The following is a 56,459-nucleotide window of genomic DNA, read 5'->3' as shown; positions in this document are numbered from 1 at the left end:
TTTTGCATTTTTGGTGTTTTTAATTGATTGGTTAGCTGATTCATATCCCTGTCTCCCATTCTATCGACGAGACTTAAGTCCTTACGTCCTGGCATCAGTAACCTAAAACCTGGAATTGTAATAACAATGCCCAAAAACTTGCTGAGGGACAGCTGGCAACTGCTTAAGTACGACACCCGGTACAATAAGACAAACTCATTACAACTTTATCTTAGATTGCTCACTGATGTCCATGAAATGTGCATAGACGTATCATCCCTTAGATAGGGATTAAGAGGAAAGGTCTGTAAATTATGTAGCGTTTAATGGGGTTATTTTCTTCAACAGCAATAGGGGTACAGCAATCTGTACCCCTACAATGCCGCATCAAGATCTTATTTGAAGTCTTTAGCCAGCAGCCATATTACCAGTAGAGCTATTATCGCTAGTGGCTTCTGGCTTGACGTGCCATTTGCCATCCTCGCCCTGTACGTAGCCACGTTTTACAGAGTTCCAGGCTACTTGTACAGCACCATCTTCGCTTATGCCATCCGAAGAAGCACTCTTGTAAGCGGCAAGGAAAACTTGCTGAGCACCTTGAGGTAGGTTCTCTTTCACTTCATTCGGTAAATCTTCAAGCTGTTGAAAAGCCATAATCACCCTCCGTCAATTTCGTTAGTTTTAGGTATATCCACTAGGAAATCAGACGAGATTTGAGAAAACATCTTTCTGGGGATACAGCTAGCAGCCTATTCTCTACGCAATCGCCTCACGGAACCTTCCCACCTCACCTCAGTCCTAACTTAACCAAACTCACCCAAAATGCGATCGCGTTGTTCAGCATCTGCTAAATCTACTAATTTTCGTAACATCTGTACTGTTAAATCGCCATTTTATGGTATTTCCAACTAACAGCGATCGCTGTTACTGCGGGTCTTGCTCAATCAACAAAAAGCCACTCTCTAGGGAGAATCGGGTCAATATGAATTCCTCTTGTCAAAGCAATGAGGAAATATCAAGAGATTGTGAAGTTGAGTCCAGATGTGCGAAAAGCTTACTAACTTTTGGGAATTCTATTTATACAAACTAACGAGTCGTCTAAACAGCTTTCCGCTCAGACCGACTTAAGCAAAGGCGCTCTAGTAAACATGATTACTTCTTATTAGGTAAAGGTTTAACCTGAGCGACACCATTAACTAGCACTACCCTAATTCATCCCCATGACTACAAAAACTGGAAAGAGTCAAGTCGGTAAGTCGGTTGAGAGTTCACTCATTGCTGGAACTGAAAGCTTTAACTTCGATCTATGGGCTTCACAGGTCAAACGGCAGATGATTACTTCACTCCAAAAACAAAGCAGAAATTCAATGAGTTAATTAGTTTCTGCAAAGGCAAATTTAACAGAATTTGACACACTGCAATCTGTGCTGACTGATAATTTTGGATTTCGTCATCTTAATGACCTGCGACTAAAAAAATTTTAGTTTCAACTTTTGAAACCGGAGTTATGAGACAGTAGGGTTACCTTAAACTGAGGGTGATGTAACAACTCACCTTCTGACCTGAAAGACCCTTATGTTAAAGAAATTTGGTATTCTGATTTCTACCTTTGTCGGGCTACTGACAGCTTTGGGTTCTGGGATGGAAACGCCAGCACAGTCTACGGACTTGAGCGTGCGGTTTGGCACACCAAACTTGCAGGATCAAACAGCCATATCTGAGAACTCCCAGACTTCGCTAGAAGTTTGGAGTCGTCGTCCAGGAAGGCGATCGCGAAGTCTTCCTTGCCCTGCCTGTGGGATGGGTTAAGTTGAATGGCACTGAGTTAAGCGAAAAGTAATCGTTCGTAGAAAAACCCTGCTTGGGGGGCTTCCCCCCAAACCCCCCATTGGGGGACGGAGTGCCTCCCCCAAACCCCCTGCACAAGGGTTGATCGAGAGGTAGCAGAGGTTGAATTCATTCATTAGACCTTTTGCAAAAGTCCTTTTCATCAAATTCTGGGGCAGGCGGGATGCCTCCTACCCCACAAGAAAAAAGGCTATGAGTGGGATGGGCCGAAAAGCCCGTCCTAGCTATTGCTCTTCAAGAGGTCTATTAAGTCGGTGACATTCCCGTTAAGTTGAAGTCAGCGCGTGCTGTTCAAGGCGACAGTATGCGCTGGCTGAATGAATAATGTGATGAACGGCTCGAATTAGTAGAGTTGTGTTAATTGGCGATGTTTAAGTTCAAACGCCGTACTCCTATGGTCGGACTGTCATTGATGATGGAGTCTGATTTTTTCCAAGCTACCCAACCTTTGTTTGAAACTGGGGCAGTAGAAGTGCTGGAGTGGAGTTTTGATATGGGTTGGGGGGTGAAGGCAAAGCCTCCTTGGGTTGAGGAACTGCTTCAGTTTTACAGTCAACGCGATCGCCTCACTGGGCACGGTGTCAGTTACTCACTCCTATCAGCGCAGCCAGGTGAACGGCAAATCCACTGGCTCAAGTCATTGCAACAAGAATGTCTTGACTATCGCTATCGCCACATTTCCGAGCATTTTGGCTGGATGGCGGCAGGAGATTTTTACCAGAGTGCCCCGTTGCCATTGCCCCTGACTCCTGAAACCTTGCAGTTAGGGCGTGAGCATCTCAAACGTTTGTCAGACAAAGCAAATGCTCCAGTAGGATTGGAAAATTTAGCGTTTGCCTTTGGATTGCAGGATGTGTTGCAGCAGGGAGAGTTTCTTGCTCGACTGCTGGAACCAGTGGATGGTTTTTTAGTGTTAGATTTGCACAATCTGTACTGTCAAGTACACAATTTTCAACAGTCGGCTGAGCAGTTATTAGAACGCTATCCTTTGCAGCGGGTACGAGAGCTGCACGTTTCGGGCGGCTCCTGGAGTGTCACCTCAAAGGGGCAACAAACGAGAACAATTCGGCGTGATACGCACAACGGTACGGTGCCGGAAGCGGTGTTTGAGTTACTGGCACTGGCGCTCAAACGCTGCCCTTCTGTTGAAGTCGTGATTTTTGAGCGAATCGGCCATACCTTACACACTGAAATTGATATCGAAGGATTTCGACAAGATTTTTGGCGAATCAAACAAGTGGTGAAGGAGAGTGTGTGATGTCGTTAGATATAGCCACATTTCAGTCCATCCTTTTGGAGACGTTATCATCTCAAGACGAGCCAGATGTCATTAAGGCAACCCTGCAACAAGAGGCGCTATCCCCTGCGCTACAGAATTACGTTCAAACCTTTGAGCCTGAGATGGTGGAGATAGCGGCTGAGTTGGTAAAAAAGTGGGGGAAGCGGTTAAGCAAGCTCCAATAGCATTTCTCTGTCATTCAGGATTTGACGAATTCGCCTCTCTCCGACTGAGCAATTCCGTTCCATTAGATCTGTTCCCGCCTAAGCTCACTCGAAAAAGCTTTTTAGAAAATCCTTGTCAACTGAGAAAATTCGGATAACCTACAAAAAACTTTATTTCAGATTGAAAATAATTAAGTATTTTCACTGTTTAACTCTAGAAGAGCATTGGTTATAGTTTTGGCAAAACCTTCTAAGCCAATTGAGTCTAACTATGCTGCCTCTTACTAAAGTCGTACAACCCACTGGTATTTTAGACAGTATTAAGGTTGAGCAATTACGTCAAGAGATTAATGACCTTGTCGAAACTAAACCCACTATTATATTAATTGACCTTCAGAATGTGACTTTTATAAACAGTGCTGGATTAGGCGGTTTAGTCGCGGTTTTTAAAACAGTTCGTGCGACAGGTGGCAAACTTTTTCTTTGCTCTATTAATGACCAGTTAAAGCAAGTGCTTGAGCTGAGCAAAACGAATAAAATCTTTAGGGTTTTTGCTAATCAAGACGAATTTTATTCACAAATAACCGCTGGAGAATAACAGACTCTGAGAATAAATCCAAGAATTGTTAATTATTGTTACAGCACAAATAACAGCTTGTCCCTTTTTGATATCGGGAACGTATGCTCAAAGAACTGCAACTTAAAGAGCAACATCTAATATAGGATTAAGCTGTTCATCATTTAAATTTCCGAGACGATCTAAGCCAGCAAAAGGCTTCAGCCTCTTAAATACGCAGTTGAAATGCACAACAGCTTAAACTACACAGAGAGCTTATTCAAAGATAAGGTACTAATTTTTCTAGCAACGCTAGCTTTAATAAAATAAAACGGACTTAATAAGTAACCCCAAGAAAAAGCCAGCTCACAAGCAGCAACTAAATCATAGACTAAGCCTTTTTCCTTAGATGAGGTCATTAATACCTGTTGATATTTAATAAAGTGTATCAATACTCGACGAACACTTCCAAGAAATGTTTTGGCAAGAACATTTGGTTTTTGCCAAAAGGGAGTATTGATCATTCGTAAACAACAGCTATTCAAGCCAACGCCAAAAGAGAGGTTGGTTAAATAGTCTTTCTCTAAGCGCCAAGCGGGTATCTGGTGGTAAGTCTCCATAGCTGGGTTATACCAAATCTCCCAACCAGCTTTGTGGAGGTAAAGCAATGGTTCTAAGTCTTCACCACCTACTAAGGACTTGCCAATCCTACCCTTAAGAAGTGGGCGTTTAGGAACTGCGTTACACCAGGCTTGCTTGCGAACAACTAGCCCAGCACCAGGTGGTAACTTCAGCTTATCGGGTTCATAGAGATGAGCTTGTGAACCTCGTTCGGTAATACCGAGAAAAGGAGCAATGCGCTCAAAGTTTGCTGGTGGTTCAACGTCAAATTCACCATGAATTTGACTAGCATAAGCCCCAGCACCTTCGTGAGCTTTACCAAAGGCATAGGCAACTGCTACCCAGTCAAGCGATGGCAAATTGTCATCATCAAGTAAACCGACTAATTCACTGGTTGCTTCTTGAATTGCTCTAGTCCTGGCAAAAGCTGTTCCCTGTTCTGTTTCCAAATAATACTTCAGTGGACAGGGTGCAGACCAGTTTGATTGAATATCAAGCACAATGGTTTTTGTAGCGTCCTGGCTATTGTTATCAACAACGATGACTTCCCAGGTGATGTGTTCTACATCAATTTGCGATCGCAGTCTTTCCAAAATCCGAGGTAATCGACTTTCTCCGTTGTAAGTAGGGATAGCAACTGTAAAGTCAACTGGCATAAGAAGTTATTACTTGATTAAATATTCTAGATCTAGATATATGTGATAAACGCTATAAACTTGCTCAATCTTTACTATCAAAGTAGCCATGTTGCCAGAGGTAAAAAGGGCTGATTAAACTACTGACAAATAGCTGCATCTCACAAGCTGCAATTAAGTCAGATTGCACACGGGTACCATGTTTGAGCAAGTGAACAGCAATCTTTCGCAAATCATTTGTCATGTAAGCTAAAGTTGCGATCGGTCGCTGCCAGGATTTAACACTTAGCATTCGTGTCACATGACGGCTTAATCCAATTCCCCGAAAGAATGGAATTAAATACTCTCGTTCTAATCGCCAGTGGGGAATTTTATGATCGATTTGCATCGTGGGGTTGTACCAGATTTCCCAGCCCTTAGATTGAATATAAGACAGCATCTCTAAATCTTCACTAGTGACCATGCTGCTAGGCGTGCGTCCTGACAAAATGAGCTGCGAGGGTACGCTTTCAAGCCAAGCTTGTTTACGCACAACTAACCCAGCTGATGGTGGTAGTACTTTCTTTTTCGGTTCATACCGCAGTGGCGTTGAACCTCGCTCAGTAATGGCTAAAAAGGGAGCAAGTCGCTCAAAATTTTCCGGAGGTGAAACTTCAAACACTCCATGAATCTGACTACCGTAAGCCCCTGCTGCTGGGTGTTCTTGTGCAAACGTATGGGCAGCTAATACCCAATCAGGTGCAGGGATATTGTCATCGTCCAGAAAACCCACTAGTGTACCTCTTGCTTCCTGAAAAGCTCGATGTCGGGCGAATGCTGCACCCTGATTGGGTTCAAAGCAATACTTTAAAGGGTATTGCTTCGGCCAGTTGACCTGATAAGCTTGAACAACTTTCGCTGTATCATCGGTGCTATTGTTATCAACAACAATCACTTCCCAACTGAAATGCTCCGACTGAAGCGATCGCAGCATTACATCTTTACAAGAGAATTGCAGTCGCTCTAAAACTTCCGGTAGACGCCTTTCCCCGTTGTAAGTGGGTATGGCAACAGTCAAATCAACGACCATCGTCTTTACCAACAATGCTGCTCAAACCAAGCTTCTAATACATTAGCTCGACTTTCGTGGAACTAAGTGTCCACCTTAAAGCCCTGGAATCTCAGACACTTTGCTTTTCAATTCTTCCACTGAGAAACGGGTCATCTCGCGCCACTCTTCTACCGTAAATGTATAGCCGTAGGCTTGAGCCATTTCTACAAAAGCTTCTAGATTAGGGGCTGAATTGAGCTTCTCTTTGAGAGCAGAATCAGCTTGAGCATCTCTATATAACTGAACGACCGCTTCCTTTGCCATACCCGTTTACTCCAATCCGCTAAGATGTCCCTAAACTCCTCTGGCTAAGATAGCGAGTTTGGTTTTTCCCCCGCCAGCTCTGCAACAAAAGTATAGGACTCCCAAGGCAGCTTGATCGTACTATACTAGCGCCAGAAATCCCAAAACTCGCCCTGTCCAGAACGTTCGCGAGGGGGTTTGGTTTTTACCTATGAGAATTGCACAAGTCCTCCTCAGCGCCTACCTGAGACGCCACCCCACCCATATCAGGCTTTCCCAGTTCAACTTCTTAGCCCGGTACGTCTGGCTCAAAGATCTCCTTGATGAGATTAGACCAGAACTGTTCCCGCCTGAACCAGAAGCTGAACTACCTCAGGCTGTTGAACCAGAAGCAGCCAGTGAAGAGGTTGCAAAACTCCTTAAAGCAGAGATTCGCGGTCGGCGAGGTACATATCGAGTTGAACACTGGCTTGGTAAACGGGGTATGGGGCAACTGTTTGCTGGGGTTCAGCTTGGGGCAAATCGCTCTATTGTTATTAAGGAATACTTGCTACCCCGACGCTATTTCAATCAGGAGGAGGCGCAGCAGCGACAGAAGGCGTTTGTAAATTTGGCAGGAGTGAGCCTTGCCGATGGACGTGTGCAGGACTTGCGAGTTATTAGTCCACTGGAAGCGATCGCAGATACTACCTCATTCGAGCGCTGCTACCTTGTGACTGATGAGCGAGATGGTTGTCCAACGCTAAAAACTCATCTGGCACAAACGGGTGTAATGCCTCCTGCACAGGTGCGTTTAGTTCTTGCTCAGGTATTGCAAACCCTAGAACTTCTCCATCAACAGAAATTTCGCCTCCCATCTGGTCAAGACCAAGTCGGACTAGTTCACGGTAATCTCAGTTTAGAGAGCCTTCTCTGGGTGGAGAACCAAAAAGAATTTTTTATCTATCTTTGTGATTTAGCCCTCTGGGAGCGGATTTTTGACCCTCCAACAACAAAAGCTCTCTCGCGTTCCATCGCTCAAGACTTGGTTGCTGTCGGATATATAGGGTTTTACCTACTTATAGGAAAAGCTGACTCAAACTTTGATCCACGTCAGGACGAATCCTGGCCAATCACTACAGACTTACCGCTTAAAGAATTCATCCTGCGCTTAGTGGGAGTCGCCGCACCGTTTGAGAGTGCAGAAGTAGCCCGAAAAGCATTGTTAAAACTCCCTCAGCCTATCACCGTTAGTCAGCTAGCGTTGCAAGCGGAACCTGAAACCTCTAAGCCGAAACCCTTCTCCCGCCTCCTGCTGCTGCTTTTGTGTGCCGTGGGGTTGGGAGTTGTCGGGAGTATTATCTGGGCGTTACTGCCAAAACCCCAAACTAGCGCCAGTACTCAAAAGGAACCTCAATTGTGCTGTTTAAAGGAAGTGAGTGCAGTTCCAACGGGGAAATTCACCTATACGGCTGTGCAAGGTGGTACTTGGAGTTATATACAAGGACAAACCAATGTGAGACAGCCAGGGCAAACGCTTGAAGCTAGGTTGAGAGAGTCTCAGGCTAATTTTCAACTCAACTACAAACCTTCGCCGTCAATTGAAGCTGCGATCGCAAAAGTCCAAGCGAGAGAAGTTGATTTTGCAATCATTCCCATACTCAAACCCCTTCCTATTGATTTGGCTTACCGAGAGATTGCTTATGATGGACTTGCCGTTTTTGTAGCGTTTAGTTATTCCAGGCGCAATCAGGGGTTACCCAAGACGTTGGAGGGTGAAGCTAGCTTAGAGGAGTTACGGCAGCTTTATCTGGGTCAGATTTCAAGTTGGCAGGAGCTAAAGGGGGCAAATCTACCTGTAAAACTCTACGCTCCAACAAACCCTGAAGCGATCCAATTTTTTGAGCAGCGCGTTCTTAAGGATGTGCAAATGAGCCGTTTGACTAAGAGTCAGGTTACCCAACTGCCTACTTTAGAAATGCTCCAGAAAGTGCTTCAAGATTTCGAGTCGCCGGAAGGATTAGGAAGCGTCGGATTTAGTCCTCTCAGTCAAATTTTTGGACAATGTTCGATCTATCCCTTGGCGGTGCAAGCTAAAGGTAAAAAGGCTGTTCAGGCATTGGTTCTAGACAAGGATCAACCCATCGACCCAAGTACAGATTTGTGCGATCGCAAGGGTAGTTATTACCCTGATGTGAAGGCATTTCAAACTGGGCAATACCCACTAGCCTATTCACTTGCCGTTGTCTATCCACGGGATAATAGTCTCGCTCCAGCCGGGGAAAAGTTCGCTCAGCTATTGCGAACTTCTGAAGGGCAACGATTACTTTATGAAACAGGACTAGTACCCCTTAGAAGCTCGAAGTGACATCTTCCCGACGCTGACTGCTTAGGTGGTACAGTGGGGGCTTCCTTGATTTTGCCAATGAAGGAAAAAATTTAAGAAAACTGGCTCAAAAATCTATCCAAAAACATAGGTGAGTAGCAAAATTTATTGTTACTTTGCAGGAGGTTAGCTGTGCTATTTTCTGCCTATTGAAATTAATCTGATTATCTTTACCTACTGCTGAAAACATAACTCACGTTGACAGCTCAAATGTCGTGTTGACTACAGCAACTAGCAACGAGTCAATTGTTTGGCTTGGATACGTCAATTGAGCTTGCAGAAATAATGGCAAATAAGTCAAGGCTTCTAAACAAAAATTTGAAAATATTAAAAATAGTTGTTACATTGCAGAAGATACGACAAAACATGGTATATTTTCATGGCTAATTTTTTTGATATAGTTCCAACCTTTCGACCATTGCAAACGCAGTCTCGTGTTTTTGACCTAAAGGCAAGGTTGGACTGGGGTGAACCAGCGTTGACTATCATTGACGTGCGCGATCGCGGGGAGTTTAATATCAGCCATATAATGGGAGCTGTTCCCATGCCGCTGAATGAACCCACCAATCGAGTTTTAAACAAGCTTGAACTTGACCGGGATATTTATATCTACGGCGAAACAGACGAAGAAACCGCTGCCGCTGCGGCTCGACTTCGTGCAGCGGGGTATCAAAACGTATCTGAAATCAGAGGTGGTTTAGCAGCCTGGAAAGCTGTTGGCTATCCAGTCGAGGCGCATCCAGCCACGGTAACTCTTGAAAACAGCTAGGACTTCCGCACTGAAACGAAATCTCGTTGTTCTAAGCCTTTTTCAAGAAGCTGAAAGCCTTATCTTCCCGTTGCAGAACGGGTTGAGTGCGTAAGTCCTGACAGCCACTCTGAAAATGGGCAGTTATTTGTGTACCACTCTTAAGTTTTGCTACTCAAGTGGATTTATCGACTGAAAAACGCTTGTGAAGTTTGGGGAAGCGATAGAACGTATCGCCATCGGCGTCAACTTCTGGAACGGCAGCAAATAATTGCACTTGTCGCTCCAAGTACTGTCGCGCTTGCTGCACATCTACCCTTGCTGCTGCTGTTAGCTGGATGAGAGAAATACAACTGCCTTGTTCTTGCAGGAGTTGGTAGAATGCATCCTCCAATTGCTGACGATTGAAGGATTCCTCTAACTGCTGCTGCCGATTTTTGGTGCTGCCACGGATTAGCACGCCTACCAAAAGAGCAAGTGTAATCACCAGGAGAGCATCAATAATTGGCATAAACGCTTTGTTGTTTGTTATTTGTTCTTTAGTTGTTTGTTGTTTGTTAAAGAATACGAATAACCAATGACCAACAACAAATAACACTTTCATCCCACGTCCTTGCTTACGTGGGATGAGTTAAGCATCACTCTTCAATTGTTGTAGGCGACTTGCGGCTTGACCAAATTCTCAGCGCCGTTCACAACTTTTGCCGACTCGATTACGTCACCCTCTTTGAGCTTTTCGAGAGTTTCTTTGCCGTCTACGACATAACCAAAGACTGCATAACGACCATCCAAGAGGTTTAGTCCAGCTGGGGTGAGTTCTGGCTCAAATAAGAAGAAGAAGAACTGGGAAGAACCACCATCAGGGTCAGTTCCTGGACGTGCCATTGCTACAGCCCCATAGGCAGAGAAGGGAAGTACAGGCTGGTCACGATAACGACCTGCATCTTCTAAGGTAATGCCATAAATTGGCTCTGTATCACCCCTTACTAGCACTTCTAGAGGGATTGCTCGGTATTGACCTGTTGCGGGGTCGATAAATCCTTCTTCAGGGCCAGGTGGGTCACCAATTTGCAGAACATAGGAGTCTTCAGCACGAATGAACTCTAAGCCGTCATAGAAGCCTTGCTGAACCAAATCAACAAAGTTACCAGCTGTAACAGGGGCGCTGTAACCATCAACAACAATAGTCAGATTGCCTTTGTCGCTGGTCATCTCCACAGTGGCACGACCTTTGAGTTGAGGCAGATTGCTGTAGTCGGCAGGCACTTCAAAGGGAAACTCTTTGACCATCAATTCTTCGAGTTCACCAACTTCGTTGAGGAGTTTACCCCGCTCAGTCCAGACCTTGTCTTTATCCTTAGCTTCTACCGCCTCTCGGATTGAGGCAATACCGTCATTAAGTTCGGCAATTAGGGCTTCGGCTTTGGGTTTTTTCTCGTCTGGGATATCAGCTAGCAGTTTATCGGTGCGATCGCTTAAAATTACAGCGGCTCTGGTAACATCCCGGCTAATCGAACTCCAGCGCTTCCCCCGCAGTTGGGTCGCGATATCTTCTAAACTGGCTTGCATATCCCGCGCCTGTTGATTCTCAATTGGAAGAGCATACCGCAACAGTGCCTTACCATCTGTAATGGCATTTCCTACTGGTAGGCGACTTTCACGAGCCGGTTGGTCGTTACCGTCCCACCAAGCACCGCTTAGACCGAGAGAGAGCGTAGCCAACAGCACTGCCAAGACACTGGTTTTTGCCAAGCGTTGGCACCAATCGAGCTTTAAAATTTTTGAAAGTCGCATAAACATTTCTACCGAAGGCTTGCACCAGAAAGTTTTAGGCTCATCAACAGCCTGAAGAACTTTATTTCTCATCTTGCCATACAGGTGCCCCTCAGCGAATAAATCGGGATATGGGGGTGATGAGGTGAAAAAGTCCGAAGTATATGTGTATTGTCTCCTATCTCCCCATATCCCCATCCCTCTTCTTGAGTCAGATTAGGGGGAATGCCCCACAACAGGGGTAAAATAAATTGCCGATAGCTATCTTCGCAGCAAGACCTAGTCCTGCGGTCGCGAGTTATCGAGCGTCTTGTCCTGACCTTTGAAATAGGTTCATGATTTCTAGTAACGACTTTCGCCCCGGTGTCACGATTGAGTTAGATGGGTCTGTTTGGCGGGTGGTGGAGTTCCTCCACGTTAAGCCTGGAAAGGGTTCTGCCTTTGTCCGCACCAAGCTAAAAAATGTGCAGAGTGGGAGTGTTGTTGAGCGAACCTTCCGGGCTGGGGAAACGGTTCCCCAAGCCAATCTGGAGAAGCGCACAATGCAGCATACCTATAAAGAAGCAGACCAGTTTGTCTTTATGGATATGGAAACCTATGAGGAAAGTAGTCTGAGTTCATCCCAGATTGGCGATCGCGTTAAGTATCTCAGTGAAGGGATGGAAGTTAATGTAATTACTTGGGGTGAGCAAGTGCTGGAAGTGGAACTGCCAAACTCTGTGGTACTGGAAGTTATTGAAACTGATCCAGGTGTTAAAGGTGACACCGCAACGGGTGGCACAAAACCAGCAATAGTTTCCACAGGTGCCCAAGTAATGGTTCCTTTGTTTATTTCTATAGGAGAGCGCATCAAAGTCGATACCCGTAACGATTCCTATCTGGGTCGTGAGTAAAACTGTTTTGATGAGAAAAGAGCGGCGAGGTTGAGAACGGCGAAGCTGGCGCGTGAAATCTCCTCGCCTTCCCACTTACTTTAAGACTTGCTTTACCCCGACGCTCTAGTCCTTAGCCCCTGATTAATTGTGCCATTAGACTTTAACCAACTCCGTGACCTGCTAGCCGCGATCGCTCTGACCGATATTACAGAATTGACCTTAAAAAGTGCTGACTTTGAACTGACTGTTCGTAAAGGGAGTCGCACAACGACTGTTACTGATCCAATAGGTAGTACGGGTAGCAACGCGGCTCCCAGTTTTGTAGTGGCTCCCGCCGACTCAGTAGTCATGCCTAGTCCACCTGCTCCTCCTCCAGAGGTAGTAATCCGGGAGGCAGCATCAGCGGCAGCAACGCCTTCGGTGGTAGACCCAAAATGGGAAGAAGTTAAGTCGCCGATGGTTGGTACATTCTACCGATCGCCTAGTCCTGATGAAGCGCCTTTTGTTGAAGTTGGCGATCGCATCCGTAATGGTCAAACTGTTTGCATCATCGAAGCGATGAAGCTGATGAATGAAATTGAAGCGGAGATATCAGGGCAGGTGATGGAGATTTTGGTGAAGAATGGTGAACCTGTTGAGTATGGTCAACCATTAATGCGAATTAACCCTGGTTAATAATGACTCTATCGTCATTAATAAAATAGCTGCTAAAATTTGGGGATCACTTAGTTCGGGTTGTACCGATGCCAACAGTAAACTCTGTACCACACGAGGTAGTACAACAAGTCGCTGAGTATTTCAGTATCTTGAGTGAGCCAATGCGTCTGCGGATTTTAAATTTGCTCCGTGAAGGCGAAAAATGTGTACAGGAGTTGGTAGAGGCAACCGCGACGAGTCAGGCTAATGTCTCAAAACACCTCAAAGTGATGCTACAAGCTGGCATCCTTAGCCGCCGTTCCGAAGGAACATCGGCTTATTACAAAGTAGAAGATGAGTTGATTTTTGAGCTGTGTAATTTAGTTTGTGATCGCCTTGCAACACGAATTGAACAGCAAGCTCGTCATTTCCGTGACTTCAGTTTAGCGAACAAAGATTAATAACGCACAAAAGTTTTTGAAGCCGACTTGGAGCAGGTGCGTGTTTATGTAGCTACCGTTACCGTGCGGGAAGCCGAAGAAAATTGTCTATAAACCGCCAAGTTGACGATAAGTTGACACGAATGACGACCTTCGCCATACAAAAATCCGTGTTACTGCCAATTGGAATCAGCCATAGACGACAACATAAAAGGCATGATGTAGCGTTAAACACGCAGTTAATTTATCCTGTTTAAGCCTTTTTAAGTACAGAAATAAGCCTCTTTGGATAGAAGAGTCTGTATAACAAAGGTAATAAACTTTATTCATAGCAATTGTTAAGTAACAGGGACATTGCTGTTGACAGGATATCAAGCTCTTAGCTCTCATGATCTAAGAGCTTATTACTTCTTTTAAACCAACCTAGAGCCATACAAAAACCCCGCTTTTCAAGAACAGCCGAAAGCGGGGCTTTACTGATGTTGACAGTGGCAGAGTTCAGAACTGGCAACGCACTAGAGCAATCTAAAAATTAAAATCCAGCCCCCTAAAAACGTGGCTGGTGTTCAAAGAATATTGATGAGTACGAGAGCGTACTGATTTCCTTGACGTAGTTTCTTACTATTTAAATGTGAGCTTGGGAAGCTTTAGCTGGTCTGCTTTTCAATGAAAATATCATATTTTCCTTTATTCTCATAGCTCTGCTTGACTTAGGTTTAAGTCTGTTTTTCAGGTCGAGTTCAAGTCCATCTAGATAGGTAGTGTCAGCTTAAGATGAACGTAGATACATTTACCCAGCAGGTACAGTCACTCCATGGGCGTTTAGCTCAGCTGTATCAAGATGCGAATGCCTCAGTACTGCCGGAACTCAATTTGCTGTTGCCTGTAGCCTTCAAGGAACTTGGCACAGCTTCAGAAGCACTAGAACTAGCCGCAGAGAAACTAGTTCAGCAGACTGAGGAACTCGCAGCTATGCGATCGCGAATCGAAGTGGAGCGGCAGCGTTACCAAAGTCTGTTTGATTTCATGCCGAATGCGTACCTGGTGAGTGACGCACATGGGAAGATTCAGGAAGCTAACCAGGCTGCGGCTGAACTGTTCAACATTGAGCCGTCATTCTTGGTGGACAAACTGCTAGTCAGCTTCATCCCACTACAAGAACGTCAGGTGTTTCGTTCCAAACTAACTCAGTTGCAGCAGTGCGATCGCGTGCAAGAGTATACAGTGCATATGCAACCCCGTAAGGGTGAGTTCTTTGACGCAGCTTTGAGTGTAACGCCTGTCCGAGACGCACAGGGTAATCTAACTCGCTTGTGCTGGATAGTACGCGATATCACCGAACGCAAGCGTGCTCAGTTGGCGCTCTTAAGTCATGACTACGACCCTAGCCAAGATCGCCCAAGGCATTGTTATTCTAAAGGAGAGCTTATCTCTCTAGAACCCCAGAAGATTTGGCTAGTTTGCCAAGGTATAGTAAAGCTCAGCACAATGAGCGAAAGTGGTGATGAGATACTTGTGGGCTTAGCAGGACCATTGATGCCATTTGGCTCTACGATGACTTCTCTGAGTATTTATCAAGCAACAGTCCTAACGCAAGATGTTCAGTTAGTTTCCCTTTCTCTAGAAGAAATCACCGCTTCCCCTCGTCTGACGCAGTCTCTTTTACCTCAAATAAGCGATCGCGTCCGGCAGACAGAATCGCTACTCGCGATCGCAGGAAAGCGACAAGTGAAAGATCGTTTGTACTATCTGTTGCTGTGGTTAAAACAGGAATTTGGTCAAAGAGTGGCACAAGGCACTCGTTTAAGTGTTCGCCTCACGCATCAAGAGCTTGCCGATGCCTGCTGCACTACCAGAGTCACGGTTACGCGAGAGCTAAGCAAGTTACAGAAGCAAGGGAAAGTTACATTTGACTCCCAGCATCACATTGTCTTCAGCTCGACTCCATCCCAGCAAGCGGCATAAATCAACAAAAAACCAAGCGTTGCACATCAAAGGGAGAAAACGGTAGGGGGACTCCTCTTACAACACGCTCATCCCACAGTTGTGCAACGCCTTCTCCCTTTAACGCTGTAGCAATTGAAGAAGGCAGGAGGCAGACGACGTTTAAGTAGTCTTCAGATCGGGATTGAGAGCCTTCCTCCCTATCAGTTCTAGATGACTCGTGAAGAAGGCATTGGGGTAAATTCCATCTGCCATCTGCCTTTGCCTTTTCTTGTTCACACTAGACGAACCTGGCTTGAAAGATGTTAAAGCGCAAAGTCTTCCTCAAAGTTTTCGCGAGTCAGTGGCTGGTCAAGGACTATCCCTTCGCCCCCTAGTACCTCCAGTGGTTTCCCCTCCACCTCAATCCATACCTTAGATGCTGGGTCTAAACTACTGGCTGTATAAAGAATTTGTGCCACACGACCTGTCATTGAAGCGCTGCCACCGCCAGCCGTAAATTCCTTTGACAAATCTACATGCACGCCATCAGCTTCCAGAGCAACACCCCGAAGTTCCGTGCCCTTAGGAATGGTTGTAGTCAAAGCTGGGTCAGCAGGACCACTCAATAAGCTTTTAAACGCACCCTCTAAAATTTCACTTGGCTTGTCAACTTTCTCTAGCATTATCGAACTGGGAACGACTTCAATTCTGTTGTTGACATCATTAAGCCAATAGACCTGGACTTTTTCCTCTGCCGTTGGCTGCAATGCCTGAGAGGACTTAGGAGTTGTTGGGACTGGTGGTGTCTGGGAAGACATGAACGAATTCCACGCTATCCAAGCTGCCCCCCCTCCTGCCGTTAATAGTGCGGCAGAAAGACCAGCAACGAGTCCCAAAGGAACGCGACGAACTTCTTGTTGGTGTTGGTCTTGCATATCAAGAACCCTCCATGAGAATTAAAGAGGATGGGCGTAAACAGGTAACTACAGGTAAACCTGATGCTTTTACGGATGATGCACTCCTATAGTCGATGCAAATTATTGACTTGGTGGGTCAACTCGGACAAATGCGGCTAGCTCTAACTCGTCAGCATTGATGTCTAATTCTAAAAGTCGTGCTGTGATGCCTGCATCTTCCAAGGTACGGAGATTAAAGCGGTTACCGATACCTCCAGCAAACCCGCCAACTAACTGAGGGGGGAGGACTCTTCCATTGATTGAAACGGATGGCTCAATCAGTTGTAAGCTCCGTCCAGCAATGATGTTCAGCCCTGACTCAACGGTGATAGCTAATAACTCAGCATTCGTTTCCTGCACTTCGACCTGAAAACGGATACGGTCATTAGCTAGCAAATCCACCCGTGGGTTGAGAAATTCATACCGCTCGGCTGAACCCCCCAGAAGCTGACCCGCAATCGCTCGCAATCGAGCGGTTACAGTAGGAGATTGTAAAGTCTGGTTGAGATCTGCTTCGGCTAACACTAAACGCAACCCAGCCTGTACAGGTTGCCGGAAAGAGGCTCTTGGTGATTCCTCATTACCCCGTCGAAGACGCTGGAAGTCGATGTTAATCGGGTCAGTTTCCATCTCCAACGCCTCAATCCGAACATTCGGCGTCACCCACAACCCTCTACCAGCAATTCGCACTTTCTCCACCTTACCTTGCAAAGCTTGGTAACTAGGAGTGTTGTCAACCCGGACTTGCAATTGCTCCACTTTGTTCAAGCGGGAACGGAAGTTACTTTCGATCACCTTGTCGATGACTAGACCAACGGGGGAGACACCAGCGAGTAAACCAGATAGGAGGATGGTCAGAAATTCCATAAGTTTGTCAGGCTTTAGCTTTCAAAGCGGTGTCAATCCATTGCTTGAGGGTAGGCATTACTTCGTCAATGGCAATGTCCTGAGACTTTTTGGTTGCCCGTTCGACGACTTCCACTTTACCTTCTTTAAGCGATCGCCCTGTTACAATCCGGTATGGAATCCCGATTAAGTCCGCATCTTTGAACTTTACACCTGCCCGTTCGTTGCGGTCATCGAATAAGGTTTCGATACCTGCCTCATTGAGTTGAGTATAGAGTTTTTGGGCTGCTGCCATTTGGTCAGCGTCTCCAACGTTTGGAACTGAGATGATCGCATGGTAAGGTGCGATCGCAACCGGCCAAATAATCCCATCTTTGTCATAAGACTGCTCTACTGCTGCCTGTGCAACACGCGACACGCCGACACCGTAACAACCCATATACAGGGGAAGTTCTTCGCCTGACTCACTGGTGTAGGTTGCCCCCATTGAGTTAGAGTACTTTGTCCCCAATTGGAAGATGTGTCCGGCTTCGATACCGCGTGCGCTTTGGAGAGTTTGAGCGAGGTTGTGGATAGCGCGATCGCCTATTTTTGCCTTCCGTAAATCGACTTCCAATTTAGGTAACTGAAATTGTTCGCCCCAGTTCGCGCCAACGACGTGATAGCCTGATTCGTTGGAACCTGTAACGAAGTTTTTCAGCTCTACGACTGTCTTATCTACCAATCGCAAAAATACAGGTGCGACTTCTTTATTGGGGTTGATGTAATCGTCAGAGATATCAGGGGCAATGTAGCCCAATGGTAGCGGCTTCGATGCCCATTTTTGTTGAGCTGCCGCATCGGGTACAGTTAGCGAGAGGAGGGTTTTGGCATTGTACTGCTCTGCCTGTCTCATCAACTCGTTTTTCAATTTCACTTCGTTAACATCTTGGTCGCCTCGGATGCTCACTAGCACGAGTACCGTCATGCCATTGTCATAGATGGCTTGGTAGAGGACGTTTTTCACGATTTGGGTGGGTGAGCATTTCAGGAATTGACACAGGGAGTCAATGGTTGGGGTGTTGGGGGTGTCGCGTTTTTCGTAGGTGGTAAAGGGTGAGGGTTCGGCATCCGGTGGCAAGGATACGGCTTTTTCTACATTGGCAGAGTACTGACCATCTTCGGTGTAGAGAACCTCATCTTCTCCAGCATCTGCCAAGATCATAAATTCTTGCGATCGCGAACCACCAATTGCGCCTGAGTCAGCTTCAACACCTCTAAATCTCAAGCCACAACGGTGGAACATATTGTGATAAGCCTGATTCATCTTCTGATAACTCTGCTCCAAACCCTCGGCACCGACATCAAAGGAGTAAGCATCTTTCATAATGAATTCCCGTCCTCGCATCAGTCCAAACCGGGGGCGAATTTCATCCCGGAACTTAGTTTGGATCTGATACAGGTTGACAGGTAGCTGGCGATAGGAGCGAACCATATCACGAGCGATCGTCGTAATTATCTCTTCATGGGTTGGTCCTAGTCCTAATTCCCGATCTTGACGGTCTTTGAGGGCAAACATGATACCCTCGGCTTTGGTGTAGGTATCCCAGCGTTCTGACTCTTTCCACAATTCAGAGGGTTGCAACTGGGGAAGCAGACATTCTTGAGCGCCAGTCGCATCCATCTCTTCACGGACAATCTGGGAGACTTTTCTTAGCACGCGCCACATCAAGGGAAGATAGGCGTAAATCCCGCTACCGATGCGACGTATGTAGCCTGCGCGGACGAGTAATTTATGACTGGGGATTTCCGCTTCTGCTGGATCTTCCCGCAGGGTGACGAAAAGCATATTAGACAGTCGCATCGTATGTTCCCTTTCTCTAGCTGAATGATTGTATCCCAGTCTAGAACATTGGTTGTCAACGGTTATGCAGTAAGCGAATAAACCCTTCTTGCTCAAAGTGTCGATCAGTAGACAAAGCCTCAGTAATCCCACGCTGGCGCATCAATACAAAGCTAACGGCATCGCACAGAGAATAGGTTTTGTCTTGCCGCCCCATCAGTAGCTCAACTGCCTCCCTGTGCAATGGCTCATCAACCCAGACTGTCTCTATATCAGGGTTGTCCAGCAAATCAGCGACAAAAGCCAGGGCGGATGAACGTGGAAAACGTCTTGCTGTGGCTAAGGCGATGTATTCAGCAATGATATAGCTATGAGTTAATCGAATTGTTGCTTTCTTATATGCAGCACAGGCTTGAGTATGCAAAGGCTCAGTTTGATAGTGCAGACAAAGCAAACCAGAAGTATCGAGGAGCATTAACCTTCTTCGTGGGTATTTGCATACTCTCTCACCAAATCTGCATCAATGCTCTCATTATCCAGGTCAGTGGGCTGTTCGAGATTAAGTGTCCCAAAATGGCTCTCAAACCTAGCTCGTGCTGTCTCTTTTTCTGCTTCAGGTAGCAACAATTTTAAAACTTGCCCAAACTGCTGCTCTAGCAATGTTGCAGCTAGCCGTTCAGGAGGAACGCCAATTGCCTCAGCCTGTCGCTGAATCGCGGTGAAAATTTGATCGTTCAGTTCTACTGTCAGAATCTGAGTCATACGAGTATGCAACGTGGCTAGGAGGCTACGGTAATTATAGCTTTGCCTGTTTTTGCTGGGTCTTCCCGCAGGGTGACGAAAAGCATATTCGACAGTCGCATCGCTTGTTCCCTTTCTCTTACTGGATTCTTGCTTTCCCAGTCTAGAACATTGGTTGCAACGGTTAATCAGGGAAGTTGGGGAGGGTATGCGATTGGCGAGAGATGGTGCAATACACTTTACAATCTCTGTTTGAGCAAACTAGGAAAACAGCAGGGCTTACAGTCGCTTTTGCTCAAAGTATTCGCGGAGTGGATCAGACTCGGACATCCTCAAAATCTCTCGATAAGACAGTACAACCGAATACTAGATCGACTGTGGGGGGAAATAATAAAGCCTTCCTTACCTTTTTAGCTATGTGGTGTAAAGTTGACGTAAACAGCAGGTGAGATCGCGCTTGTTGCTGCGGGAAATGCGATCGCGCTGCTAACTTCGATGCTCCGCTAGTTGCTGACGGATTGCTGTTTGAATCTTGTTATCGAAGTCCGGGTCATCAACTCTTGTAATGACTGGGTGCGATCGCTCTCGACGCCTTGCTAGATAAGCTTGAAAAGCAGCTTTATCTTCTCGATGCTTGAGAAAGTAACGCCTTAACTCTTTGTAAGACATAGCCATGTAGTCAACTTGACTCATTACAGCACCTCTCCACTTGGAGTAACTTCAAACTCGATTTCCTCGTTCTGCCCTGCCAAGATATATAAATTCTGAGTTCGACCGTCGATGCAAATAAGATGGATGGGCTGAAACAGCATATATGTCAACTGGTAGCCAATTCGATATAAACACCTCAGTTGCGCGTCGGTAGGCATCAAACTCCCTGTTACGTGAAGAATGTCTCTTCAGTATAACTTTGGGTGCGATTGCCTTCGGCACCAGCAAAGCTGATCGCCCACCGATAAGCTAAAGATGAGGTGCGATCGCCTCTCGTCCACTAAGTCACCGCATCAGCATCAAAAACAACCTCGAATTCAGCAGCAGGCATCCACTTACCAAGAAAGCGCTTATGATTTTCCGCTTCTGTGCGGCTGTAAAAGCGACCTACTGTATAGTGTTGAGCATTCGGCAGCAGCCTAACCAGTGTCCAAGGGTAATCCTTTTGATTCCAGAAGCGTTGGCTAGGAGGTAGGGATAGTTGTGCCGTGCGATCGCAGCCCCGATGCTCCAAACTAGAATGAATTTGAGCTAGAACTTGCGCTCTCTCTGGTGTTTCATCATTTGGTAATAAGCTCCATTCACGCACTGGTGCTGGTAGCCAAGTCAACGTGTAAGAAACTGAGCCTTTGCAAAGATACCAAGACAAGCGGCGCACTTGTTTGCGACAGTTGAAGCCATCGGCACGTAAAGACGCAACAACCCTGTCGCCTTCTGCTTTGAGGCGAAGCCATTCGGAATGTTTCATTGCTATGATTTGGGTGATTAGTTTTTAAGAAAGGGCGATCTGCAAAAATGCGATAAATGCAAAAATGTGATCGCAAATCGCCCGTTATTTCATGGAAGACATACTCAAACAGTACATACGAAGAATTTCCAGATAATCGTCCTTCGCCTCACCTCCTAAGTCCACTCATCTACTCATCCGCAAGCGAGTCCGCAAGGGAATTAATTCCCTTGCTCATAGCCAAAGTCCTCTTCAGAGGACTAAGAGATTGCAGCACAATAAATTCAGTCCACTTAAGTGGACTTGAGTTATGAGCCAAGAGTTTAAACTCTTGGCGGACTTGCTTGGTGTGAGAAACTACCCATAGAGAGACAGGGAAACAGGAAGTGTAGGGACTTCCCATAGCGTTTCCCCATCATTTTTGTTGTCCGCAACCGGAACAAATGTCCGGTTATAGAGAGAATGGTAAACGATACAAACTCAAATAGCAACCCTGAATTGGCGACTCTCAAACAGTTACGCGAACGACTGGGAATGACGCAGGAAGAATTAGCGACTGAGCTAGGGACAACAAGCAGAACAATTAGACGCCATGAAACAGGCGAAAGAGAAATTAGGTTTTCGCTCCCTCAAATCAAGCGATTGATTGAGCTAATGCAAAGAGCAGGAATGTCTGCTGATGACTTGCCAGATGACATTGAATGAGGCGGTATTAGTTCATGCCCAGTGACTCGGTGGCAACAGCTATGAAGTGAGACTGAGGGAAGGGATGCGATCCGCTTCGCTGGTGCCGTAGGCAATCGCACGTTAACACTAGCAGGGAGCCAAAATGCGATCGCCTTTGTAGGGGTAGGGAATGCGATCGCTCCTCATCTTTCTATAGCGATCGCCTCCTCTTTATGCTCGAAGGTCACTAAACGAATAATCCCATCTTCAAGCAGAGTCTGACCCAGCATCAAAAACAACCTCGAATTGGGCAGCAGGCATTCAGTCATATTGTGTATGTATGCCAATCCAAAGCCACAAGATACCCTTCTCAACTTCTACTAAAGCTTGGTAGCTTTGTCCTACTACACTAACGCTAACAGCATTGCTTAAAAATCCTAGCTAGAGCGAAGGGGGAACTAGGGAGTAAGATCTTTCTGGTCTATTCCGTCTTAATCTCAAGAATGAGCCAGATTTCTCCCCAAACGTCAACCCGTTCCCAAATCACCCCGTTTGAGCAGCCAGCTAAATGGCTCTATTCCTTTTGGAAATTCTCGCGTCCTCACACAATTATCGGCACCAGCTTAAGTGTTTTTGCCTTGTATGTGATTGCCATAGCCACTACTGGCAGCCACTTCACAGTAGTGAGTTTAGAGCAATTAGTGGGCGCTTGGATTGCTTGCTTGTGCGGCAACGTTTATATTGTCGGGCTGAATCAATTAGAAGATGTGGAGATTGACCGGATTAATAAACCGCATCTCCCCATTGCAGCCGGCGAGTTTTCGAGGCGACAAGCTCAACTGATTGTAGGGATTCTTGGCATCTTAGCCTTGCTATTAGCAGGATTACTCGGTTTGTGGTTGCTCTTAATGGTGAGCATCAGTTTAGCGCTAGGAACAGCTTATTCTTTGCCGCCAATACGCTTGAAGCGATTTCCTTTCTGGGCTAGTTTTTGTATCTACACCGTGCGGGGCGTAATTGTTAATTTAGGGCTGTTTTTGCACTTTAGTGACCGTCTATCTGGGAATGTTGTTTTTCCACCTGCACCAGTTTGGGCATTAACGCTGTTTATTGTGGTCTTTACGTTTGCGATCGCGATTTTCAAGGACATCCCCGATATGGAAGGCGATAAACAGTACAACATCACCACGTTTACGATCCAGCTCGGTAAGCCAGTTGTCTTTAACCTTGCCCGTTGGGTAATTACGGTATGCTACCTGGCTATGATACTTGCCGCGTTACTAATCCTACCTTCGGTGAACCCAATTTTTCTGGTGGTTACGAACCTACTGGCGTTAGGTTTACTGTGGTGGCGTAGCCTAAGTGTTGATTTGCAGGATAAAAGTGCGATCGCGCAGTTTTACCAATTCATCTGGAAACTCTTCTTCCTGGAATATCTCATCTTTCCAGTAGCTTGCCTTTTAGCTTGACAGAATAACAATCTTGTGAATTTATTCTTAAGGAACGTGGATTTAATAAATTGCAATTCTCACTCTAGTTATAGCTCCTGAGATTTCTGCCTTCACCCTACTACGCTTCGCTCCTATTCACTACTTCCATCACCAATGTTTAATGAAAAGTATAAGTTTTAAGAAATATTTAGACAGTTTCTCTCTCTAAATAGAGAGGTCTCTTCCTAAAGATTCTCTTATTCTTAAAAGGTAGTAATAGATAAGTACATACTTACTATTGCTCGTGTACATTTCATTAAGTTTTAGAAAAATCAGGGCGCTCTACTGAATATTAAAAATCTTTAAATACTGCGCCTACTATCATGGTGAATTCCCGCCTATTGATAAGTGTGGTCACAGCGACTGCATCAATCGTCTTGATGCCAGTGACCAGTTGGCTAGATGGTAGCTCAAACCTATTAACAAGCCCTGCTTTAGCAATTCCTACACAAACCCAATCAAATTTTAGTTATGTCCCGCCTCAGCGGGGAATGCCCAGACGAACCCAAGGAGCAGGTTCGCGAGGCTGTACTGAGTCTCAGGCGGTGGAACTAGCACTACTTGTTCCTAACGACCACACAGCAGAAACCTTGTCAGGTCATCCAACGTTCTCTTGGTATGTGTCCACTGTGCCATCGGAACCTTTGGAATTTGCCTTAGTGGAATCAGGCGTTGCCGAGCCAATCTTTGTAAAACAGCTACAGCTACAAAAGGCTGGTATTGTTCAGCTAGAAATGCCAAAGAATCTGCCGGAACTCGTTCCTGGCAAAGAGTACCGTTGGTCTGTAACCTTAATTTGTAATGCAGATCGACGCTCTAACGACACCTTTGCTCAAAGTTGGATTAAGCGTGTGCCTAGTACGCCAGCACTAGAGCAACAGCTAGCAACAGCGACAACAGAACGCGATCGCGCCTTAGCCTATGCTGAAGGTGGACTTTGGTACGATGCGATCGACACGCTCATCGCTGCCCAAGCGTCTTACTCCACTAACTCATCTATCCGTGAAGATTTCCTCGTACTACTTGAGCAGGCAGGAGTAACTGGCATCCCAATGCAAACACAGCAACGCTTAGCAAAATATTAAGGATTGCGCCTTCTGGTGTGCCAAAGCAATAGCGGTAGGGAATAAGGAAAATTTATTCCTTTCCCCTTTAAACCTTCCCGTTTTCCCTAACCAGAATAAGATATCTATAGGCATACTGGGATAAGGAGGGCAGTTGAAACTACTCCCTGCTAATTCTCCTACAGTTGACGTAAGCTAACGATGAAACGTAAATCCAGATCCACGACTATTCCTAGTCCTAGAGAAAAAGCCCCAGCTTCCAAACCCCCTTTATTTGATTTCAACTTCACTTACATGGCAATTTTGGGTGCCGTCCTGGCGCTGGGGGTTGGGATAGGCATTGCGTTTGCTTCCACAGCGAGTTCAAACCCACAGAATTTGGTAACCCGTGAAGCCATCGACCGCAGCGCACCAAATGCTGAGCTTTGTGTTCAGTATGGAGCAAGTGCGATGGTTACAGATATGCGTGTCTATGTAACGATGAGTCCCTTTAGCGTCTACGTTACCCAGCCTAATATGCAACCGGGCTGTGTCTTGCGTAAGAACAACTGGTCAATTCTGGAGCAAAGGAAACTCGTTACCTCTGAGCAGGTGCGCGAATGTAAGAACCGCATGAATACGTTTGGCTTCACTGGGGCATTAGAAGGTTCACCCAAAATTGCCTGCATCTATCAAAACAATGACGCGGGTAATACCTTCTTCAATCAACCTGGCACAGTTGGTCCACGACCAGAAACAGAAGATTTCTAAGCCAACGAATCACCTTAATTACTAATCGCTGAGAAACGCCAATCGGACTGTAGCTGAACTTGTAAAATTTGACCTGGCTGAATTGTTGTACCCGGTTGGCGAAGACTCTGATCGGTGGTAGTTTCTTCAGGAGGAGTGACTTCGAGATTATCGGATTGAGCTTCAAAGGGAAGATTACTTCCACCAAGGGCGATCGCTTTTGCAATGAAGCGACTGCCTGTACTACTCGTTTCAAAGTATCCAATCACGGGTGTCCCAGCCGGGGCAATGACTTGATTATTGCGATCGCGCAAGTCCTCCTGAAGTAGCAACACTTCCTGCCGTAACTGATAGGCTTGAAGATTGAGAACCTTTTCGCCGGGATAGCGCAGACTTAGCTGAGTGCCACTTGGTAATAGAATTTCTGGATTTACATTCGTTGCCGTTGACTCCTGCGACATAAAAGCGGCTGCTGGCTCTAGGGTTGGTATGCCGCTTTGAGGTATCAATGCTGGTTCAGCCGATGTTGTTTTCTCTGGCAATGGCTGACCAAATTCAATAACTGGGGATGAATTAGGAGTAGGAGATACATTTGCGGGTGGAAGCTCTGGTGGTTGAGCAGGTGTAACGGCTGGAAGGGTTTCAGCAGGAATGGGTTGTTGCAGGGGAGGAACGCTAACACCGGGGGCTTGATTTGTCGGAAAGATCGCTGGGGGTAGGGTTAGAGAAGGTATAGGTGTTTGTGCCAGAGATGTTGAGGCGTTAGGCGATCGCTCTTTTAAAGGAAAGGCGATCGCACTAGTTTCTCTCAGACAAGGCATCGCCACAATCATTGCTACGCTGATAACACTGAACATTCCCAGGCGCTCAAAGCGATACCAGACAGCTTTTTTTGGTCTACTGTTATGCCAAAGTCCTTTCGTCAAATTGTCTTGCCACATACTTTAGCTCCTAGTGAAAGTTGGAATCTTATCTAGGTTCAGAACAATCCTAAAGCATCTGGTGGCTGTCAACTGGGATGCCACAGTTCAGAACCGCGATTTCTTGAAGAAGTCGGGGTTCTCGCGTCCTAGCGACACTCCCCTAACTCTCTTAACTCCAATCCTTGCGACGGTATAACTGCATCAATCCCCGTTGTGGAGAGGTGTAAATGAGATCGTATCCCTCCTCTAGTTGTTTGAAGATAGACTTCGTGTTTTCAACAGTACGATGTCCCTCAAGGACTTGCCAAATCAGCACGTAATCTACCTTTCCTCCTGTCCGTTGGGGGTAGTTGAGGAAGTCTACTCTAGGAGGCTCAGCTTCAATGCCCCAGTCAGCCTTACTAGAATTATTTCCGATACTGAGGTGTAGAAAGGGATTGGTTTGGGAACGGAAAAGAATAGGGAAATAGTCTAGCGCAGCCTGGTAATTCGTGAGAACAACAACGTCCTTCTTCTGTACCGCGATATAACCTGAAGCGTGCGAAAAAGGTTTAACCCGGTCTGATAAAACCTTTCCGTCGGGTGCGTGTCCAGTATTGGAGAAGGAAAGAGGGAGAAGTGTTGTATTCGGCTCAATCAGGTGCATCCCTGAGACATACTCTTCCAAGTAGCTGTTGAGTTCGGCGTACTGTATCGTGTGAACTCCAAGCAGCATTAAAGCAATTCCCACGGCAACTAGCTGGATTCTTTGCTTGACAAGCCAATGATACGACTGCGCCCCAAACCAGAGCATTAAAATAAAAAACGGATATAACAATAGTCGCTGCTTGATATTGCCGCCGCCAGACATCTTATCGGGTGCAATAAAGTACATGAGGACGTAGGCAACAACAACCAAGAGCAAGCCATCCCAGACATTTATCTGACGATGAGCTAGTTTGGCGACAAGAACATAGAGACAAATGGCTGCAAACAAACCTGCAAGTGCGATGGATAACAAAAACTCCGGTTTCTGGAAGGAGACGAGTGAGTGGAGGCTAAGCAGATAATATATATGTTTCCAAGTCAGTCTAGACGTGTCAATGTCGGAGTTGACTGTTGACTTGCGACTTAGAAACATCACAACAAGGATGAGTGTCGGCAAAAATGCACAGAGTGGTACAAGTACTCGCATACGCAACACTCGACCAAGCGATCGCCAATTAAATTTCTGCTGACGTACCTGTGGCGCGAGATCGAGAATTGTCAACCATACCGTTAAAAGTGCGATCGCTACATACGCTGTCACGAATGAGAATAAATGACAGAAGTAGAGCAATAGCGAGAGAATGCTTAAACTGATTACCCGACTAAGCGTGAAGTGGTTCTGGTGCTTCAGCCAGTAACCAACAACAAAAAAAAACATTGCCATGCTGTACGAGAAATTGTAAAAGCCCATGTGAAGCACATAGTTGTAGATGAACGGAAACGCCAGAAATGAGAGAAATATTGCATCTGGACGAATCGCGTACAACGCATAGCGAATTGAGATGGGTAAAAGAATGATATAGCCACTCAAGAGAAGCTTCTGGGCAACCAGTGGTGGCACGAGATGCATCAGTCCTGCTAGGACAAGATGGCTAAACCAGTTTGGGGTAAGGTTTTTGTTGAGTAAATAATACTCGCGGAAAATAGAGCGTTCAGGGAAATAGTACTCACGGAGAACACTAGCGTTGTGAAGGTGAGCAGGTCCATCTTGTGAAGGAAAGTACTTAAAAAACCAGATAGGAAACAGATGAGCAACGATCAGTAGCACAAAAAATAAATTTTCTCTCTTACTCAGCCAGCTACTAATAGCTTTCCGAGAATAGATGCAGACCGAAAAAAAACTGGAAGATTTGTTCACAGTTTTACCAAATATCAAATTAGGGAACAGTATTTTGTACCTACCACAGACAGGCACTAAATAAGTGTTGAATTTACCTCAGCTACTTATTTTGTCAAACAATTGCAAATTTATTTTGACAAAAACGAAGTTTTAAGATAAAAGGTAATTTTTGGGTTTGGCGCTTTACCCCCTTCATTGGCACCAACCTAAAGATAATCCAAACATCACACACTCAAGGTAATCGGTTTGATGGTTAAATTGACTCAGTTCGAGGCTAATTGAGAGCAGCTTAGGGAAACCCTAGCAGAATTGGACTCAGCAATGCTTAGTGAATCGTGAATTTGAATATAATCCACCCATTGATATCCCTCTTAAATCTTGAATTGGAGTAAAGTGTCTTGACGAAACTCATCATCCAAATCCCCTGTTACAACGAAGAAGGAAGCCTGGAAGTTACCCTTTCTGAACTCCCGCGTGAGCTGCCGGGTGTAGATATTGTAGAGTGGTTAATTATCAACGATGGCAGCATTGATAAAACCGTGGAAGTGGCTCAAGCTCACGGTGTTGATCACATCGTCAATTTTGAACATAATCAGGGACTTGCGAAAGCTTTCATGGCGGGAATAGAAGCTTGTTTGAAAGCTAACGCTGATATTATTGTTAATACCGATGCCGATAATCAGTATTGTGCTGATGATATTCCAAAACTAATTGAACCCATTTTATCGGGCAGGGCTGAGATTGTTGTTGGCGCACGACCGATTCAACAAATCAAACACTTTTCCCCTACGAAAAAGTTCCTACAAAAGTTAGGTAGTTGGGTTGTGCGGATGGCTAGTAATACAAAGATTCTCGATGCGCCTAGTGGCTTCCGAGCAATCAGTCGTGAGGCAGCGCTACGGTTAAATGTATTTAATGAATATACCTATACCTTAGAAACTATTATTCAAGCAGGACAAAAAGGCATGGTTATTACATCTGTGCCAATCCGAACCAATCGGTATTTACGACCTTCACGTTTGGTCAAGAGTATCCCATCTTATGTGAAGCGATCGCTTTTGACAATCCTGCGAATCTTCATGACCTATAAGCCATTGAGATTCTTTGTAATCTTGGGTACGATTCCTTTTAGTTTAGGTTCGCTCCTTGGTGTTCGCTGGTTAATCTTGTTTTTGAGTGGTACTCCCAAAGCTCATGTTCCGAGTCTTATTTTGGCGGCAATTCTCATTTTGATTGGTTTTCAATTGTGGATGTTTGGGTTAGTCGCTGATTTAATGGCAGTGAATCGTAAAATGCTGGAAGATGTGCAGCTAAGACTCCGCCGACTTGAAGTTGATTCTCAAAACGTGAAGGAGTATTCCTCAACGAAGTTAGTGAAGCGGTAGAAATCATGCGATCGCTTTATAAACACCACGGGTGCTATGCTGAGCCGATACTTACGCCAATTTCTCACCACTCCAGTCCCAAAAGCCTCCAAGTTACAAGTCATCTTTTGGTTTAGTTTAAGTCTGGCTTTTGCAGCGGTTTATAGCACTATGTGGCTGCAACAAGCCTTCAGTAGTGAATATGTTGTGCAGGATGATGCACGACAGCACGTATTTTGGATGCGTCGGTTTTTAGACTCTAAGTTGTTCCCGAATGATTTAATTGCTGATTATTTTCAATCTGTTGCTCCTTGGGGTTATACCACTCTATATCAGTTATTTGCAGCTATAGGTATTGACCCAATTCTTTTTAGTAAGTTCTTGCCAGTTGTCCTGGATTTAGTAACGACTGGGTACTGTTTTGGTATTTGCTTAGAAATTTTGCCTGTACCTGTGGCAGGTTTTATTGCCTCTCTGGTACTCAACCAAAATCTTTGGTGCAAAGAAGACTTAGTTTCAGCCACCCCTAGAGCCTTTATTTATCCACTACTTCTTGCCTTTTTGTACTATTTATTACAGCAAGATAGAAAGCGATCGCGTTTAACTAATTCCTTACTTCCTTGTATGGCTGTAATTGCTTTGCAGGGTCTTTTTTACCCTCAGTGCGTGTTCATCTCTGTGGGAGTTCTAGTACTACGGTTATTGCGCTGGCAACAGGGGGAAATCAGATTTTCTCGGTACCGAAGTGACTATTGGTTCTGTGCGGCTGGTTTAGGAGTAGCGATACTTGTACTCTTACCATTTGCCCTAACAACGTCTCAATTTGAACCAGTGATTAGTGTAGCTGAAGCGAAGACACTACCAGAATTTTGGTCAAAGGGACGAGCAAGCTTTTTCCGTGATAATCCTTGGAGGTTTTGGTTGGGAGGGCGCAGTGGCATATTTCCAGAAATGCCACTTACTCCAGTAACCCTTAGTGCTGGTTTATTGTTACCAATATTGCTGCGATATCCTTCTAGATTCCCCTTAGTAAGGCAACTGAGTAACGAAAGTATCGTTTTAATTCAGCTAGTTATCGCATCAATTGGTTTATTTTTTGCAGCTCATGCTTTGCTATTCAAGCTCCATCTACCGAGCCGTTATACACAACATAGCTTGCAAATTGTGCTAGCGCTATCGGCGGCGATCGCATTAACCCTCATGTTAGATGCCCTGTTGTACTGGGCGCAACAGCAAAGACAACCAAGATTGATAAAAAGACAAGTTCTTGCACTTGGAACAACTCTATTACTAGGGATAGTTTTGGCGCTGTATCCAAGCTTAATAAAAAATTTCCCAAGAACACAATATAAAGTCGGTGAAGTACCAGCACTTTATCAGTTTTTCGCCCAACAACCTAAAGATACCCTTATTGCCTCCCTAGCTGAAGAAGCGGATAACCTGCCAACATTTTCTCAGCGTTCCGTCTTAGTCAGCCCAGAATATGGAATCCCTTACCATACTGGCTACTATGGTCAATTCCGTCAGCGAGTTATTCACCTCATCCAAGCTCAATACAGCCCAAATTTAGCCGGATTACAAAGCTTTATTCAAAAATACAACATCAATTTCTGGTTACTAGAAAAACAAGCATTTGAAGTAAATTACATTGATAAAAATCGTTGGATTCAACAGTTTCAACCTGCCGCAGCAGAAGCCCAAGCAAGACTCGAACAAGGAATTAAACCAACGTTATCAGGCTTAGTAGAAACTTGTTCTGTCTTCAAGACTGAAGAATTCCTTGTATTGAGTGCAGAATGTATAAAAAAACAGGATAAAGCCAACTACAAAATTGCACTAAATTGAGCGAGAATTCAAGCCACACCTTACCTCAACACTTTGTGTTGGAACTTAAGCCTTTCATGAGTAAAGACCTATTCGCCCGTGAAGCATTAGCTCAAATCCCCAAAATCTTAACGTTGCTTGACCGCAATGCCCACAGCCCTACCTATGGCTGCTTTGACCGCAACTTCTGGCAATACAAAATTATCGACTTCCCTAGTGGTATGTCGCAGGAATTTGTCTTGCCCCTTGCCTTGGCTTACGAGACTGATGTGCCAGACAACCCCTTTTACCAACAGCCAATCATTCGAGATTGGGTAGAAGCAGGCATTCTCTATGCGGCGAAGAGTGGTCATCCGGATGGGTCTTGTGATGATTATTTTCCCTTTGAACGGGCTGGTGGTGCAGCAGCGTTTTCTCTGCTGGCTTGTATTGAAAGCTACACGCAACTAGGACTCAACAATTCAACTGCACTCAGTTTTTTTGAACGTCGGGCAGATTGGTTAGCGCATCACAATGAAAGTGGACGCCTGACTAATCACCAAGCCTTGATTGTCCTGTGCTTGGAACTCTTATCCAAACTGTTGCAGACGTCCAAGTGGGACAAAGCGCGGGTACAACGTTTGGAAAGGGTACTGTCCTGGCAAAATCCTGAAGGTTGGTTTCAGGAATACGAGGGTTGTGACCCTGGTTACCATACCTTAACGATTTCCTGTTTAGCGAGGATTTATCAACTAAGACCCGATCCACGCTTGAAGGAAGCCTTAATTAAAGCGGTAGAATTAGCGGCTGAATTTGTGCATCCCGATGGGTCGTATGGTGGCGAGTACACCAGTCGCAATACATACAATTTCTTTCCGCATGGGTTTGAACTTATTGGGCAGTGGATGCCAGAGGCGTTGGAAATAAGCGATCGCTTTTTAGTCGGACTCACAAATGGTCTTGCACCTTGTTACGCCGATGACCACATTATTGGTCACCATACCTGGAATTATCTCCTAACTTGGCGAGATTTTGTTAAAGATAGACCCAAGCCTACACTACGTCCTACAGGTCGCGTTTGGTTCAAGGAAGCCAAAATCGTCATTGACCGCCGCCAGGACACCGAACTTTATTTAGCACTGAATAAAGGCGGTGTTTTTAAGCTATTTCGCGGTAATCAACTGATTGCATCTGATACTCAATTTTCGCTGCAAGTGCTGGAAGGCGGTAAGGTCAAAAACGCTGTTGCTCATCTGGTTGACACTTATCAAGTCAATGTTACTGAAAACGAAATTGCTATTCAAGGTCAGTTGGGATGGGCGAAACAAAAGCAAATGACACCTGCCAACTTACTCATTCTACGGGTTGTCATGTTAACCGTTGGACGCTTTTTTCCAAACTTAATCCGCAAGTTATTACAAAAAGTCCTAATTACTGGCAAGAAAGCTTCACCCTATTCTTTCCGCCGACGTTTGTCTTGGAAAGATGGAAAATGGCACGTTATAGACGAATTACAAGCACAGTCTTGGGAAGGTGTGATTAGTGCTGGCATTGGCTGTGACCAAACATCAATTTATGTCGTCATGAGTCGCACCTTTCAACGAGGGCAATTACAACCTTGGCTTGACCTCACACCTGAAGTCAAAAAACTTGTTCCTAGTGAATCATTGAAAATAGAGCGGTATCTTTAAGAATAAAAAATTGAGCCTTAGAGAATAGTGATGAAGTACTAGGTGATATGAAGTTTTCTTGACCATCGCCTACAGCCCATTGTCCCAATTCCCAATTCCCAATTCCTACTCAATGAAACGACTAATTTCCATCATTGTTAGCCTGGTTATCCTAGCCGTAATTTACTCGAAGATTGATTTCCCTGGACTCATCGAAGTTTTCAAAAATTGCAATGGCTGGTGGATGGTAATCAGTCTTGGTATGGTAGTCCCACTGACTTTATTCACGGCTTGGCGACTACAACAATTGATGCCGACAGGTTCACAATTAGGATTTGGTGAGGCAACTCGTCTCATTTTGGCAGCTAGTGTACTGAATATGGTGTTGCCTTCCAAGATGGGGGATATTGCCAAAGCCTATTTTATGAAGCAACGAGGTCATTTAGATGGGACGCTATCTTTATCGCTAGTTGTATTTGAAAAATCCTGTGATTTGTTATCACTACTGTTATGGTGTGTGTTTGGGTTATTGCTTTATCCCCAGAAAGATGCTCTCTTTTGGATAATGACAGTTAGTGTAATTTTAGGTCTAGTTATTGGAGTATTCCTTCTAAGCTCTCGTAAATTCGCCCATTTATTTTTTTTAGTTAGTAAGAAGCTTGCTCCCAAGAAACTTCGCTCTAAGTTGGAAAAGTTGCAGACTTCCTGGGGGGAAATGCATGAATACTTTTGGCGTGACAAAGGACAGTTATTAAAAATTACTGCTACCTCGATCTTTATCTGGTTTTTGCACTTGTTGCAAATTTGGTTTTTTATCCTTGCCCTCAAAGCCTGGACGCCATTTTTAGCGAATCTTGCTCTCTCACCGCTAGCGATTCTTGCCGGATTGCTGCCACTGACGTTTGCTGGTGTTGGCACTCGTGATGCGGCATTGATTTTGTTTTACCAACCCTATTTTGCTGCACCAACTGCTGCTGCTTTAGGCTTACTTTGTACGTCTCGTTACTTGCTTCCGGCAATTGGTGGTTTACCTTTCCTTGGACAGTACTTGTCAACTGTGCGTGACTTACGACAACAAGGCGATCGCATCTGAATTTTCATAAGGTGGTAGAAGTGGTGAAATAAGCCTTACTATGGCAACCTCAAGAAGCAGAACTTCCCTTTCCTCAAGTTTAAACACCCGCAGTGATTTAAATCACATTTTTTGTAAACTTTGATCACAAAAAATGTGGGCAACTGTCACCATTCAATAACACACGACATAACAAGATCTGAAAAGGTTGCGTCACCTCGGCTAGTGACTGAAAAGTCCAATAATGAGGACAGTGGGCAGAGAATTTTCAACAAATGAGCCATGTTCCCAAATCGTAATCGGTTGCCCACCCGTTCTGAGAACTGGGGAGAGTGCGACGAAACAATCCATAAAAAACTTGCAAAGCGGACAAGGCAGTTGAAACGAGCTAAGCAAAAACTAGCTAATCAAGTTGCTGTTAGCGAAGCTGCCCAAAGGGAACGCCAACAAGTGGAAGAGGCTCTGCGGCAAGCTGAACAGAAGTATCGCAGTATTTTTGAGAATGCCGTTGAGGGTATCTTTCAAACAACGCCGGATGGGCAGTATCAAGCCTGTAATCCTGCACTAGCGAGCATCTATGGCTATGAATCGCCAGAAGAATTACTGACAACCTTGACTGATATTGAACGGCAGCTTTATGTTGAGCCGTACCGACGTTATGAATTTATCAAGCAACTGCATACCTGTGATTCGGTAAGTGATTTTGAATCTCAGGTTTATCGCAAAGACGGCAGTCTCATTTGGATTTCCGAGAATGCACGGGCAGTGCGGGACGAAGCGGGTACGTTACTCTACTACGAAGGCTTTGTTACAGATATCACAAAGCGCAAATTAGCTGAGGAGGCTTTGCGGCAATCGGAAGCTCAATTTAAAGCCCAAGCCCAGGAACTGGAACTCGCTCTACAGAAGCTCCAACAGACTCAATCGCAATTAATTCACAACGAAAAAATGGCGACCTTGGGACAGTTAGTGGCAGGTGTTGCCCACGAGATTAACAATCCCGTGAACTTCCTGTGCAACAACATGATCCCTGCTAGTCAATATACGGAGAATTTACTAAACCTTCTGAAGCTTTATGTCAAATACTATCCTCAGCCAGCATCAGAAATTCAAGAGGAAGCTGAGGAGATTGACCTGCATTTTCTCGTTGAAGATTTTCCAAAAACCATCGCCTCAATGCAGATGGGGGCAGACCGCATCCGTCAGATTGTTCAGTCACTACAAAGCTTCTCACGATTTGACGACGCTCAGATGAAGCCAGTAGACCTGCATCAAGGGATTGATAGTACGCTGGTAATTCTCCACAATCGGCTCAAACCACACGCAGACAAACCAGGAATTACGATTCTTAAGGAATACGGAGAACTACCACTAGTAGAATGCTACGCCGGACTTTTGAATCAGGTATTTATGAATTTGCTGTGCAATGCGATCGATGCTTTAGAGGAGTCCATGACTTCAGGCTGCACTGCACAGGATTTCAAAGAGCATTGGGTGATTTCAAAACCTGATGTGTGTGTTGGTGAAACAGTTACCAATCCCAGAGTCTCAGCATTGCCGTCGCAAGCTGCATGTGTCGCCAAGTTGCGCTTCCCACACAGCCGCAAATCCCCTGTAACGCATTCTGAACATTATCCCAGCACAATTTGGATTCGTACAGAAGTTATCGGGGATAGTTCAGCCGCACGGGCAGTAGTCAGAATTATCGACAATGGCACCGGAGTACCAGAGGAAGTTAGACAACGGATGTTTGACCCCTTTTTCACGACAAAACCCGTAGGCAAAGGTACGGGATTAGGGCTATCCATCAGCTACCAAATTGTTGTTGAAAAACACGGTGGTCGCTTGAGGTGTTTTTCAACACCAGAAAAAGGAACGGAATTTGTGATCGAAATTCCGCTCCGCCAGTAAGAAGTCAGAGATTTGGGCACTGAACTCTGGTTAACCCCAACGCTTCTTCCGTCGTGCAACTTCCTTACGCTTACGTTTTTCCAGAGGAGTCTCAAAGTGGCGATGTCGCCTGACTTCTGTCAATATCCCCGCCTTGGAGACTTGACGCTTAAACCGACGCAAAGCTGAATCAATTCCTTCGTTTTGACCTACAAGTACTTGAGTCATCCTAAGTTACTCATCAACACTAATGACTGACAATCGGTTTTTGACTAACCAAAGGTTAATCTCGGTAAATGGGCAGAGCAAGAAGCCCGCTTGACTTTTCAACAGCGTTTAGCATTTAGTAGCTTTGAGAATTCCGAGAGAAGCTAAGGTTGTCGTTTCTCCCACGACTACCATCAAAAGAACCTCGATCTGTGCGGGGTCTTGCTTGATTAACTTTAAGCTCACGACTCATCCACTCAGCACCATTAAGGGCTTCGATCGCCGCCATTTCTTCGGCTTCTGTCTCCATTTCTACAAAACCAAATCCACGCATCCGACCGGTTTCACGGTCTGTTGGTAGTTGAACACTCTTAACAGTGCCGTACTCAGCAAAGACGCTGCTGACATCTTCTTGAGACACGGCAAACGGTAGATTCCCTACATAAATTGACATGGACATTTCCAACAGATCAAATACTTTGGAGATTTTGATTCGGGGAGATGTCTGCCAACTAGGAAAAACATACTCAATAGCCGAATTCAATTCTCGATAAATACCCTAGCATAATTGGTTTCATCAATCCCAGTCCCACATTACAGGATTCTCATCTAGCTGATCGGTGACTAAGCGCCCGATCGCATCAATTTCGGTTAGCTCATCCGCAGACAGGTCAACATCAGCGGCTGAGGCATTCCCAACAGCTTGCTCAGTATTGCGGGCACCTGCGATCGCATTCGTTTGTGGCTGGGCAATCAACCAAGCGAGGGACAACTGAGCGAGGCCACATTGATGACGTTCAGCAATTGGACGCAGCTTGTCTAGAGCTTGCTGCGCTCGTTCGTAGTTCTCACCCTTAAAAAGCTTATTATCCTTGCGATTATCACCTTCCTCAAATTTGTGATCCCGACCAAACTTGCCCGTCAATAATCCTTGCGCCAATGAGGAGTAGGCAAGGATAGAAATATTGTTCTCGACACAATACGGCACAGTATCTTTCTCTACCTGACGCCAAAACAGAGAGTAAGGAGGCTGCAAGCTATCGATGCGTCCGTACTGCATGGCTTCTTCAATCTGGGCACGGGAGAAATTAGAAACACCAATTGCCCGGATTTTGCCTTGTTCTTTTAATTCGTTTAAGGCGCTCATTGTTTCTTCAATCGGCACAACCTCACTCTTAAACGAACCAGAAGGCCAGTGAATCTGATAGAGATCGATGTAGTCTGTCTTGAGCCTCGTTAAGGAACCCTCACACGCCTCAAATACCTGGTCGTATTTGAGATGGTTGGCAAACACCTTAGTTGCATAAGTCACTTGGTCACGAACATCAGCAAGTGCTTCAGCGACAACTTGCTCCGAGTGACCCTTTCCGTAGACTTCTGCTGTATCTACGGTTGTGATCCCGGCATCAAACGCTGCCCGTATCGCTTTAATCGTTTCAGCGTCTTCAACCCCTACCCACATACTTTTCCCTGCTTGCCAAGTACCCATGAGAACGGGGCTAATTTTGACATCAGAGGTGCCTAATCGTCGTGTTTCCATGCCTAACTCCTTAAACTTGTAGGATGCTGCCAATGATGAAGAGACTGACTCATCTACTGGGATGGTCGCAAACGGTGGTCTAGTTGATCTTTATAGTTATTAAGAAATTAGTAACATTGCAAGCCTACGATTGAGCTAGCGCCCAGCCTATCAGGGTATGCTGATGCCCTCGTCTCTCTTACGATGTAAGTTCTCAAGCAACACCACTCACTTCAACTCGAAAAGAGTGGTGGACGCTTCCCTCCCTTGAGCAACTCTTCAAAGGCTTGAGCAGACAAAGGAGGACTAAACCAATAGCCTTGTACCTCATCGCACTGATGTCCATAGAGGAAATCGAGTTCCTCTTGTGTCTCTACTCCTTCAGCAACAACCTTGAGATTCAGAGTATGAGCCAATTGCAAAATCGCCGTCGTAATCGCTGCATTCTTCGTGTCCTGTGCGAGCTGGCAGACAAACGAGCGGTCAATCTTCAATATATCGAAGGGAAATTGCTTGAGATAACTTAAAGAAGAATAGCCCGTACCAAAATCATCAATGGAGATCACAATGCCAAGCTGCTTTAATTCATGCAACGTTGCGATCGCGCTTTCTGGATTCTGCATCAAGGCACTTTCAGTAATCTCTAATTCCAAATAGCGAGGGTCAAGCCCAGTTTCTTGCAAGACTTCAAAGATTAAGCGACTCAGATGTGGCTGATTAAACTGATGTCCTGACAAATTTACGGCGATTCGTAACGGGCAAAAACCAGCCATTTGCCAAACTTTAGCTTGGATACAAGCTGTCCTTAAAACCCACTCTCCCAACGGAACGATAAAACCTGTTTTCTCAGCCAATGGAATAAACTCTGCCGGCGAAACCGAGTCTCTGTGGGGGTGATGCCAACGTACCAATGATTCTGCCCCCTCAATCTCTCCTGTTCGGAGATTCACTTTAGGCTGATAGTAGAGCTGAAATTCTTCGCGTTCCAAGGCTTGGCGCAGTTCCAGTTCTAGCAACAGTGCTTCTTGAGATTTTGCCCCAATCGAGGCAATGTAAAACTGATAGGGGTTTGTTCCTGACTTCTTGGCATCCTCCATCGCTGCACTAGCATGTTTAATTAAGGTATCAAGGTCACGACCATCGCGTCCGAAAAAGGCAATACCAATTCTTGCCCCACTGAGAAAAATCTCGTGGTCGTTAACCAGGAAGGGGCTAGAAAAGGCATCAAGAATGGTTTTAGCAACCTGAGCAACCTCTAGGCGCTGATTTGTCCTGGCAAGGAGAATGACAAATTGATCACCACTCAATTGCGCGACGGTATCTTGCTGCCTGACGGTACGTTGCAGTCGATCTGCGACCGCTTGGACTAACAAGTCGCCGCTAGTCGGGCCTAAAGCATTGTTAATCCGCTTGAGTTGCTCCAAACCAAGAGAGAGGATCGGAATCTGCCGAGGCTGTCCTTCTTTTGGATTGACTAGCTGAGTAAACCGTTCTTGTAACAAGAGTCGATTAGGCAGGTTAGTCAAACGGTCGTAGTGCAGTAGGTAGTTCAGTTGAGCTTCCACCTGCTGAAGTTCAATACTATGCCGTTGGCTCAAAAACTCTTGTTTGTGGAGGCGAGAAGTGATCGCATCAAGGAGTTCCGCTCTAGTAAATGGCTTAGTTAAGTAATCATCTGCCCCCAAGGTCATCGCCTGACGCCAATCTGAGCGTTCCGCTTTCGCAGTCAGGAAAATAAAAGGAATTGTCGCGGTTAATGGGTCTTGTTGCAATGCCTTGAGAACACCGTAGCCATCCAGGTTAGGCATCAGGATGTCGCAAATAATCAAATCCGGCAGCTCAGCTTGAGCGAGTTTTAAGCCGCTAATCCCATCATCAGCACTGATAGTCTGGAACCCTTCTGCACTCAGGAGCTTGAGCAGGTTCATTTTGATTACACGCTCGTCTTCAATTACGAGAATTTTGTGCATCCGTTTTTCTTTTTGAGGAAGTGAAATTGACATGAGTTAGCGGCTTGACAAATTCTGAGTTCACAAACGGCTGTGATTGGGATACTGGTGTGATCCGCTCAATTTCACAGGTCATCATTTTGCAACACTTTTAGCTTGTGAGCCACATTTTGAGGGATCTGGGGGAATTTTAGGCTACTTCCTCCGAAGCACTGCTCCAGAGCGGCTTCCACAAGAGCGCAATCAGCTTTGCTAGTACACTTGATGCGATCGCCTAGACCTTCATGGCGAACGTTTCCCAGCCGTTCCGAAAGTAGGGGAATCTGGGGGAGAGTTTTTACAGGTGGGTTATTTCTGACAATCTGGTCTAGGGGGATTGGGGACAAATTATTAAACATAGGGAGCAATAGAGAAATGGTTCTTCAAGGGCAGCGTTACTGTAAATAGTGTTCCCACCCCAACTTCACTTTTGACGGTAATGTCACCCCCATGTAGATCAACGCACTGTTTGACTATCGCTAGACCCAAGCCTGTCCCAGTAATGGCACCTACGTTTTTCGCTCGATGAAAGAACTCAAACAGTCGTGGTTGGTCTTCTTTCGGTATTCCAATCCCCTGATCCTGAATCTGGAAGATCGCTCGATCATTTTGACAAATTAATTCAAATCGAACGGTGCCACCATTGGGAGAGTATTTAATGGCGTTTGCAAGTAAGTTATTCAGTACTTGTCGCAGTAGCCTTTTATCCATACAAGCAAGAAATCTTTGACCACGGCTTACAAACGTCAGAGTGTGCTGAGGGCTTGCAGGGGTTGATTTTAAACTCATCCTTTTTTGAACTTGGGCGACCAACTCCCGGCAAAATTCATTCAACGCCAGTGGTTCTGGGTTGAGTTGAAGTTGTCCCGCTTCTGCGGTACCAATGCACAGCACATCTTCCAAAAGCTGGAGCATTTGTTTGACTGCCTCTTGAATGAGATGCAGTTGTTCAAGTTCTTCTTCTTTTGTCCAGTCATAGTATTCCAATAACTCCGCTGTGGACATAATTGTTGTCAGTGGGGTGCGAAATTCATGGGAGGTAATCGAAACAAAACGAGATTTTAGGTCACCTAGTTCTTTTTCTTTGGCTAAGGCGTTGAGAATCTCGGCTTCTGCTCGCTTGCGTTCTGTGATATCCTCTGCAATCCCCGCAAGGCGCGTTGCCACCCCCATCTCGTTGAAGACAAGACAGCCACGCACCGATACCCAGCGCACGGAGCAATCCGGTCGCACAATCCGATACTCCTGCTCGAAATCTTGCTGTTTTTGCAAGCTGCGTAAACAATTTCCCGCTACGCGATCGCGATCTTGTGGATGTATACTATCCATCCAAGAGCTAGGCTGTTGGTACAAGCTTTGCCTGGTGCGACCCCAAACCTGTTCATACGCTGGACTAATGTAAAGAATTTCCTGGAGGTTAGGAGTCGTTAAAAAGAAGACCTCCCGGATATTTTCTGTCAGTTGGCGGAATTGCTCCTCGCTGTAGCGCAAATTCTCTTGGGTTTGCTTGTAGTCTGTGATGTCAAATATCGCGCCGTCTAACCAGAGTAGGCTACCCTCTTCACTGAATACTCCCTGACCTTTCTCATACACCCATCTCAACGTGCCATCACTTGTAACTATTGGGTACTCCAGCACGTAGGGCTGTTTTTGCGCTACACACTCTGATAGAGTCTGTTGAACTCGTGCGATATCTTGAGGCACAATCAAACTGGCAGCCGTTCGCACGTGATTGTGAATAAAGTCAGCCGCCGGATAACCTGAAATTTCTGCGATCGCATCACTGATAAACTCAATTGTGCGATCGGCATCGTAGGCACAGCGGTAAACAACCCCAGGAATATTAGCAACTAAGGAACGGAAACGTTCCTCGCTTTTCCGGAGTGCAGCTTCGCTTAAATGTCGCTGTGTGATGTCTTTCAGGGTGCCAGATGTACCAAGAAACGTGCCGTCAGCATCGAAGGTTAATTGTGCCAATACCTCAATCCAGCGATACCCACCGTCTTGAGTGATGTAGCGAACTTCATGGCAGCAGTATTCTTTTTTGCCTCCAATCAAGGGTTGAAAGTGTTCCCCGTGGCGTTGCCTATCGTCGGGATGAACGTAATCTAACAAGGGTGTACCAAGCGTTTCGGCGATCGCAAATCCTGTAATTTCACTCCATACCGGATTCAAGAACGTCCACAACCCATCGGCATCAGTCTGGAATATGACTTCTTTGACATTATCAACGACTGACCGATACTGCTCCTCTCGCTCTCTCAACGCCGCTTCTACCTGCTGACGCTGGTCAATTTCACCTTGAAGTTGGGTGATAACGTTCTGAAGCTCAGCTAAAGCTTGCTTTAATTCCTGGGTGCGTGCTTCAACGCGAATTTCTAGCTCATTTTTGGCTTGTTGCAACGCTTCTTCTGCAAATTTTCGTTCAGAAATGTCCTGAACAAGAGATGCTACCCCAATTACCTCACCCTTAGCATTAACCAACGGCGTGTTGTACCACTCGCAATAAATCTTGTGACCCTCTTTCGTCACGTTCTCGTTTGTACTGCGAGTTCCACCCTGTTGCTGCAACAATTGTCGCCAAACCAGATTTACCTGCTCCCCTGCGCTTTCAGGCACTATCAGTTCAACCCCATTGCGACCCAAAGCCTCCCGTTTGTCATAGCCAAAAATCTTTTCTGCGGCTGGGTTCCAGTCCACGACTTCAAAATCAGTAGTCCATTCAATCACTGCCAGTGGAGTCTGCTTAACGAGCAAGGAAAGCCGTTGTGCAGACTCTTGCTGTTGGTGTTCCTGAGTTTTTAGTGCATCCGCTTGGGTAAATACTGCCTGTAGAGATGTACTAGGGTACGTTTCTACAACTTTAGATATCCATTGAATAACAATTTCAGCCCCGTAGAAGAAAATACCTAGACTAGTTGTTTTAACAAGACCATCTAGCCAATCTTCGGAGTGCCAGAGAGTCCACACCACCAGCAGGCAAGTGATAACGAAGGTGTACAACAACCAGAAACTTTTCTGTATAGGGAGATTAGTAGGGTGCTGGAGGAAATACACTAACAGTAGCGGAACTGATAAATAGAAGAGGGCAATCATAACATCAATTAGGATTTTGAACCACACTCAACTGAGTTGCCGACAGAGAATGCCCCTAATAATAAAATCTTTGTCAGAAAATAACCCTGAAAAAAATAGGTCTATTCATCATTTAAAACGCTAACTCTAGATTTGTACTTAAGTTCCTATGAATTTAAGGTGAATTTTCAAGGATTTGTTTTTTTTGAAAATCAAGTGTTTTTTTATAGGAGAAAAAAATTCATAAAACCAAATAGTGACAAATAGAATAAGATTTTCTTCCATTGTGAACTCTTGATTAGAGAATGTCTTGACCTTAAGGCGGAATCTTAATCTGCTTAATAGAGGGTTGTGAAGGTGAAGGCAGAGTATAAAAAGCCTAATACATCATCTTTCCCTGGCTCTCTTCACTGGCACCATCCCTGATAGACTATTTGCTGCCATACTTAGCAGAACATCTTGGCTAAGCAGCTTGATGTGCGCTGGTAGTCTACCGATTTCAAACGCTAAATTTTAATGCAAGATACAGCAGAATTTATCTGTGGCTATTGTGGGGAACCAAATCTCACATTTATTGATTTGAGTGCGGGTGGGCAGCAATCTTATGTGGAGGATTGCCAGGTTTGCTGTCGTCCCAATATCTTGTATGTCCGGGTGGATGAGGACACTTTAGAGATTGAAATAGATACCGAGTACGAAGGCTGAACTACTCAAGGGGTGTGAGTAGGGGAATATGGACAAGAGCAAGAAGCCTGACGGCAAGTTCTGTTAGCGCCGTTTAGTGTTACTCAAGAATGCGATCGCATTTGCCTTGTCTGCTCAAAAAGCGATCGCGTACTTCCTTAACTAATATGTAGACGAAATTCACCATACACAATAGACAATGCTCTTGTTCTATTTTCTCGGACTTATCCGCCACAGCCTTTCTAACGCCTCAATCTGTTGAAGTAGAACAGCAGCACGATAAGCACAGTGCTTTTTATACAAGACAATTCCTAAGATAATACAGCTTGGAAAGAGAATAATGAAAAGCCCTATAAGGGTGTTACCAATAACTAGATTATTCTGGCTAAGCGAGTTGGGCTGAACAGGCTGGAGCGTTTGCTCAGTCGATGAATAGGAGACTTGCATATTCTAAAGAAGTTTTGTAGAGAGCTTGTGCTTGCTTAGATATCTCTCCAACATCACTTCTCGTTATTCCAAATCCAAACAGGTGATTTCACCTTTTTCTAAATGTGATATGAATCATTAATCTTTGTGATTCTACGTTCTGCAAGAGGGTTACAAATTTGATAAAAAAACTCTCATCGTCTAAATATTTGGCTTCAAACGAGGAGAGCTGTTATAGCCATCAGCAGTCAGCTTTCAGCGGTCAGCTTTGGGTCAAATCGGCTCTAGTTAAGGAACGCTCTTCTCCCCTTAATGTCCTAACATTCCTGGCTACTGCTCTACCTTCCTTAACTAAGTGCCATTCGACTAAAACCCCTTTCCCTTCTGCCCTCTGCCTTGCCCCAACGACAAATATTAATGCCGACCTACTTACTCCTGCACACACAAAGAAAGCGATCGCCTCAGCGAACTAAATCCGGAAATACCTGCTGTACCTCTGGGTGAACCAGTTGGTAATTCTGTACGTTCAAACCTTTTCCTAAGGTGGAATCAAGTTTGAGAGCCTCTAAGCCCTGATTCGCTAACTTCAGGACATAGGGCAAAGTACTATTGTTGAGTGCCTGGGTTGCTGTCCAGGGAACAGCCCCCGGCATATTCGGCACACCAAAGTGGACAACACCTTCCTCAATATAAGTAGGATTGGTGTGAGAAGTCGGTCGTAATGTTTCGATGCAGCCGCCTTGGTCTACTGCCACATCAATAATTACAGAACCCGGACGCATCTGTTGTACTAAACTCCGAGACACAAGGATTGGCGCACGTCGCCCTGGAATTAAAACTGCACCAACGAGTAAGTCAGCATCGGGGACAGCCGCTTCAATTTGGGCAGAGCTACTGTAGAGTAGTTCCACTCTAGAACCAAAGAGGGTTTCTAAATACGCCAAGCGCTCGACATTAACATCAAAGATTTGTACTCTCGCCCCCATCCCTACAGCAATCCGAGCCGCTTCCGTACCGACAATTCCGCCCCCCAGAATCACCACCTTACCCGGACTAACACCAGGAATTCCCCCTAACAGTACACCTCGTCCGCCTTGCTGGCGCTCTAGAAACCTAGATCCAAATTGCACAGCCAGACGACCAGCAATGATACTCATGGGGGTGAGTAGAGGTAATTTCCGGTCTGGAAGCTCGACAGTTTCATACGCGATCGCACTCACGCCACAATCAATGAGATGCTCGGTTAACGCTCGATCGGCTGCCAAGTGTAGATAAGTAAACAGCAGTTGCCCTTTTTGGAGAAACTGATACTCCGGCTTAAGTGGTTCTTTCACCTTGACGACCAGTTCACGGTTCCAAGCCTCAACTGGCGTTGAGACAATTTGTCCTCCAGCTTGCAGATAGTCTTCATCTGCCAATCCAGCACCAGCGCCAGCATTGGTTTCTATAAATACCTGATGACCAGCTTCACATAATACTCGAACACTACTGGGACTTAAGCCTACACGAAATTCTTGATCTTTAGTTTCCTTGGGGACGCCTATTTCCATTGTTTACCTCGAAAGAGAATCGGTACTATGTTGAGCCTGTATCAGCCAATAGCTAGCTCAAGAGTGCCACCGATAAGAGTAGTTGAACCAAAAAGCCAAAAACGCTGCTTCTCGTAGCGGGTGAGAGCGAGTAAGTCTACTATTTTTTCGCTAAGGGCTTCTAACTACAGTATGGCGAGTGACCTAGTCCTGCCGCCAATTCCTACACAATATGATTGGAAATTCTGAGCCAGAAGTTCAGAAAAACCAATAGATATCTAGTAGATAGCTAGGTGCTTGCAACCTTCTCTACATTGCATGGATTTGAATCTTCTTGAGTTCCTACCCTAATCTCTTGCCCCAGCCCTTATAAAACTTGACAAGCTTTCCTGATTGAAGAATGATTAAAAAGAGTAAAGGATTGTAACCAAAAACCCTAAATAGAGTTTTAAAACTATGACACAACCGCAACCAACCACAACCCCCCAGCTAGAAGAACCCAAATTTGGCTTTAATGACTACGCAGAGCGTTTAAATGGTCGCGCTGCAATGATTGGTTTTGTATTGACCTTGGTTATCGAATATTCTACGGGACAGGGGCTACTAACCTGGCTGGGCTTACAATAGAATAAGAATTTTGCTCTCGCCGCTCGGCAACCTACACTAATTTTACTCGTCTACTAAAACGTGAAGAGACTAGCAATCAAGTTTGCAATCTCTGTATGCAGGTGAATCCAGTGATTTCATCAAATCCCATCTGATGGGCGATGTTGTCGGCTGTAATGAAGCGGTAGAAAATAGAAGTATTCAGGGTAAAGAGTGTGCATCGTTAATTGGGACACTGATGAGATACCCTGAAATTAGATTAAATACCTAAGTGGAACTGAGTAAGTTATAAGCCGTGATGAATGCTTTGTGGCCTCGAATTTTGAAGTCAGCTTATCGAAAAGAGCCAATTTCTAGCTTCATCGTCATTGTCGGTGCCGTAGATGCTGTGATTGGTGGCGTTGGTGAGCGTTGGTCATTGCTAAGTTTTGGGATAATGATGGTGATGCTCGCGATTGTGTTGCGTTGGTGGCAAAGCCAGCGTCGAGAAGCTGAGCTAGCAGAGCAGCCAGTAACGCATTTTCTCCCTCCTAGCTCGTCACGTCCGGCGTTACCGATGTTAAGCACGACTAAGCGTAAACCACACCGTTAAACGCTGAAGTGTTAATGAACCGATATAGGAGTTAGCGCTCAGCAATCAGCGCTCAGCTTTTTTGTTTTCCTGACTTTGACACTTGTTTCACAGCCTTTAGCTGTAGCTCATTTAACTGAAAACCGCTCTAATGAAAGATTATGCTGTTGATAGCGAAGTGGGACGTGTTAGTGCATCGCCGCCGCTAGCCTTAGCCAAACGGGGAACAGCAGGACACAAGCAAGCCCGAACGACTCACGGAGCAGAAAATCGAGTCCATCAGAAGCTCAAAATTGGTGAAGTTGCCAGTTGTAGTGACATTCCAGTAAAAACCATTCGCTATTACGAGGAAATTGGTCTTCTGGTTCCGACAACAACACGCTCAGAATCTGGCTACCGCCTCTTCAATCCTTCAGTTATAAATCGGCTAGCGTTTATTAAACGGGCACAGTCTTTAGGGCTTAGCCTCAGCGAGATTCAAGAACTCCTAAAAGTTCATGACTCTGGTGAATTGCCATGTGGTGCTGTAAAGCAGCATTTACTGCTCAAAGTTGAGGCAATCACACAACAAATCGAGGCGTTAGAAATTCTTAAGTCTGAACTGTTGGGCGTACTTTCGGGTTGGCAAGAGCAACCAGCGGATAATCGCATTGCCCAGACGATTTGCCCAAATATTCAATCGCTAACCAATGAGTAGAGCTGATGATACACGCTGCCTGTACAAAGTTAGGTAGGTTGATGCCTCTAAGGCTACTATACAGTTGATTTGCATAACACGGACTGGCTTTTCGACCCATCCTACAAGCAATAGGCTAAATAGCAGCTTGCAGGTTAAAAATTCGACAGCTTAAAAAAATCCTATTCATGAACTATTTTGCTTCCAGTTGTTGCAGATTCACAAAGAGACAACTGGCAATTTTGGGCGCGATCGCAACTAGCATCACTTTTAGCATGAGTCTCGCGGTAGTGGCTCAGCCAATGCCTGTCCCTACCGTTGTTGATGCCCCTTCACCCGAAACAAGCAATTCGGAAGTCTTACCACTAGCTGACGCTTGGAAAACACCACAATTCGTTCGCACCCTTAAAGGGCATTCTGCGCCTGTTGATGCCCTAGTCTTCAGCCCTGATGGGACAATCCTCATTAGTGGCGGGAGTAATAGTGATGCCAAGATTAAATTGTGGTGGCTGAACACAGGACGAGAAATCAAGAGCATTCGGGCGCACCGAACCTCTGTGATTGCCCTGGCATTAAGCCCTGATGGAGAAATTCTGGCTAGTTGTGGGGCTGACGCTGGTGTCAACCTCTGGAACTGGCAAACGGGGCAGTACACCCGAACTTTTTTGGAACATTCCAGCAATGTTCTTTCCCTGGCAATGACACCAGATAGTAATACGCTAGTCACTGGTGGCTTGGATGGGATTCGGCTGTGGGATTTGAAGACGCAGCGCCCCCTTTACACGCTGGTACGGTTCGATAATCCAACGTATGCCCTGGCAGTTAACCCGAATGGGGACATCCTGGCGAGTGGGGTGAGAGACGGCAGGATTAAACTGTGGAATCTGGGGACGGGACAATTACTGAGTACAATGTCTGAGCATACAGGTGCTGTGAATGCGATCGCATTTACACCTGATGGTCAAACTTTGGTCAGTGGCAGTTATGACCGCACCATCAAAGTCCGAAACTTAAGAACTGGGCAACTAGAATACACCCTTTCTGGGCATATCGGACGGATTCAAGCGATCGCAATTAATCCTGATGGCGAAACCCTTGCTAGTGCTAGCCGTGATGGTGTCCGGCTATGGAATTTAAAAACAGGCGAACTTCTTGCTGTATTACCTGGACATCAAGACTGGGTGCAATCAGTTGCTTTCAGCCAGGATGGGCGCTTTCTCGCGAGTGGAGGCTTTGACCAAACCATCAAAATTTGGCAAATCTCATCAGCAACCATTGCCTCATCCAAGTGAGAAGCGCTATGGGTAATCGTCGCTAGCTGAGTTGTATTACTGTATTTCTATCTTTAGGCAGTTGCATTTAGTCTAGTTACATCATGTGCTGCTATGAGTATTCGTCACTGCTTTACCTCTATGTAGCTTCAAGGTTGCAATTTCTTAAGGGTGAGTGCTGTTGCAAATTCAGTAGTGGCTACCCGCAAAAGCCTTTAGCCGTGGCTGTTCAGCCTAGTTTGAAAAGCCTACTCTCTCAGCGGATTTTTTAAGACTTGATAAACTTTGCCTGAGTTTGTTGCTGATCTCAGCGAATTGAAATACTATTCATAAGTAATACATGTTTTACGCTAGTATTACATGTTGAGATATCTCCCAAATGGAAGCAACAGACTGTTAAACCCAGTCTTCTTGCTTTCGCTGCTCTACAGGTTGAATACATCAGGGTCATCTACTTTTCTCCTTCAACTTCATAGGTTTCCCAACCAAACTTGGGTTAAAGCTACAAATGCAAATTTTGTATTGACTAGTAGTGCAATTCTTAACCCACTACTAGTAAGGATTTCTACTTAGCCTAATTAGCTATCAAGATTTTGTGATCGCGTACTTAACTGGGTTTTGTCCAGTTTGGTTTAAAGCTTGAGTGAGCGAACCTAGGATTCGCTTAGGCTTTGATGTGCCATAAGTTGGCACGTAGCACATACATTGTCAATCTAGACTGGCTACCGCTTCCATGAAAGCCAACTAGTGACGTAGGATTTTGCCGGAATTTACACCCTTACCCTTTGAGAAAGTTATGAACTTACAACAACGTTTTGATGAATAAAAAAGTATATGACGAAAACAAAGGCTTGGGCTAACGGTTATTACTAGATTCAGTAAAATGCTTCAGACTGCCACAGACACAAAGAAAGAATCGCAAGTGTTGTTATCGTACTTAATTTTTGAAGTAGATAATATTTTTTTTAACTTACGCAAGGCAGATAAGCTAATCCGCCGCGAACTGAATCTGCTGAAGCAAAAAAAATCTTGTTTATTAAAACAAACATTAATTACTCCAATAAACGAAGGAAAACTCAAGGTAATAATTGAAAATATGCCCCCTCAATATTTATTGATGGATGAGCATATTGCCTATATGCTGCAAGATGATGATAATAGCCTATTTAAGCTAATCAGAGACTACAATAGCTATCTTGATATAAGAAACAATGAACAAGAAGATAATAATTATACAGGGCTAATCGCTCTTGATGAAAAACTAGTTCATCACATTCGATATTTGGGTGCAATGACGTACCACTTAAATATTCATTTAAATCTACTAACCGTATTACTCAAAAATGCATCTATCCAAGAGGAGCCTTAGCTAAAGGCGATCGCCTAACAAGGAAGAGGAAGTTATGACTAGATACATGGTCAATCAATTGGACGAACAGCAACAAGATGTAAAATTTATAGAAATGACTATCGATGAGCCATATGCGCTTGTCACCTGGACAATAGAAGACCTGAGGGGAGATGCCATATTATTGCGCGAACGTGGTTCTTGGCGACTGATTAATATTCGTGTTGGGGTATTTGAGATTGAGGATTTTGAGAAAGTTGATATTCCATTAGAAATAGCTCAGCGGATGCATAGTTTGCACCACGAAAAGCTTGGATATTAGTCTTCGTTGACAGTACTTCCCAATTTTAAGTTAGGCACGCATGAACAGGAGTACACAAACATTGCGATGAAAATCCCTCTCCCCTAACACCTATTTTAGGATGGGTAAGGTAAACCAAAACGTTGCCCCGTTACCTGGGGTACTACTTATAGCAATCTCACCACCATGGGCAGTAATGATTTGCCGACACAGATATAGCCCTAAGCCAAGGCCGGAAGTGTGCCGAGACTGACTACCTCGGACATAAAGTTCAAAGAGTCGTTCACACTGTTGAGGCTCTATGCCGATGCCGTTATCCTTAACCGTACAACGAATTACTGTAGGCGAAGAGTGGAGTTTTTTTGGGACAGTAGAGAGTAAGGATGGTGTTGCCGTGCCTACTCCAGGGTAGGGAGTAGGAGAAGATAGCTTAGAGTTTGAGCAATTAGCGATCGCTTCTTCCTGGTTCTGTTCCTTGGCTTCCACTGTCGCTGTTATTGTCAAACTCACGCCCGGAGGATTGTGCTTGAGGGCATTGCCAATCAGGTTTTCAAATACACGCCACAACTGTGTAGCATCAGCATTAACTAGCGGTAACTCAGCAGGAACAAGATTTGTAAGTGTGGCTTGACTTTTGACAAAAATTGGCTCCCAATCCGCAACTAAGTCTTGAATAAGCTGACTGAGTTGCAGTGGCTTACGAACGCTGGCTACACCTCGAACTTCGTTAGCATGGGCTTCGACTAGGGAGTTGATCAAATTGAGTTGGCGATCGCTACTTGTTGCCATGCGCTCTAAGATTGAGCGTCCAACGGGTATAGTTTCCTTTTCTTGTGCAAGCAAATTCCGCAGCACCATTGACATTCCGGTTACAGGGTTGCGGAGATCGTGAGAAACGCTATGTAAGAGCAATCGCAACGCCTCTTCTGCCTTTTGGCGATCGCAAATTTCCTGTTGCAGGCGCTCATTTTGCTCAAGTAGTGCCTTTTTTAAGTTTTGAATGGACAAGTGTGTGTTGACGCGGGCTAAAACCTCTTCTGTTTGTATAGGTTTTGTGATATAGTCCACCGCTCCCACACCAAAGCCTTTTACTTTATCCACTGTCTCCGTCAGAGCAGTCATGAAAATCACAGGAATATCTTTAGTTGAATCTTTTGATTTCAAGCGATGACAAGTTTCAAACCCATCAATTCCTGGCATTAAGATATCCAAAAGAATCAGGTCAGGCACAACATAATCAACCTGCTCAATTGCGCTTTCTCCATCTAGCGCAACCAGTGTTTTGAAGCCAGAGTTACTTAACGAATCAAACAGGACACCTAAGTTAGTGGGTGTGTCGTCCACCAGTAAAATAATCCCTTTTTCCAGATTTTCATTACTCATTCGTTTCTAAGTCGCTTTTTATTCTTTGTGAGATATTTCTACTATTAATTTTCAAGGTTACGGTTACCCAAGTCTATTTTTTATAGAAGTGCTTAACTTTTTCAAAATTAAACTAAACCTCACTCTTAGCCTTAAGCAATTCCCGAATTTTTTTAACCTGAAATCCCTTAGCCAATTGACGAAGCTCCTGTACTAACGGTAAAAACTTCTCATCCATCTGTTCAAGACGCTCTGCTCCTTCCAAAATGCCCTTGATGTCGCCAATTTTCGCCAGTTCAAACAAGGCATCTACTTCTTCCACTGGTGGCGCAACTAGTGAGACAGAAGTATGAGAAGAATCTCCATGAGTTTGGATTCGGGTATCATCTAGCTTCCCTGGTGTTGTTATCTCCTCTTCGTAAACCCATTCCAGCCCTAAATGAGACTGTAAAAGTTCAAAAAGCTCCTTTGAGCGCACTGGCTTGGCAATAAAATCGTCACAACCTGAATTTAAACTTTCCTGATGATCGGAATCAAATGTACTTGCTGATGTAGCAATTACAACAATATCTTTGAGTTCGGTTGCTTGCCGCAGTTGTCGTGTTGCCTCAAAACCATCCATCACAGGCATAACCAAATCCATTAAAATCACATCTGGTTTAAACTCGGCAGCTTTGAGTAACGCATCATGACCATCTGTCGCCTCAACCACTTCAAAGCCCAAAGGTGATAGCAAGTTGAGTAGAACAGAACGATTTTGCCATTTATCATCCACGACTAACACCTTGCGCTTCTCACCTTTAAAACCACTCATCATCGGCGCATCAATTGTGGAGGAATTAGTCCACTCTGTCACTTTCGGTAAATTGATTTCAAAGAAAAATATACTTCCAGAACCTAAGATACTTTTGACTTGAAGTTCACCGCCCATCATCTTGACGAGCTTGCTGCTGATTGGCAAACCGAGTCCAGTTCCCTCGATCCATTGATTGTGATTGCCTACTTGCTGGAAGGGTAAAAAGATTTCTGTTAATTTCTCTGGAGGAATGCCAATTCCTGTGTCTTCCACCTGAAACCGTATTCTGTAGGTTTCACTAGTTGTAGGCGCTGAGTTTGGCTGAGTTGGTTCCTCAACCACACCAACTTTGAACGCGACTCCACCGTTTTCAGTAAACTTGACGGCATTACCGAGTAAATTAATCAAAACTTGCCGCAAGCGTTTTTCATCACCCCATACACCAGTTGGGAGAGGCGAAAGGCTTTCGTAGATAAAAGCGATTCCCTGCTGTTGCGATCGCATTCGGAAGAGTTCAACAATGCCACCCAAGAATTCGGGAAAATGAAAATTACTTGGCTGGAGTTCCATTTTCCGGGCTTCGATTTTTGAGATATCCAAAATATCATTAATCAAGGTCAACAGATGTTCACCACACTGTTGAATCATCACTAGCCCATCCTGCTGTTGGGGCATCAGGCTTTTTTCACGCTTGAGGATTTGTGCATAGCCCAAAATCCCGTTGAGTGGGGTTCTCAGTTCGTGGCTGATATTCGCAAGAAATTCACTTTTCGCACGATTAGCGGCTTCAGCTGCCTCTTTTGCCTGCTGTAACTGGGTTTCTGATTCTCGTAGCGCCATCTCCACTTGTGTGCGTTCGACAATTTCAACTCGCAGTTGCTCATTAACAGTTTGCAGGTGGGCAGTACGCTCTTCAACTCGACTTTCTAGCTCTTGATTGCGCTGTTCTAGAGCAGCAAAAGATTCTTGCAGTTGCAGTGCCATTTGGTTGAAGGCGCTGGCCAGTACCGCTAGTTCATCAGCGCGTTCTACAGGTACGGTTTGCTCCCATTGCCCTTGAGAGAGCGCTTTTGCTGCCTTACTCATCCGTAGGATTGGCTGGACGATCCAACGGGAAGTCAGTATGCCTAATAGAGTTGCGAGTCCCAAGGCACCGAGACACAGCAAAATTGTCCAGCGAGTGTTTGCCTCAATGCGCTCCATAAAGTCTGATTCTGGCACTACCACCACAATCAGCCAGTCCAAGCCTTTGTTATCGAGTAAGGGTAGGACTTGTACAAATTGCCGCTTGCCGTCAATATCAAATTCAAGAGGCTGGGAATCTTTAATTTGATTGAAATTGCCAAATTTGGCTAACAAATATTTAGCCGTCGCTTGAGTTAAAAGGTTACTGCTATCAACCGCGTTGAGCCGTTCCTGTTTATCGTTGTTGATGCGGAATAGCGGTTCAGTCGTCGAGGTTGCCACCAACAGCCCTGACCGCTCGATAATAAAAGCCTGTCCAGTTTTACCAATTTTTAGACTTTGCAGAAAGTCACCGACTTTCGAGAGGTGTACGCCGATACTGACTACTCCCTGTAGCTTATTCTGCTTGTCATAAATGGGCTGAACCGCCGCAATGTTGAGTCCTTTCGTACTGAATTGGGGAAAAACCTGACTCCAAGCGGGTTTCTTCGCATTCACAGCGGCTTTATACCAAGGGCGAACTCGCGAGTCGTAGTTTTTAGTGAGGCTAAGAAGTCTTAAGCGATCGCCTTTGTTGTTGGCAACATAGGTACGCAGGTTATACCCCGTAGTCTTATCCGAGTGCATTACTACGAGTAAGCCCTGTTCGCGAGTTTCTACCCCAATGAATTCTTTTTGCTCGTTACCCAGCGTAATGCTATACAGGCTATTAAATATCGGAAGATGACGAAAGAATTGACGTTCCCATCCTGCTAAGTCTCGGATATTGAGTTGACCAAGACTGATAGCCGCTGCGTTGATCTGATTAATCTGATGCGGGGTAGCAAGGTAAGTACGCAGGTTTTGGTCAATCCGAGCGGTAATTTCACTGCCCAGTTGGTTAGCAACATCGTTAACGGCTTGCTGCCCATTGCGTAAAGAAAACCACCCTGTCAGTCCCACAGCAGCAACAGTCTGGAGGACAAACGGGACGACGAGGAAAACCCGGAGGGGGATTTTTCCAGAACTCTTGGAAATCTGGTTGAGCAGAGGTTGCAGCAACATTGAGTAGCAGAGTTTTTTGTAACTAGGGTTGGTGTTAGCCAATGAAATTAGCTAGCAAAACTCTTTACCTATTTCAAGAGTCCTGAGACTTATTCTACTAAATGGTTTTCTAGGGCAAATCGTACTAGCTCGGCTCGATTACTGGTTGCTGTTTTGCTCAAGAGCTTACTGACATGTTTTTCGACAGTACGATGGCTCAGGTGCAGCTTGTTGCCGATTTCAACATTGGATAAACCTGTTGTGAGTAAATCCAAGACTTCCTGTTCTCGATCGCTTATACCAAAACTATTCGGTCTAGAAGCGCTCAGCTTACTGGGACTTGTCTGTACTTGGTGTGACGGTTCAGACTCAGGTGTTACTTCTGGCGAGGAGAATCGTAACTCCGCCTGCATCATCTGCCCTCTCTCCAAAAGATTGCGAATCACCGCACCCAATTCCTGCATCTCAAAAGGCTTGGGTAGATACAAGTCGCACCCTAACTGGTAACCGCGAATCCGTTCCTCTGTAGTGTTTCTCTCGGTCAAGAACACCACAGGTAACAGACGGAATGCTGGCTTTTGACGAACTCTTCGGACCAGCTCATATCCGTCTATTTTCGGCATATTGATGTCTGTAACAATCAAGTGAGGATGATACTTGTCAATCAGAGACAACGCCTCCTGACCATCCTCAGCCGCGACGACTGAGTAGCCTGAGATTTCCAGGTAATCGCTAACAGAAAGACGAGTTCCCAGGTTGTCATCTGCAACCAGGATTATCAATGGCATGGGGTACTGGTATAAGAGCTAATCTACTCTTACGCTAGGTCATGTATGCCCCATCAAACAGGAACCTAAGAACTTTTTTTGATAAATTCTTCTAAGCTTGATGAAACCTAGGTGGTGTAGTTGATTTTACAAGTGCCACAAATGCTTGATTTGCAAGCGCGATCGCATGTTTCAACTCTTCCATACTCCCTTCAAAATGTTTTCACCCATCTTTTCGCGAAAGAGGTAAGGGAACCTGGGGCAAGCTGGTCTAGCCGATAGCACCCGCTATAAATTCTTCCTTCAGCGTTGCCTGAGCGGCTTCTAAATCGTAAGGGAAGGGTCGTTTCAGGGGTTGATAATCTCGCTCATGAGCCGCACCATGGCGTAATACGGCATTCACCAGCACACAGGGTTCTGCACTCAAGTTAATCGCTCCATGAGGAACACCATGAGGGATTTTGACTACCATTGGCTGCTCTTCATACAGGGGAATGTACTGGTAATGACGGTTTTGTAACACCACCAGCACAAAGCTTGCCCGCACAACCAATAATTGGTCTGTCTGAAATCTGTGTACAAACAAATCATCCACTGTTCCTGGTGGAATCTGTACCAGCATTGTCTCGTGACTAGCTTGAGGAGTGTAGAACTGAGACATTCCTCCTTTGATCGACTCTAGCTGCCGAATCTCAATGCTCCTGATCAAGCCCATATCAAGCCTCCTATTGAGTTGAAGCTTTATTGTTAATCTAGAAGACGCAAGTCTAAAAAAATGTTACACAAGCAACAATAAGCGAAACTTTTGTGATATGGAACCAAACATCAGTGACTAGGGCTAAAGCTGCCCCTGTCAAAGTGACAGGTTTTAGGTGTTAGGTTGTAGGTCTACAGGTATGCCTTGTCAGCCAAAATCTACCCACAACCCTAATCTTTCCCAGGAGAGGGCTATAACTTTTCCCTTAAAACCTACCACCTACGCGCCTTAACCAAGACACAGAGCTAGGGCTAAAGCTAAAGCCAATGAACCAACTATCCGAGCTGAAGATTTGAGATTTAGCGTACAGGTATTGCGAGTAGCGATCGCGTTGCCATTGCCTTATTTAATCTTGTCTCTACTGAAACACTTTAATATGTTCCTTTCCTTCAGAAATATCCGCTCCAACGACATAAAAATCTTGCGGGTAGATCCAGTGAGTGTCTAGGGGTCCGTGAATTTGAATTCCGGTCATGACAGCATAATTAAAGACGGACGAGTCTAGGGTATTTAAAAGGTTTTCGACATCGTTGGAAATAATTCGAGATGCCAATTTGGTAATTTCTATCAAATCGGGCTTGTCTCCATAAGTAAGGGTTGAAAGAATCTTCTGCCGGATAATCGTTTGTTCAATATCCTGCATATCCATTTCGAGTTTCAGGTGACCTGATGCTAACTCCTTGACAACCGTTTCTAATGCTCCACAAGCATGGGAAACTTTTTGAACGCCATCTCGATAGACCTTGCCAATATCGCCATGTCTAGAAATGGCGACATGAGGCATAGCATAGAAGGTAAAACGACGCAGACCATCAACGATCGGGGTATGGTCTGTTGCGGCGGCTAACC

At 45.2% G+C, this 56,459-nt stretch carries 59 protein-coding genes (2 of these 59 cut by a window edge); 28 read left to right on the top strand and 31 right to left on the bottom strand.

All coding sequences use genetic code 11. The annotated features are described in order from the left end of the window. Together AC5JL3_RS25715 and AC5JL3_RS25710 are read right to left on the bottom strand one after the other, a co-directional pair. A protein-coding gene (locus AC5JL3_RS25715; protein WP_496077176.1) for a Fur family transcriptional regulator crosses the window boundary here: on the bottom strand, positions 1-95 show its 5' portion. Its footprint begins 448 nt before the window's first position; the window shows 95 of its 543 coding nt (coding positions 1-95); it begins with the start codon at positions 93-95; its stop codon lies beyond the left edge, outside the window. Between the two features lie 292 nt (positions 96-387). Beyond that, the gene (locus AC5JL3_RS25710) at positions 388-633 is read right to left on the bottom strand and encodes a ChaB family protein (RefSeq protein WP_192218898.1); all 246 of its coding nucleotides are present in this window, start codon (positions 631-633) and stop codon (positions 388-390) included. 566 nt (positions 634-1,199) lie between these two features. Between AC5JL3_RS25710 and AC5JL3_RS25705 the strand changes: the two genes are divergently transcribed. The 5 genes from AC5JL3_RS25705 to AC5JL3_RS25685 all read left to right on the top strand — a co-directional run bounded on the left by AC5JL3_RS25705 (position 1,200) and on the right by AC5JL3_RS25685 (position 3,868). Then, positions 1,200-1,355: a hypothetical protein gene (locus tag AC5JL3_RS25705; protein ID WP_496077175.1), complete on the top strand. Its 156-nt coding sequence runs from the start codon at positions 1,200-1,202 to the stop codon at positions 1,353-1,355. A gap of 199 nt (positions 1,356-1,554) precedes the next feature. Then, entirely contained in the window at positions 1,555-1,788 is a 234-nt protein-coding gene (locus tag AC5JL3_RS25700) for a hypothetical protein (protein ID WP_496077174.1), read from the top strand. 406 nt (positions 1,789-2,194) lie between these two features. Continuing rightward, positions 2,195-3,085, top strand: a complete 891-nt coding sequence (locus AC5JL3_RS25695) for a multinuclear nonheme iron-dependent oxidase (RefSeq protein WP_496077173.1) — start codon at positions 2,195-2,197, stop codon at positions 3,083-3,085. After that, positions 3,085-3,291 (top strand): hypothetical protein, encoded by a 207-nt coding sequence (locus tag AC5JL3_RS25690; RefSeq protein ID WP_496077172.1) that lies wholly within the window; start codon positions 3,085-3,087, stop codon positions 3,289-3,291. Before AC5JL3_RS25695 ends, AC5JL3_RS25690 begins: the two co-directional genes overlap by 1 nt. Before the next feature lie 250 nt (positions 3,292-3,541). Next, positions 3,542-3,868: an STAS domain-containing protein gene (locus tag AC5JL3_RS25685; RefSeq protein ID WP_496077171.1), complete on the top strand. Its 327-nt coding sequence runs from the start codon at positions 3,542-3,544 to the stop codon at positions 3,866-3,868. A gap of 221 nt (positions 3,869-4,089) precedes the next feature. On the opposite strand, the gene hpsE (AC5JL3_RS25680) is transcribed toward AC5JL3_RS25685, so the two are convergent. From hpsE (AC5JL3_RS25680) to AC5JL3_RS25670, 3 genes are all read right to left on the bottom strand, one after another. Then, positions 4,090-5,103 carry a hormogonium polysaccharide biosynthesis glycosyltransferase HpsE gene (hpsE, locus tag AC5JL3_RS25680; RefSeq protein ID WP_496077170.1) on the bottom strand — a complete coding sequence of 338 codons (1,014 nt, stop codon included), beginning with the start codon at positions 5,101-5,103 and terminating at the stop codon, positions 4,090-4,092. Positions 5,104-5,167: 64 nt separating this feature from the next. After that, complete coding sequence (gene hpsE, locus AC5JL3_RS25675) at positions 5,168-6,151, bottom strand: hormogonium polysaccharide biosynthesis glycosyltransferase HpsE (RefSeq protein WP_496077169.1); 984 nt, start codon at positions 6,149-6,151, stop codon at positions 5,168-5,170. Between the two features lie 75 nt (positions 6,152-6,226). Further along, complete coding sequence (locus AC5JL3_RS25670; RefSeq protein ID WP_192218890.1) at positions 6,227-6,436, bottom strand: Nif11-like leader peptide family natural product precursor; 210 nt, start codon at positions 6,434-6,436, stop codon at positions 6,227-6,229. Between the two features lie 190 nt (positions 6,437-6,626). Here AC5JL3_RS25670 and AC5JL3_RS25665 point away from each other — a divergent pair, with 190 nt between their 5' ends. Together AC5JL3_RS25665 and AC5JL3_RS25660 are read left to right on the top strand one after the other, a co-directional pair. Then, positions 6,627-8,762: a PstS family phosphate ABC transporter substrate-binding protein gene (locus tag AC5JL3_RS25665; protein ID WP_496077168.1), complete on the top strand. Its 2,136-nt coding sequence runs from the start codon at positions 6,627-6,629 to the stop codon at positions 8,760-8,762. Positions 8,763-9,159: 397 nt separating this feature from the next. Continuing rightward, complete coding sequence (locus AC5JL3_RS25660; protein WP_496077167.1) at positions 9,160-9,549, top strand: rhodanese-like domain-containing protein; 390 nt, start codon at positions 9,160-9,162, stop codon at positions 9,547-9,549. 154 nt (positions 9,550-9,703) lie between these two features. Here the strand turns inward: AC5JL3_RS25660 and AC5JL3_RS25655 are convergent, their stop codons facing one another. Next, complete coding sequence (locus AC5JL3_RS25655) at positions 9,704-10,132, bottom strand: hypothetical protein (RefSeq protein WP_496077166.1); 429 nt, start codon at positions 10,130-10,132, stop codon at positions 9,704-9,706. A 41-nt stretch (positions 10,133-10,173) separates the two neighbouring features. Further along, positions 10,174-11,328 (bottom strand): peptidylprolyl isomerase, encoded by a 1,155-nt coding sequence (locus tag AC5JL3_RS25650; protein ID WP_496077295.1) that lies wholly within the window; start codon positions 11,326-11,328, stop codon positions 10,174-10,176. 308 nt (positions 11,329-11,636) lie between these two features. Between AC5JL3_RS25650 and efp the strand changes: the two genes are divergently transcribed. From efp to AC5JL3_RS25630, 4 genes are all read left to right on the top strand, one after another. Then, complete coding sequence (efp, locus tag AC5JL3_RS25645; protein WP_192218886.1) at positions 11,637-12,194, top strand: elongation factor P; 558 nt, start codon at positions 11,637-11,639, stop codon at positions 12,192-12,194. A 129-nt stretch (positions 12,195-12,323) separates the two neighbouring features. Continuing rightward, complete coding sequence (accB, locus tag AC5JL3_RS25640) at positions 12,324-12,851, top strand: acetyl-CoA carboxylase biotin carboxyl carrier protein (protein ID WP_192218885.1); 528 nt, start codon at positions 12,324-12,326, stop codon at positions 12,849-12,851. A gap of 68 nt (positions 12,852-12,919) precedes the next feature. Then, complete coding sequence (locus AC5JL3_RS25635; RefSeq protein ID WP_192218884.1) at positions 12,920-13,273, top strand: ArsR/SmtB family transcription factor; 354 nt, start codon at positions 12,920-12,922, stop codon at positions 13,271-13,273. Positions 13,274-14,026: 753 nt separating this feature from the next. Beyond that, positions 14,027-15,217, top strand: coding sequence for a PAS domain S-box protein (locus tag AC5JL3_RS25630; protein WP_496077165.1), 1,191 nt, complete (start codon positions 14,027-14,029; stop codon positions 15,215-15,217). Between the two features lie 284 nt (positions 15,218-15,501). Here AC5JL3_RS25630 and AC5JL3_RS25625 read toward each other — a convergent pair whose 3' ends face one another. The 8 genes from AC5JL3_RS25625 to AC5JL3_RS25590 all read right to left on the bottom strand — a co-directional run bounded on the left by AC5JL3_RS25625 (position 15,502) and on the right by AC5JL3_RS25590 (position 21,002). Continuing rightward, positions 15,502-16,113 carry a GerMN domain-containing protein gene (locus tag AC5JL3_RS25625; RefSeq protein WP_496077164.1) on the bottom strand — a complete coding sequence of 204 codons (612 nt, stop codon included), beginning with the start codon at positions 16,111-16,113 and terminating at the stop codon, positions 15,502-15,504. 102 nt (positions 16,114-16,215) lie between these two features. Beyond that, complete coding sequence (locus tag AC5JL3_RS25620) at positions 16,216-17,001, bottom strand: LmeA family phospholipid-binding protein (protein WP_496077163.1); 786 nt, start codon at positions 16,999-17,001, stop codon at positions 16,216-16,218. Between the two features lie 7 nt (positions 17,002-17,008). Next, positions 17,009-18,823, bottom strand: coding sequence for a proline--tRNA ligase (locus AC5JL3_RS25615; protein WP_496077162.1), 1,815 nt, complete (start codon positions 18,821-18,823; stop codon positions 17,009-17,011). Positions 18,824-18,878: 55 nt separating this feature from the next. Beyond that, positions 18,879-19,277: a type II toxin-antitoxin system VapC family toxin gene (locus AC5JL3_RS25610; protein WP_496077161.1), complete on the bottom strand. Its 399-nt coding sequence runs from the start codon at positions 19,275-19,277 to the stop codon at positions 18,879-18,881. Next, positions 19,277-19,564: a hypothetical protein gene (locus AC5JL3_RS25605; RefSeq protein ID WP_496077160.1), complete on the bottom strand. Its 288-nt coding sequence runs from the start codon at positions 19,562-19,564 to the stop codon at positions 19,277-19,279. Before AC5JL3_RS25605 ends, AC5JL3_RS25610 begins: the two co-directional genes overlap by 1 nt. A gap of 465 nt (positions 19,565-20,029) precedes the next feature. Further along, on the bottom strand, positions 20,030-20,236 hold the full coding sequence (locus tag AC5JL3_RS25600; RefSeq protein ID WP_496077159.1) for a DUF6887 family protein: 207 nt from the start codon (positions 20,234-20,236) through the stop codon (positions 20,030-20,032). Beyond that, entirely contained in the window at positions 20,236-20,412 is a 177-nt protein-coding gene (locus AC5JL3_RS25595) for a DUF6888 family protein (RefSeq protein WP_496077158.1), read from the bottom strand. The genes AC5JL3_RS25600 and AC5JL3_RS25595 overlap by 1 nt, the downstream gene beginning before the upstream one ends. Before the next feature lie 122 nt (positions 20,413-20,534). Then, entirely contained in the window at positions 20,535-21,002 is a 468-nt protein-coding gene (locus AC5JL3_RS25590) for a hypothetical protein (RefSeq protein WP_496077157.1), read from the bottom strand. 441 nt (positions 21,003-21,443) lie between these two features. Between AC5JL3_RS25590 and AC5JL3_RS25585 the strand changes: the two genes are divergently transcribed. Then, positions 21,444-21,686, top strand: a complete 243-nt coding sequence (locus AC5JL3_RS25585) for a helix-turn-helix domain-containing protein (RefSeq protein ID WP_496077156.1) — start codon at positions 21,444-21,446, stop codon at positions 21,684-21,686. 164 nt (positions 21,687-21,850) lie between these two features. Here AC5JL3_RS25585 and AC5JL3_RS25580 read toward each other — a convergent pair whose 3' ends face one another. Continuing rightward, positions 21,851-21,976: a hypothetical protein gene (locus AC5JL3_RS25580; RefSeq protein ID WP_496077155.1), complete on the bottom strand. Its 126-nt coding sequence runs from the start codon at positions 21,974-21,976 to the stop codon at positions 21,851-21,853. 174 nt (positions 21,977-22,150) lie between these two features. Between AC5JL3_RS25580 and AC5JL3_RS25575 the strand changes: the two genes are divergently transcribed. From AC5JL3_RS25575 to AC5JL3_RS25565, 3 genes are all read left to right on the top strand, one after another. Further along, positions 22,151-23,116, top strand: coding sequence for a homogentisate phytyltransferase (locus tag AC5JL3_RS25575; RefSeq protein ID WP_496077154.1), 966 nt, complete (start codon positions 22,151-22,153; stop codon positions 23,114-23,116). A 344-nt stretch (positions 23,117-23,460) separates the two neighbouring features. Continuing rightward, entirely contained in the window at positions 23,461-24,222 is a 762-nt protein-coding gene (locus AC5JL3_RS25570) for a DUF928 domain-containing protein (protein ID WP_496077153.1), read from the top strand. A 180-nt stretch (positions 24,223-24,402) separates the two neighbouring features. Next, positions 24,403-24,951 (top strand): DUF3172 domain-containing protein, encoded by a 549-nt coding sequence (locus AC5JL3_RS25565; protein ID WP_192218871.1) that lies wholly within the window; start codon positions 24,403-24,405, stop codon positions 24,949-24,951. A gap of 14 nt (positions 24,952-24,965) precedes the next feature. Here AC5JL3_RS25565 and AC5JL3_RS25560 read toward each other — a convergent pair whose 3' ends face one another. Together AC5JL3_RS25560 and AC5JL3_RS25555 are read right to left on the bottom strand one after the other, a co-directional pair. Further along, complete coding sequence (locus AC5JL3_RS25560; protein ID WP_496077152.1) at positions 24,966-25,871, bottom strand: hypothetical protein; 906 nt, start codon at positions 25,869-25,871, stop codon at positions 24,966-24,968. A gap of 151 nt (positions 25,872-26,022) precedes the next feature. Continuing rightward, complete coding sequence (locus AC5JL3_RS25555; RefSeq protein WP_496077151.1) at positions 26,023-27,648, bottom strand: hypothetical protein; 1,626 nt, start codon at positions 27,646-27,648, stop codon at positions 26,023-26,025. A gap of 470 nt (positions 27,649-28,118) precedes the next feature. On the opposite strand from AC5JL3_RS25555, the gene AC5JL3_RS25550 reads away from it, so the two are divergent. The 5 genes from AC5JL3_RS25550 (at position 28,119) to AC5JL3_RS25530 (ending at position 35,540) form a co-directional block, all read left to right on the top strand. Continuing rightward, positions 28,119-29,105: a glycosyltransferase family 2 protein gene (locus tag AC5JL3_RS25550; RefSeq protein WP_496077150.1), complete on the top strand. Its 987-nt coding sequence runs from the start codon at positions 28,119-28,121 to the stop codon at positions 29,103-29,105. A gap of 36 nt (positions 29,106-29,141) precedes the next feature. After that, positions 29,142-30,929 carry a hypothetical protein gene (locus AC5JL3_RS25545; protein WP_496077149.1) on the top strand — a complete coding sequence of 596 codons (1,788 nt, stop codon included), beginning with the start codon at positions 29,142-29,144 and terminating at the stop codon, positions 30,927-30,929. Positions 30,930-30,985: 56 nt separating this feature from the next. Then, on the top strand, positions 30,986-32,578 hold the full coding sequence (locus tag AC5JL3_RS25540; RefSeq protein ID WP_496077148.1) for a hypothetical protein: 1,593 nt from the start codon (positions 30,986-30,988) through the stop codon (positions 32,576-32,578). Between the two features lie 112 nt (positions 32,579-32,690). Beyond that, entirely contained in the window at positions 32,691-33,650 is a 960-nt protein-coding gene (locus tag AC5JL3_RS25535; RefSeq protein WP_496077147.1) for a lysylphosphatidylglycerol synthase transmembrane domain-containing protein, read from the top strand. A gap of 261 nt (positions 33,651-33,911) precedes the next feature. Continuing rightward, positions 33,912-35,540, top strand: a complete 1,629-nt coding sequence (locus AC5JL3_RS25530) for a sensor histidine kinase (RefSeq protein ID WP_496077146.1) — start codon at positions 33,912-33,914, stop codon at positions 35,538-35,540. Positions 35,541-35,570: 30 nt separating this feature from the next. Here the strand turns inward: AC5JL3_RS25530 and rpsU are convergent, their stop codons facing one another. The 6 genes from rpsU to AC5JL3_RS25500 all read right to left on the bottom strand — a co-directional run bounded on the left by rpsU (position 35,571) and on the right by AC5JL3_RS25500 (position 42,329). Next, on the bottom strand, positions 35,571-35,747 hold the full coding sequence (gene rpsU / locus AC5JL3_RS25525) for a 30S ribosomal protein S21 (protein ID WP_192218863.1): 177 nt from the start codon (positions 35,745-35,747) through the stop codon (positions 35,571-35,573). Positions 35,748-35,862: 115 nt separating this feature from the next. Beyond that, a complete protein-coding gene (gene rbp / locus AC5JL3_RS25520; RefSeq protein ID WP_496077145.1) occupies positions 35,863-36,180 on the bottom strand; it encodes an RNA-binding regulator in 318 nt (105 codons plus the stop codon). A 123-nt stretch (positions 36,181-36,303) separates the two neighbouring features. Continuing rightward, positions 36,304-37,266, bottom strand: coding sequence for an aldo/keto reductase (locus tag AC5JL3_RS25515; protein ID WP_496077144.1), 963 nt, complete (start codon positions 37,264-37,266; stop codon positions 36,304-36,306). Between the two features lie 212 nt (positions 37,267-37,478). Further along, positions 37,479-39,248, bottom strand: a complete 1,770-nt coding sequence (locus AC5JL3_RS25510) for a putative bifunctional diguanylate cyclase/phosphodiesterase (RefSeq protein ID WP_496077143.1) — start codon at positions 39,246-39,248, stop codon at positions 37,479-37,481. Between the two features lie 71 nt (positions 39,249-39,319). Further along, positions 39,320-39,592, bottom strand: a complete 273-nt coding sequence (locus AC5JL3_RS25505) for a hypothetical protein (RefSeq protein WP_496077142.1) — start codon at positions 39,590-39,592, stop codon at positions 39,320-39,322. Continuing rightward, positions 39,585-42,329 carry a PAS domain-containing sensor histidine kinase gene (locus AC5JL3_RS25500; protein ID WP_496077141.1) on the bottom strand — a complete coding sequence of 915 codons (2,745 nt, stop codon included), beginning with the start codon at positions 42,327-42,329 and terminating at the stop codon, positions 39,585-39,587. Before AC5JL3_RS25500 ends, AC5JL3_RS25505 begins: the two co-directional genes overlap by 8 nt. Before the next feature lie 495 nt (positions 42,330-42,824). Here AC5JL3_RS25500 and AC5JL3_RS25495 point away from each other — a divergent pair, with 495 nt between their 5' ends. Next, positions 42,825-43,013: a CPXCG motif-containing cysteine-rich protein gene (locus AC5JL3_RS25495; RefSeq protein ID WP_496077140.1), complete on the top strand. Its 189-nt coding sequence runs from the start codon at positions 42,825-42,827 to the stop codon at positions 43,011-43,013. A 79-nt stretch (positions 43,014-43,092) separates the two neighbouring features. On the opposite strand, the gene AC5JL3_RS25490 is transcribed toward AC5JL3_RS25495, so the two are convergent. Further along, the gene (locus tag AC5JL3_RS25490; protein WP_496077139.1) at positions 43,093-43,227 is read right to left on the bottom strand and encodes a hypothetical protein; all 135 of its coding nucleotides are present in this window, start codon (positions 43,225-43,227) and stop codon (positions 43,093-43,095) included. 400 nt (positions 43,228-43,627) lie between these two features. Here AC5JL3_RS25490 and AC5JL3_RS25485 point away from each other — a divergent pair, with 400 nt between their 5' ends. Beyond that, a complete protein-coding gene (locus tag AC5JL3_RS25485) occupies positions 43,628-43,891 on the top strand; it encodes a hypothetical protein (RefSeq protein WP_496077138.1) in 264 nt (87 codons plus the stop codon). Here the strand turns inward: AC5JL3_RS25485 and ald are convergent. Beyond that, complete coding sequence (gene ald, locus AC5JL3_RS25480) at positions 43,880-44,968, bottom strand: alanine dehydrogenase (protein ID WP_496077137.1); 1,089 nt, start codon at positions 44,966-44,968, stop codon at positions 43,880-43,882. The genes AC5JL3_RS25485 and ald overlap by 12 nt on opposite strands. Positions 44,969-45,403: 435 nt before the next feature. Between ald and AC5JL3_RS25475 the strand changes: the two genes are divergently transcribed. The 6 genes from AC5JL3_RS25475 to AC5JL3_RS25450 all read left to right on the top strand — a co-directional run bounded on the left by AC5JL3_RS25475 (position 45,404) and on the right by AC5JL3_RS25450 (position 49,741). After that, positions 45,404-45,574 (top strand): CAB/ELIP/HLIP family chlorophyll-binding protein, encoded by a 171-nt coding sequence (locus AC5JL3_RS25475; RefSeq protein WP_192218855.1) that lies wholly within the window; start codon positions 45,404-45,406, stop codon positions 45,572-45,574. 277 nt (positions 45,575-45,851) lie between these two features. Next, the gene (locus tag AC5JL3_RS25470; RefSeq protein ID WP_496077136.1) at positions 45,852-46,145 is read left to right on the top strand and encodes a hypothetical protein; all 294 of its coding nucleotides are present in this window, start codon (positions 45,852-45,854) and stop codon (positions 46,143-46,145) included. A 271-nt stretch (positions 46,146-46,416) separates the two neighbouring features. Continuing rightward, positions 46,417-46,821 carry a heavy metal-responsive transcriptional regulator gene (locus tag AC5JL3_RS25465; protein ID WP_496077294.1) on the top strand — a complete coding sequence of 135 codons (405 nt, stop codon included), beginning with the start codon at positions 46,417-46,419 and terminating at the stop codon, positions 46,819-46,821. Positions 46,822-46,988: 167 nt separating this feature from the next. After that, positions 46,989-48,092: a WD40 repeat domain-containing protein gene (locus AC5JL3_RS25460; protein ID WP_496077135.1), complete on the top strand. Its 1,104-nt coding sequence runs from the start codon at positions 46,989-46,991 to the stop codon at positions 48,090-48,092. Positions 48,093-48,954: 862 nt separating this feature from the next. Next, positions 48,955-49,440: a hypothetical protein gene (locus tag AC5JL3_RS25455; protein ID WP_496077134.1), complete on the top strand. Its 486-nt coding sequence runs from the start codon at positions 48,955-48,957 to the stop codon at positions 49,438-49,440. Positions 49,441-49,474: 34 nt separating this feature from the next. Continuing rightward, complete coding sequence (locus tag AC5JL3_RS25450) at positions 49,475-49,741, top strand: hypothetical protein (RefSeq protein WP_496077133.1); 267 nt, start codon at positions 49,475-49,477, stop codon at positions 49,739-49,741. A gap of 90 nt (positions 49,742-49,831) precedes the next feature. Here AC5JL3_RS25450 and AC5JL3_RS25445 read toward each other — a convergent pair whose 3' ends face one another. From AC5JL3_RS25445 to AC5JL3_RS25425, 5 genes are all read right to left on the bottom strand, one after another. Continuing rightward, positions 49,832-51,103, bottom strand: coding sequence for a hybrid sensor histidine kinase/response regulator (locus AC5JL3_RS25445; protein WP_496077132.1), 1,272 nt, complete (start codon positions 51,101-51,103; stop codon positions 49,832-49,834). Positions 51,104-51,215: 112 nt separating this feature from the next. Continuing rightward, a complete protein-coding gene (locus tag AC5JL3_RS25440) occupies positions 51,216-54,107 on the bottom strand; it encodes a hybrid sensor histidine kinase/response regulator (protein ID WP_496077131.1) in 2,892 nt (963 codons plus the stop codon). 89 nt (positions 54,108-54,196) lie between these two features. Next, entirely contained in the window at positions 54,197-54,874 is a 678-nt protein-coding gene (locus AC5JL3_RS25435) for a response regulator (RefSeq protein WP_496077130.1), read from the bottom strand. A 250-nt stretch (positions 54,875-55,124) separates the two neighbouring features. Further along, complete coding sequence (locus AC5JL3_RS25430; RefSeq protein ID WP_496077129.1) at positions 55,125-55,568, bottom strand: cupin domain-containing protein; 444 nt, start codon at positions 55,566-55,568, stop codon at positions 55,125-55,127. 400 nt (positions 55,569-55,968) lie between these two features. Beyond that, positions 55,969-56,459, bottom strand: partial view of an LCIB family protein gene (locus tag AC5JL3_RS25425; protein WP_496077128.1) — the 3' portion only. Its footprint extends 313 nt past the window's final position; 491 of the gene's 804 nt are visible here — the last part of the coding sequence; its start codon lies beyond the right edge, outside the window; its stop codon occupies positions 55,969-55,971.

Source organism: Symplocastrum torsivum (assembly GCF_059505465.1).
The sequence above is the reverse complement of the archived record's forward strand: the minus strand, read 5'-3'. Positions and strand labels throughout refer to the sequence as shown.

Excerpts from the sequence above, each read along its gene's own strand:
- AC5JL3_RS25710 (WP_192218898.1), bottom strand. The coding sequence starts at position 633 with ATGGCTTTTCAACAGCTTGAAGATTTACCGAATGAAGTGAAAGAGAAC.
- AC5JL3_RS25705 (WP_496077175.1), top strand. The coding sequence starts at position 1,200 with ATGACTACAAAAACTGGAAAGAGTCAAGTCGGTAAGTCGGTTGAGAGT.
- AC5JL3_RS25700 (WP_496077174.1), top strand. The coding sequence starts at position 1,555 with ATGTTAAAGAAATTTGGTATTCTGATTTCTACCTTTGTCGGGCTACTG.
- AC5JL3_RS25695 (WP_496077173.1), top strand. The coding sequence starts at position 2,195 with ATGTTTAAGTTCAAACGCCGTACTCCTATGGTCGGACTGTCATTGATG.
- AC5JL3_RS25690 (WP_496077172.1), top strand. The coding sequence starts at position 3,085 with ATGTCGTTAGATATAGCCACATTTCAGTCCATCCTTTTGGAGACGTTA.
- AC5JL3_RS25685 (WP_496077171.1), top strand. The coding sequence starts at position 3,542 with ATGCTGCCTCTTACTAAAGTCGTACAACCCACTGGTATTTTAGACAGT.
- hpsE (WP_496077170.1), bottom strand. The coding sequence starts at position 5,103 with ATGCCAGTTGACTTTACAGTTGCTATCCCTACTTACAACGGAGAAAGT.
- hpsE (WP_496077169.1), bottom strand. The coding sequence starts at position 6,151 with ATGGTCGTTGATTTGACTGTTGCCATACCCACTTACAACGGGGAAAGG.
- AC5JL3_RS25670 (WP_192218890.1), bottom strand. The coding sequence starts at position 6,436 with ATGGCAAAGGAAGCGGTCGTTCAGTTATATAGAGATGCTCAAGCTGAT.
- AC5JL3_RS25665 (WP_496077168.1), top strand. The coding sequence starts at position 6,627 with ATGAGAATTGCACAAGTCCTCCTCAGCGCCTACCTGAGACGCCACCCC.
- AC5JL3_RS25660 (WP_496077167.1), top strand. The coding sequence starts at position 9,160 with ATGGCTAATTTTTTTGATATAGTTCCAACCTTTCGACCATTGCAAACG.
- AC5JL3_RS25655 (WP_496077166.1), bottom strand. The coding sequence starts at position 10,132 with ATGAAAGTGTTATTTGTTGTTGGTCATTGGTTATTCGTATTCTTTAAC.
- AC5JL3_RS25650 (WP_496077295.1), bottom strand. The coding sequence starts at position 11,328 with ATGTTTATGCGACTTTCAAAAATTTTAAAGCTCGATTGGTGCCAACGC.
- efp (WP_192218886.1), top strand. The coding sequence starts at position 11,637 with ATGATTTCTAGTAACGACTTTCGCCCCGGTGTCACGATTGAGTTAGAT.
- AC5JL3_RS25635 (WP_192218884.1), top strand. The coding sequence starts at position 12,920 with ATGCCAACAGTAAACTCTGTACCACACGAGGTAGTACAACAAGTCGCT.
- AC5JL3_RS25630 (WP_496077165.1), top strand. The coding sequence starts at position 14,027 with ATGAACGTAGATACATTTACCCAGCAGGTACAGTCACTCCATGGGCGT.
- AC5JL3_RS25625 (WP_496077164.1), bottom strand. The coding sequence starts at position 16,113 with ATGCAAGACCAACACCAACAAGAAGTTCGTCGCGTTCCTTTGGGACTC.
- AC5JL3_RS25620 (WP_496077163.1), bottom strand. The coding sequence starts at position 17,001 with ATGGAATTTCTGACCATCCTCCTATCTGGTTTACTCGCTGGTGTCTCC.
- AC5JL3_RS25615 (WP_496077162.1), bottom strand. The coding sequence starts at position 18,823 with ATGCGACTGTCTAATATGCTTTTCGTCACCCTGCGGGAAGATCCAGCA.
- AC5JL3_RS25610 (WP_496077161.1), bottom strand. The coding sequence starts at position 19,277 with ATGCTCCTCGATACTTCTGGTTTGCTTTGTCTGCACTATCAAACTGAG.
- AC5JL3_RS25605 (WP_496077160.1), bottom strand. The coding sequence starts at position 19,564 with ATGACTCAGATTCTGACAGTAGAACTGAACGATCAAATTTTCACCGCG.
- AC5JL3_RS25600 (WP_496077159.1), bottom strand. The coding sequence starts at position 20,236 with ATGAGTCAAGTTGACTACATGGCTATGTCTTACAAAGAGTTAAGGCGT.
- AC5JL3_RS25595 (WP_496077158.1), bottom strand. The coding sequence starts at position 20,412 with ATGCCTACCGACGCGCAACTGAGGTGTTTATATCGAATTGGCTACCAG.
- AC5JL3_RS25590 (WP_496077157.1), bottom strand. The coding sequence starts at position 21,002 with ATGAAACATTCCGAATGGCTTCGCCTCAAAGCAGAAGGCGACAGGGTT.
- AC5JL3_RS25585 (WP_496077156.1), top strand. The coding sequence starts at position 21,444 with ATGGTAAACGATACAAACTCAAATAGCAACCCTGAATTGGCGACTCTC.
- AC5JL3_RS25580 (WP_496077155.1), bottom strand. The coding sequence starts at position 21,976 with ATGACTGAATGCCTGCTGCCCAATTCGAGGTTGTTTTTGATGCTGGGT.
- AC5JL3_RS25575 (WP_496077154.1), top strand. The coding sequence starts at position 22,151 with ATGAGCCAGATTTCTCCCCAAACGTCAACCCGTTCCCAAATCACCCCG.
- AC5JL3_RS25570 (WP_496077153.1), top strand. The coding sequence starts at position 23,461 with ATGGTGAATTCCCGCCTATTGATAAGTGTGGTCACAGCGACTGCATCA.
- AC5JL3_RS25565 (WP_192218871.1), top strand. The coding sequence starts at position 24,403 with ATGAAACGTAAATCCAGATCCACGACTATTCCTAGTCCTAGAGAAAAA.
- AC5JL3_RS25560 (WP_496077152.1), bottom strand. The coding sequence starts at position 25,871 with ATGTGGCAAGACAATTTGACGAAAGGACTTTGGCATAACAGTAGACCA.
- AC5JL3_RS25545 (WP_496077149.1), top strand. The coding sequence starts at position 29,142 with ATGCTGAGCCGATACTTACGCCAATTTCTCACCACTCCAGTCCCAAAA.
- AC5JL3_RS25540 (WP_496077148.1), top strand. The coding sequence starts at position 30,986 with ATGAGTAAAGACCTATTCGCCCGTGAAGCATTAGCTCAAATCCCCAAA.
- AC5JL3_RS25535 (WP_496077147.1), top strand. The coding sequence starts at position 32,691 with ATGAAACGACTAATTTCCATCATTGTTAGCCTGGTTATCCTAGCCGTA.
- AC5JL3_RS25530 (WP_496077146.1), top strand. The coding sequence starts at position 33,912 with ATGTTCCCAAATCGTAATCGGTTGCCCACCCGTTCTGAGAACTGGGGA.
- rpsU (WP_192218863.1), bottom strand. The coding sequence starts at position 35,747 with ATGACTCAAGTACTTGTAGGTCAAAACGAAGGAATTGATTCAGCTTTG.
- rbp (WP_496077145.1), bottom strand. The coding sequence starts at position 36,180 with ATGTCAATTTATGTAGGGAATCTACCGTTTGCCGTGTCTCAAGAAGAT.
- AC5JL3_RS25515 (WP_496077144.1), bottom strand. The coding sequence starts at position 37,266 with ATGGAAACACGACGATTAGGCACCTCTGATGTCAAAATTAGCCCCGTT.
- AC5JL3_RS25510 (WP_496077143.1), bottom strand. The coding sequence starts at position 39,248 with ATGTCAATTTCACTTCCTCAAAAAGAAAAACGGATGCACAAAATTCTC.
- AC5JL3_RS25505 (WP_496077142.1), bottom strand. The coding sequence starts at position 39,592 with ATGTTTAATAATTTGTCCCCAATCCCCCTAGACCAGATTGTCAGAAAT.
- AC5JL3_RS25500 (WP_496077141.1), bottom strand. The coding sequence starts at position 42,329 with ATGATTGCCCTCTTCTATTTATCAGTTCCGCTACTGTTAGTGTATTTC.
- AC5JL3_RS25495 (WP_496077140.1), top strand. The coding sequence starts at position 42,825 with ATGCAAGATACAGCAGAATTTATCTGTGGCTATTGTGGGGAACCAAAT.
- ald (WP_496077137.1), bottom strand. The coding sequence starts at position 44,968 with ATGGAAATAGGCGTCCCCAAGGAAACTAAAGATCAAGAATTTCGTGTA.
- AC5JL3_RS25475 (WP_192218855.1), top strand. The coding sequence starts at position 45,404 with ATGACACAACCGCAACCAACCACAACCCCCCAGCTAGAAGAACCCAAA.
- AC5JL3_RS25470 (WP_496077136.1), top strand. The coding sequence starts at position 45,852 with ATGAATGCTTTGTGGCCTCGAATTTTGAAGTCAGCTTATCGAAAAGAG.
- AC5JL3_RS25460 (WP_496077135.1), top strand. The coding sequence starts at position 46,989 with ATGAACTATTTTGCTTCCAGTTGTTGCAGATTCACAAAGAGACAACTG.
- AC5JL3_RS25455 (WP_496077134.1), top strand. The coding sequence starts at position 48,955 with ATGCTTCAGACTGCCACAGACACAAAGAAAGAATCGCAAGTGTTGTTA.
- AC5JL3_RS25450 (WP_496077133.1), top strand. The coding sequence starts at position 49,475 with ATGACTAGATACATGGTCAATCAATTGGACGAACAGCAACAAGATGTA.
- AC5JL3_RS25445 (WP_496077132.1), bottom strand. The coding sequence starts at position 51,103 with ATGAGTAATGAAAATCTGGAAAAAGGGATTATTTTACTGGTGGACGAC.
- AC5JL3_RS25440 (WP_496077131.1), bottom strand. The coding sequence starts at position 54,107 with ATGTTGCTGCAACCTCTGCTCAACCAGATTTCCAAGAGTTCTGGAAAA.
- AC5JL3_RS25435 (WP_496077130.1), bottom strand. The coding sequence starts at position 54,874 with ATGCCATTGATAATCCTGGTTGCAGATGACAACCTGGGAACTCGTCTT.
- AC5JL3_RS25430 (WP_496077129.1), bottom strand. The coding sequence starts at position 55,568 with ATGGGCTTGATCAGGAGCATTGAGATTCGGCAGCTAGAGTCGATCAAA.